Origin of the sequence: Candidatus Pseudoscillospira sp. SGI.172 (assembly GCF_050313575.1) — a bacterium.
Classification (GTDB): domain Bacteria; phylum Bacillota; class Clostridia; order Oscillospirales; family Oscillospiraceae; genus Vermiculatibacterium.
This window is the reverse complement of record NZ_JBNPLQ010000006.1, coordinates 1-56504: the sequence shown is the minus strand read 5'-3', so window position 1 is coordinate 56504 and position 56504 is coordinate 1. Positions and strand designations below refer to the sequence as shown.

Here is a 56504-nt window from a genome sequence, read left to right as displayed (position 1 = left end):
GTGTCCATCCCGGTCTTTCTGCTGCTGTCGGTGCAGAGCTTTTCCAACGCCTGGAGCCTGGCCGCCCGCCCTGCCGGACAGGGGTGCAGAGAGCTGCCCTATCACAGAGAATTCTTTTATCGCTCCGGCCTGTGCGCCGGTGCGCTGTGTGTCTGCGTCCTCATGGAGCGCTATCTGGTCCCCGTTCTGCTGATGGGGGCTGTGTCTGTGTTGTCTTGAAAATTCAGGAAGAAAAGTAGGTGAGAGCGGATGGATCTGATGCTGGAATACCGGGCGTTCCTGTCCGGAGAAAAGCATTCCTCCGACAATACCGTCAGCTCTTACCTGCGGGATCTCCGGCAGTATCTGCGCTGGCTGGAGAGTGAGGAGCTGACGCCCGAGAAGGCCGCCCAGGCGGATGTGGAGCGGTACACCCGGTACCTGCTCAGCCTGGGCAAGTCGGTGGCCACCGCCACCCGGGCGCTGGCGGCTCTCAAGTCTTTTTACACCTACCTCATGTCCGTGGGGGCGGTTTCCCGAAATCCCGCCAGGGGGCTGGCGCTGGAGAAGGTGGAGCGTAAGCTGCCACAGATCCTCACCAGCAAAGAGGTGGAACTTTTCCTGGAGCAGCCTGACGCCCGGGACGCCAAGGGCTGCCGGGACAAGGCCATGCTGGAGCTGCTGTATGCCACGGGTATCCGGGTCAGCGAGCTGATCGGGCTGGACGTGGAACACCTGAACCTCAGTGCCGGCTTCCTCCGCTGTCCGGGGGCCAAAAAGGAGCGGATCATCCCTCTCTACCCCACGGCGGTCCGGGCGCTGGATGACTATCTTCGCCACGTCCGGCCCCAGATGATCGAACAGCCGGAGGAGCCGTCCCTGTTCGTGAATATGAACGGCTCCCGGATGTCCCGGCAGGGCTTTTGGAAGATCATCAAGCACTATCAGGAGCTGGCTGGCATCCAGAAGGACATCACGCCCCACACCCTGCGCCACTCCTTCGCCGCCCATCTGCTGGAAAACGGGGCGGATCTGCACTCCATTCAGGAGATGCTGGGGCATGCCGACATCTCATCCACCCAGGTGTACACCCAGGTGGTCAACCAGAAGCTGAAGGACGTGTACAACAAGGCCCATCCCCGTACATAAAAAAACGCCGGACCGGTTTTTTAAAAAAGCCGGTCCGGCTTTGATTTTCCTGTTGAAAAAAGTCTACAGCCGGGGTATAATATCTTTGTATCACTGATTTTACCGTTTACGGAGGTTATTTATTATGGCTCAGATCACCAAAGATACCATTATCGGCGACATTCTGGACATTGCGCCCCAGACCGCTCCCGTGTTCCTCTCCATCGGCATGCACTGCCTGGGCTGCCCCTCTTCCCGGGGCGAGACCGTGGAGCAGGCCTGCATGGTCCACGGCGTGGACGCCGACGCTCTGCTGGCGGAGATCAACAAACTGGTTCCCGTCGAGCAGTAAGTTCACAGTCCGAAAAAGGAGCGGCAGCGCCGCTCCTTTTTGTCATTCCCATTTTTCATGTCAAGTTTGGAGGTTCCCCATGAAACGACCCTTTTCTCTCTCCCCGCGGCTGGCCGCCGTGGCGGAACTGGTGCCGCAGGGTACCCGTCTGGCCGACGTGGGCACAGATCATGGACGGCTCCCCGTGTGGCTCATCCAGCACGGCGTGGTGGAGCGGGCGGTGGCCTCCGACCTGCGCCCCGGCCCTCTGAGCCGGGCCAGAGCACTGGCCGAGCGCTGGGCGGTGGCCGACCGGATCTCCTTCCGGTTGTGCGACGGGCTGTCCGGCATTGGATCCGAGGAGGCGCGGACGGTCACCGTCGCGGGGATGGGCGGGGAAACCATTGCGGAGATTCTGGCCGCCGCCCCCTGGACCGGGGAGAGCGGTCACCGGTACATCCTCCAGCCCATGAGCGGACTGGACGGTCTGCGGCGCTACCTGTCCGGGCACGGTTTTGCCATCCGGCGGGAAACGCTGGTGGAGGAGGGGGAGACCCTCTATGTGGTACTGCTGGCCGAGCCCGGGGAGATGCCTCCCCTCACCGAGGGGGAGATCTGGGTGGGCCGGCAGAGCAGGGGAGAGGACGGCCCCCTGCGGGAGCGGTACTTGGAGCAGGAGTTGGGCAAGCTCCGGCGGGCGGCCGAGGGCCTCTCCCGGACGGAGCGGGCCGAGGATCAGGCCAAGCGGGCGCGGTATGAGGCCGCGGCGGAGGAAGTGGAGCGGATGAGAGAGGAGTGGCGTCAGTGGCAAGCGTAGCGGAAATTTACCGGTATCTGGATTCCAGAGCACCCTTTTCCATGCAGATGTCCTTTGACAACGCCGGATTCCTGGTGGGCCGGAGGGAGGCGGAGGTTCGGCGGCTGCTGGTGGCGCTGGACATTACCGAGGAGGTGGCGGCCGAGGCCGCTGAGCTGGGGTGCCAGCTCATCGTCTCCCACCACCCCGTGATTTTTCGTCCGGCCCGGAGCGTCACCGACGCCGATCCCACGGGGCGGTGTCTGCTGGCGCTGACCGAGAACCGGATCGCCGCCATTTGCGCTCACACCAACCTGGACGCAGTGGCGGGCGGGGTCAACGACGCTCTCGCCAAGCGGCTGGAGCTCACCGATGTGGAGCAGCTCCACCCTGACGGAGTGGACGCCGCCGGGCGCAACTACGGCATCGGCCGGGTGGGGACGGCCCCGGGGCATTTCTACCTCCCGGAGTTTGCCGCCTTTGTCCGGGAGCGGCTGGACGCGCAGGGCCTGCGCCTGGAGGACGCCGGACGTCCGGTGCGCCGGGTGGCGGTGGGCGGCGGTGCCTGCGGGGACATGCTGGAGGACGTCCTCCGGCTGGGCTGCGACACCTTTGTCACCGCCGATGTGAAGTATAACGTCTTTCTCGACGCCCGGGCCATGGGCATCAACCTCATCGACGCAGGGCACTTCTCCACGGAGAACGTGGTATGCCCGGTGCTGATCGACTGGCTGAGCCGCGCGTTCCGGGAAGTGGAGATTTTCTCCTCCAAACGGCACAAAGAGGTATTTTATTCCCTTTGACCGTTGCAAAATGGGGATTGATATGATAAACTGAATGAGCAACTTTTCAGGAAGGGACAGATCTTATGTCGGGACATTCCAAATGGCATAACATTCAAAAGACCAAGGGGGCCGCGGACGCCAAGCGTTCTCAGGCCTTTACCAAGATCGCCCGTGAGATGATCGTGGCGGTCAAGCAGGGCGGCGGCGGCGACCCCAACAACAACTCCCGCCTGGCCACTGTCATCGCCAAGGCCCGCGCGGTGAACATGCCCAACGACAACATCAAGCGCACCATTGACCGCGCTATGGGCTCCGGCAACAGCGACGACTTTGAGAACGTCACCTACGAGGGCTACGGCCCCTCCGGCGTGGCCATTATCGTCGATGCTCTCACCGACAACCGCAACCGCACCGCCCCAGAGGTCCGGCACCTGCTGGACAAGTACGGCAAAGGCCTGGGCGCGACGGGCTGTGTGTCCTGGTCCTTCGATCAGAAGGGCGTCATCATCATTGAGAAAGAGGACCTGGACGAGGACACCATGATGATGGATGCCCTTGACGCCGGGGCCGATGACATGAACGCCGAGGGCGACTGCTTTGAGATCACCACCGGCCCCGATGCCTTCGGCACCGTGCTGGAGGCTCTGGAGGCCAAGGGCTACTCCTTTGTCAACGCCGCGGTGGAGATGGTGCCCCAGACCTACATCAAGCTGGAATCCGAGGAAGATATCAAGAATATGGAGAAGCTCATCGAACTCCTGGAGGAGAACGACGACGTGCAGAACGTCTGGCACAACTGGGAGCAGGAGTGATTTGGCTGGAAACCAGCGAAAAACGTCTGGATATTCGGCTTTTTGCAACTTTCTAAACGAGCGGCTTTACTTGAGTAAATCGAAAATCCGGCGAGCGATGCTATACATTAGACCTGTTATTGTGCTATACAGTGGAGGCTAATGCTATGCGTCTTTCGGCAGCTATACAGGACTATCTAATAGAGATCGAGGTTAGGAAATACACCCCTAAGACTATCAAGGGGTATCGTACTAACCTTGGTCTCTTTTTGCGTTATTGTGAGGAAAATGCGAGGGTAAACAAGCTGGAGGATTTAACCCCGGCTATCGTGCGGCAATTCGCAAAATACATGGTAGATAGGGGACGCAAGGGTACATATGTCAATGGGTTGCTGAAATCAATCAAGTCTTTCATTCAGTATTGCTATGATGAGGATATGGGCGGATTCAACACAAAGCATAATTTTAAGTGGTGCAAGGAGGAGAGGCCGGTTATTATTGCCTTTAAGCCAGACCATGTGCGGGCTATGTTGAACGATTGTAGCGGTGGCGACTATATGGCGGTGAGGGACAGAGCAGTATTAACAATGCTATTTGAGACTGGTATCAGGTGCTGGGAGCTATGCTGTATGAGGCCAGAGGATATACATGAGGACTTTATTGTTATTGCAAATGGGAAGGGACATAAGCAGAGAGTAGTACCTATTACGGCGATACTTTATAAAGCAATGGTAAAGTATAATCATGTAAGGGATGATTACTTTATATTAAAAGCAACAGATAACAATTACTTTTTATCATTTCATGGGCGGCAGCTGACTAATTCGGCGGTGGAGCATATTGTTAAGCGGCATGGGAGCGGGATAGAGGGCATAAGAGTGAGCCCCCACACGTGCAGACACTTCTTTGCACAGCAGCAAGTAAAAATGGGGACAGACCTATACACCATATCACGGTTATTAGGGCACGAGAATATTCAGATCACGCAAACCTACCTTAATAGCTTGCGAGATGACGAAATTGTAGCCATAGCAAAGCAGAAAAGCGTACTAATGAACTTGTGAGAATAGATAAAATAAACGACTTTTTTCTGCATAAACTGCACAAACAAAATTTACCATGTTAGCAAAAGCGGTTTTCTTTCTGTAAATATAGTAGGCCGCTTTTCAAATAAGAATAAAGGAGCGTTCAAAATGAAACTTCAAGACACCATGCTTCAGACATACGGCGGTTTTTCCCTGGATATGGACAAAATCAACTGCCACCACAGCACCAGTAAAGATAGCATAGAGCTATCCTATCATGGCTCCATGCCGGAACAGTTTGACGGCACCAGTAACGCCCGTATTCGCTTAAATGTGCAGCCCACACAATGCAGCATCATTTTAACGGCGGATAAGAGGAACGGAAAGCAGGCCAAAGCCATGGTAGAAGCTACTGACGCAGAGATCGACGCCATTTTGAACAAATTGTTTTTTGATAAGGGGCAGGCTACCCCCGGCTGTATTGGGCTTGATCCGTATTGGGAGGGGATTTGGACGGCGCACTATATTGATTGGAAGAAAGCTACAAGGCATAAGCGCCATACCAGCTCCAGAGTTGCCACAGCATGACCGGCTACAGCAACGCCCCCGGCACTATGTCCGGGGGTTTTGCTATAGCATTCTATTACCGGGGGGGAGCATTTACATTTTCAGTTATGCCAGATAGCTGGAATATTGTCTTAGTAGGTCTCGTACATCACGTATCCACTCAGAGCCACACAGAAGCCCTTGTAAGCGCTTTTATGGCGGAAGGTGAAAGATATACCGTTATAACGGCTCAGAATGGCTTGTAGAGGGTATATTAGAAGAAAACATCACACGCCACACCGATTCATACAATAACCAGCCCCGAACCCTAAAATTACAACACTTTAGCTTGCTAAAGCAATCGAAATATCCGACTATAAACAGTAATGTCCCGAACGTCAGCCCGAACTAGACGGAAATGCTCTAATGTCGATTACAGACGGGAGTTGTCCGAATCAGCAAACGAACAAAAAATTATTTTTGTGGTTAGCAGATTTGGGTTTCTTTCTGTAAGCATAAAAATAGGGAAAAATTATGCGAAATAGTCAAGAAAACGCTTGAAATTATAACTCAAATGTGCTATTATACAATTATAAATTGAATACTTGATGCGCACCGTGTGCGGAGCGCTTACAGCAAATCGTAACGTAATGGAGACTGGACTATAAGTAGTCTCTATTCGTTGCGACTTTTTTTGTGCCAAAATCAGGGGGTGAGAACAAACAACAACAGAAGCAACATTTAGATGGAAGGAGGCGCGAATATTGGAACGTAGAACCTATGTTTGCAAACGGGCCAGAATGTGCAGCTATCTGGTAGACAAGGGCTTTATGCCGTACAAGATCAAACCGGATTGCGATAACCCAAAATACAATGTGTACCTTTTTACGGCAACACCAGAGTTGTACAGGGCAGTAATAGTGCCTTTTGCAACTATCGTATGGGCATACCGTCACGGCCTTATCCCGGATAACGTAAAAGCAGAAAAAGCTATTTTAGCAGCACACAAATATTTTACCACTATGGAACTGGAAGTTGACCATTTGACCGAGAACAAAAGCAACAACTGCCTTTATGCACTTGCATTGGTACACGGGAATACCAATACATCTCTTGGCGACCGTAGGAACAGCATAAAAGAACCATTTTTCTTTTACACCGCATACCGCCATGATGTAAGTAAATTGTTGGTGAAATGCGGTTTTGATCAGGACAACCAGCACTATGAGCGCCGATTCTTTTTTGATCTTACCCGCAAGGGCGAGGAAGAATATAGAAAGTGCTTTAACGAGTTTAAGAAGAAAGCAGAGGCGGCGGGGTACTTGACGAAAGAGCCGGAAAAAGACAACTTACTCTCCTATTGGGCTGACCCTTGTAGACCAGGGGCGGAAAATAATCCCCTTGCAAAGTTACCTACGGAACCGCTGCCCAGCTTTTACAAGTACAGTAACGGGGCATTCAACGATATGCCGGAAATCTAATCAAAAGGAAGTGATATAACTTGTGTAGCGCAGAATATGAAATCGAGCCGGGGCTTGATTATGAAGCAGTAGCGGCGGCAATGAAAGCGTTGGAAACGCTGAAAGAGGTATAGAGTGAACAAGATCGTTTTTAACCAACTGGCTTTTGAGGTAACAAGGCGCTGCAATATGGAATGTCCCCATTGTTTGCGCGGGGATGCGGAGAATGTCGATTTATGTAATATAGATATTGACGGCGTACTCAATCAGACGGAGGCCATAGGGCGGCTGATAATCACAGGCGGCGAACCGACATTGAACTTACCAGCGATTCGGCACATTGCCAACGGTATAGCGCAGCGCGGTATTCCGCTTATGAGAGTGCAGATCATAACTAACGGGCGGCATTATGAAGAAGAGCTTGTGACCATCATCAAGCGTTTCTCTGAGATAACGCATCTGACGCAGCAATACGGATATGGGCGCATGGAGCGGGAACCGTGGCGCGTGCAGATAGGAGTATCGCTCGACCGTTACCACGAATCCCAAGAAATATGCAAGGCGAACTATATTCGCTATAAGAATGCACTTAGAAGCTATGCAGAGGTGCTGAGAGTGTCGCATGGGAACGCCCCTAAAAATGAAGGCAGGGCTGCAGTGCTGAAAGATACCATTGATTATACCTTGACCGGGGAAACGTACATGATACAGCAGATTGAGGTATTGAGTGCTGACCATAAGCCGATGTGTAAATTTTTCGATAGCTACCACTTGGAGAGACCAGACAAAAAAGTTGTATGCTGCGGCATTTACCTTAACGCCTATGGGGAGGTGCTGCCCGGTTTAGCTTGTGATATGGACTATGAGTGCAGAGGTATAAGAATTTGTGGCTCATGGGAACCCATATGGGAAAGAGTGCTGGAGTATAACCATGCACACGAACGGCAGCACTGTACCTATTGTGATGACCTGAGAACGAAAATCAACCTTCTACACCCCAAAGATGCGTCAGACAGAGAATATACCCTTGCGACAGCGCTAGAAGCCCAGGATGAACCGAGCGCCGAACCTATGTATATTGGCGACATAAAGCGATACCGGGCGAATTTAGGTAAGTGGGTAGAACCTGACAGATACCAAGAACTGGAGCAGAAGGCATGTGCAAAAAACTATTATTCAGTGTAATGCTTGAGGGAGGGGCTATTGTGGCCTCTCCCTCTTTGTGTCTTTTTGGTATTAAAATTGACGTTTTATTAAAAAGTATCAAAACTGCTTGACTTCAGCCGCCGAACGTGATACATTATTAGTATCAAATCTAATGAACGTTAGAATAGACACATTGAGATGGGAGATACACACTTATGAGCGTTTACGGCTATGCCAGAATCAGCACCGTAGCGCAGAGCATTGCGCGGCAGGTCAGGAATATCGAGCGGGAATACCCCAGCGCTATGATTGTGCAGGAAGCCTATACCGGAACAAAGATTGACCGCAAGGAATGGAACAAGCTATTTGCAGCGGTCAAGACCGGGGACACGATTGTTTTTGACAGCGTAAGCCGTATGAGCCGTAACGCAGAAGAAGGATTTACAGTCTATGAGGAGCTTTACAACAGGGGCGTCACCCTTGTCTTTTTGAAAGAGCCGCATATCAATACCGACACCTATCGAAAAGCCCTTGAAAGCAGTATACCCATGACAAACACGGCGGTTGACTTTATCCTGGAAGGTATTAACCGCTATCTGTTGGAACTTGCACGGGAACAAATCAGACTTGCCTTTGACCAGGCCGAAAAGGAAGTCGAGGACTTACACCAGCGCACGCGGGAGGGCATACAGACAGCTCGTTTGAATGGGAAACAGATTGGACAGAAGCCCGGCGCAAAGCTGACCACAAAGAAAAGTATTGCAGCGAAAGAGGTTATTCTGAAACACTCTAAGGATTTTGGAGGGACTTTGACTGATACAGATGTGATGAGACTAACGGGGCTTGCACGAAACACTTTCTACAAATACAAGCGAGAACTGAAAATTGCGAAGGCAATGTAGAAAATTTAAAAGAGGCCGGAGAATATCCAGCCTCTTTTAAGATTGAACGAGCCAACGCAATAAAACACTCTCGCTATATCCGAGATTTATTTTATAACATTTTGTGTACCGCAGTAATCACAAGTATATGTATTCAAATATTCGTGGGAGCAATGAATAGCACGCCCATTGTAGTAAATTACTTTACTGCAATACCAACATCTAATTTCTCCAGATGTGTGACTATCCGAAGAACTGCATGATTTACCCAGTAGGCCAAGCAAAAGGACAATAGCAATAATTACGCAGATAAACCCCAAATTGCTTTTCTTTTTCTGCACTTTAATATCCCCTCACATTCGCTTTTAATATGTAAACATATTATACCCAGTATATCGGGAATATTCAAGGTTAAAATCAGAAAATATAATAGGAACCAAGAAAGAGGTGGTTCTTATTATCATTTTTGATCCGCTTTGGGAAACTATGCGGCAAAAGGGTATTTCAACGTATGCGCTTATTAAAGACTACTCATTTAGTCGCGGGACGCTGGATTCGTTAAAGCATAATCGCAATATTTCTACGGCTACACTGAATGATCTTTGCAACATACTTTCATGTAATGTCGAAGATATATTGCAGCACATCCCAGATGATAACAAATAATAAGATGCTACTATGGGGCGCAATCGCACTGCAGTATGCATCTTTTTATTTTACTCAAAAAGTATGGACTTGACTTTAGCAACGGCTTCAGTTATCATAAATTTAACAAATTGCGTTGTGATATGCGGTTAAATCAGACAATAAAAAACACAATTGAAATTCGAATAAAAAGTTACTAAAATTAAATAAAATAGCGCAATATCAAGCAAAACTCATGGAGAAGCTCATCGAACTCCTGGAGGAGAACGACGACGTGCAGAACGTCTGGCACAACTGGGAGCAGGAGTGAGCTCCCGCTGATCGAAGCCGCGCCTCTGCGTTCCGCCTCACCGGCGGCGCGCGGGGGCGCTTTCCATCCACAGACCGGAAAGGAGGTCCCCTGTGAAGCCCCACCGCAAATTGTCCGTCATCTGGCGCTTTCTGCGCGGGGTGACGCCCCTGTTTCTGGCGTCTTTGCTGTGCTCCATGCTCAATACCCTCTTCACCGCCCTCACCCCCCAGATCATCCGGGCGGCGGTGGATTCGGTCATCGGAACGGAGCCCTTCGGCGGACTGCCCGCGGTCCTGGCCGGAAGGCTGGCCGGCCTGCCCTTTCGGGAGGCACTGCTCTGGTCGGCCGGGGCGGTGCTGACGGTCTCCGCCTTGGCCGCCCTCTGCGGATTTTTGAGCCGCACCGGCACCGCCATGTGTTCGGAGCGGTTTGTCAAGTCCATTCGGGATACCCTCTTCGGCCACATTCAGCGCCTGCCCTTCGCCTGGCACACCGGCCACCAGACGGGAGAGATCATCCAGCGCTGCACCTCCGACGTGGAGGTCATCCGCAATTTCGTCACCACCCAGTGCCTGGAGGCCTTCCGCGTCTTTTTCCTGGTGGCGGTCTCCTTTGCCCTCATGTTTCCCATGAACGCCAAAATCTCTCTGGTGGCCCTGCTGTTTCTGCCGGTGGTGGTGGCCTACTCCCTCTTCTTTTATCGCCGGATGGCCCAGCGCTTTCTGGACGCCGACGAGGCAGAGGGAGAACTGACCACCGGCGTACAGGAGAACCTGACCGGGGTGCGGGTGGTCCGCGCCTTCGGCCGGGAGGCTTTCGAGGTGGAGAAGTTCGACCGCCAGAACGACCGGTTTTCGGAGCTTTGGATCCGCCTGGGCAAGCTGATGAGCATCTACTGGGCCTGCGGCGACCTGCTGTGCGGGTTCCAGATCCTGGCCGTGCTGCTGGTGGGTGTGTCGGAGACTGTCTCAGGGTCCATCACCCCCGGCACCCTCCTGGCCTTCCTCTCCTACAATGCCGCCATGATCTGGCCGGTGCGCTCCCTGGGCCGGGTGCTCTCCGAGATGAGCAAGGCCGGGGTGTCCATCGACCGGGTGGGGGAGATCCTGGACGCGGAGGAGGAGACCGCGCCTGCCTTCCCTCAAACCCCCGACTGGGGCGGAGACATCGCCTTTGAGCACGTCACCTTCGGCTACAGCGGGGAGGAGCCGGTGCTCCGGGACGTGTCCTTTACCATCCCCGCGGGCAGGACTTTTGCCATTCTGGGCGGCACCGGCAGCGGCAAGAGCACCGTGGCCGCCCTCCTCACCCGGCTCTACGACCTCGCCCCCGGGGCGGGGCGCATCACCGTGGGCGGCGTGGATCTGCGGGACATCCCCCGGGAGGAGGTCCGCCGCCATATCGCCCTGGTACTTCAGGAGCCCTTCCTCTATTCCCGGACGGTGGAGGAGAACATCCGGGCCGTCCGCCCCGCCGCCGGGCGGGAGGAGGTCCGCCGGGCCGCCCGGGCGGCCTGCGTGGACGAGGCCCTGGCCGAGATGGCCCTGGGCTACGACACCGTGGTGGGGGAGCGGGGCGTCACCCTCTCCGGCGGGCAGAAGCAGCGGGTGGCCATCGCCCGGACTCTTCTGGCGGGCGCGCCGGTGCTTCTGCTGGATGACTCTCTCTCCGCTGTGGACACGGAAACGGACGCGAACATCCGTTCAGCTCTCCTCCAACAGGCGGCGGGTACCACCCTCGTCCTCATCTCCCACCGGGTCACCACCCTCATGCAGGCCGACCGGATTCTGGTGCTGGAAAACGGCCGGGTGGCCGAGGAGGGGACCCACGCCCAGCTCATCGCCCGGGACGGGCCATACCGCCGGGTGTGCGACATTCAGATGAATCAGGACGACCGGGCCCTGCTGGCCGAAGAAGGGGGGGAGGCGTGATGGCCACCGCGGAAAAAGACTTCGGGACATCCTTTGATCCCGGGATCTGGAAGGGGATCCTGCCCTATTTGAAGCCCTACCGGTGGGAGTTCACCGTCATCCTGCTGGGCAACCTGCTCTGCGCCGTCATCGATGTGCTGTTCCCCCTGTTCCAGCGCTACGCCATCGACCGTTTTGTCGGGGAGGCCACCACCCGGGGTCTGGTCCCCTTCGGGGTGCTCTACGCCCTTTGTACGGTGCTCCAGGCGCTGCTGGTGGTCTGGTGGACCCGGGCCTGCATGCGGGTGGAGATGAATTTCGGCAAGGATCTGCGCCGGGCCCAGTTCGTCCACCTGCAAAAGCTGTCCCTGTCCTACTACAACGTCACCCCGGTGGGCTACCTTCTGGCCAGGACCATGAACGACACGGGCAAGGTTTCTGCCGTTCTTGGCTGGAACGTGGCCAGCATCCTGTGGGGGGTGCTCTACATGGCGGGGTCCTTCCTGGCCATGCTCTGGCTCAACTGGCGGCTGGCCCTGCTGGTGCTGCTGGTGGCGCCGGTGATCGTCCTGCTCTCCGGCCATTTCCAGAAGCGCATTTTGACCTGGAACCGCCGGGTGCGCAAGCTCAACTCCCGGATCACCGGGGCCTTCAACGAGGGGATCACCGGCGCCAAGACCTCCAAGACCCTGGTCATCGAGGATCAGAATCTGGAGGACTTCCAGGGCCTCACCGGGGAGATGGAGCGCTCCGGCGTCCGCGCCGCCCGGGTCTCGGCGCTCTATGTGCCCCTCATCCTCTTCCTCAGCACCACGGCCACCGCGCTGGTGCTGGTCCGGGGCGGCTGGCTGGAGCGGGAGGGCGTGCTGCTGCTGGGCACCCTCTCCGCCTTCTTCTCCTACGCCACCGGGCTGTTTGAGCCCATCCAGCAGACCGCCCGGGATCTGTCCGACATCGTCTCGGTCCAGGCCAGCCTGGAGCGGGTGCTGGACCTTCTGCACGAGGAGCCGGGCGTGACCGATCCCCCCGAGGTGACCAAGCGCTGGGGGGACGCCTTCCATCCGAAAAAGGAGAACTGGGTCCCCATCCGGGGGGACATCACCTTTGAGGATGTGTCCTTCCGCTACCCCGACGGCACAGAGGACGTGCTCTCCCATTTTAACCTTCATGTCCCCGCGGGGACCACGGTGGCCATCGTGGGGGAGACCGGGGCGGGGAAGAGCACCCTGGTCAATTTGGCCTGTCGGTTCTTCGAGCCCACCGGAGGCCGGGTGCTCATCGACGGGATCGACTACCGCCGTCAGAGCCAGCTGTGGCTCCACTCCGCCCTGGGCTATGTCCTTCAGACGCCCCACCTCTTCTCCGGCACCGTGATGGAGAACATCCGCTACGGCCGTCTGGACGCCACCGACGAAGAGGTGTACGCCGCGGCCCGGGCGGTCTCGGCCGACACGGTGGTGGAGAAGCTGGAGCAGGGCTACGACACCCAGGTGGGAGAGGGCGGCGACCGGCTCTCCACCGGGGAAAAGCAGCTCATCTCCTTCGCCCGGGCAGTGCTGGCCGACCCCCGCATCTTCGTGCTGGACGAGGCCACCAGCTCCATCGACACCGAGACCGAGCAGCTCATCCAGCAGGCCACCGCGCGGCTTCTGAAGGGGCGCACCTCCTTCCTCATCGCCCACCGGCTCTCCACCATCCGTCAGGCCGACCTCATCCTGGTGGTCCGGGACGGCAGGATCGTGGAGCAGGGCACCCACCGGGAGCTGCTGGCACGGCGGGGCTACTACCACAACCTCTACGCCCGGCAGTTCGCCCAGGAGGCCGAGGAGCGGTATCACCACCGCTCCGGAGGCGAGGCGTAAAAAAGGCCAAAAAAGGACACGCCCCGTGGCGTGTCCTTTTTTGGCGCAAGTAAGCCTGTAAGCCGGGTTCTGTCATTCAAGACAGCCATCTATCTCGACGTGCCGTTGCCGACACGCTCCAGCCACCTCCCGAGCACAGCCGGGCCGGCCATGCGTGCTCCCACGGTGTTGCTCCGGATAGAGTTTACAGCGATGGACTGTTCCCAGCCATCGGGCGGGCTCTTACCTCCGCCTTTCCATCCTTACCTCTCCCCACGAAAACGCAGTTTTCGCAGTGCCCCCAAAAGGGGGGAGGCGGTATCTCTCTGTTGCACTTTTCCTGGGGTCGCCCCCGGCGGGTGTTACCCGTTATCCTTGCCCTATGGAGCCCGGACTTTCCTCAGAACGGGCCTTTCGGCCTCGCCCCGCGGCTGCCCAGCTTGCTTGCTGTCTCATTTTATCCCATCAGGCCGCCAATGTCAAACCTGTTTTCATTGAAATCTTCTACCAAACGCGATATAATATTTTGGCGACTTTTTTTGAAATGATTTTGGAAGGGAAGGAGGGAGCCCGATATGCACCTCACCATTCGGGAATACTTGGAGGGCCTTAAGGGAAAACGGGTGGCAGTACTGGGCATCGGCGTGTCCAACACCCCGCTCATTCGGATGCTGCTCCGGGCGGGGGCCAGAGTCACCGCCTGCGACAAACGCTCCCGGGAGGAGTTCGACGGCCGCATCGAGGCCCTGGAGAGCCTGGGGGCCTCCGTCCATCTGGGCAAGGACTACCTGGATCATCTGGAGGGCCAGGACGTCATTTTCCGCACCCCCGGCCTGCGCCCCGACGTGCCGCAGCTCATGGCCGCCGTTGAGCGTGGGAGTGAGCTCACCTCGGAGATGGAGGTGTTTTTCCAGGTCTGTCCCTGCCCCATCCTGGGGGTGACCGGCAGCGATGGAAAGACCACCACCACCACCATCATCGCCGGGCTTTTGAAGGCCGAGGGATATAATGTCTACCTGGGAGGCAACATCGGCAAGCCTCTGCTCCCAGACGCGGAAATGATGGAGCCGGGCGATTTCGCCGTGGTGGAGCTGAGCTCCTTCCAGCTGATGACCATGGATCTGAGCCCCCGCGTCGCCGTGGTCACCAATCTGGCCCCCAATCACCTGGACATCCACCGCTCCATGGGGGAGTATATCTCTGCCAAGGAGAACATCTTTACCCACCAAAGCGCCGGAGACCGGGTGATTCTCAACGCCGACAACGACATTACCCGCTCCTTCGCCGCCGGGGCCCCGGGGCAGGTGACCCTGTTCAGCCGCCGGGAGGAGCCGGAGGGCTCCTCCGTGTTCCTGCGGGACGGGGCCATCTGGGTCTCAGACGGGGAGAAGAGCCGGGCGGTGCTTCCCCGGGAGGACATCCTGCTCCCCGGCGACCACAACGTGGAGAACTACATGGCGGCCATCGCCGCCGTAGAGGGCCTTGTGAAGGACGAGACCATCCGTGCTTTCGCCGCCTCCTTCAGCGGGGTGGAGCACCGCATCGAGCTGGTGCGCACCCTGAACGGCGTGCGCTACTACAACGACTCCATCGCCTCCAGCCCCACCCGCACCATGGCCGGGCTCAAGTGCTTTGCGGAAAAGGTCATCCTCATCGCCGGCGGCTACGACAAGCACATCCCATTCGACGACCTGGGACCTTTGGTGACAGAGCATGTAAAGCTCCTTATTTTGACAGGGGACACCTCTCCCAAGATCCGTGCCGCGGTGGAGAGCGCCCCGGACTACGCCGAGGGACAGCTTCCCATTCAGGAGTATCACGACTTCCGGGACGCCGTTCTGGCCGCCCACAAGGCCGCCCGACCCGGGGACGTGGTGATCCTGTCTCCCGCCTGTGCCTCCTTCGATAAGTTCAAAAACTTCATGGAGCGGGGCGACGCCTTCAAGAAAATAGTACGCGAGCTGGAAGCGTAACGAAAGGAACGTGACCTATGGATCTGTATGATACTCTGAGCCGCCTGTGCACCCGGGCCGGACCCTCCGGCTTTGAGGGCCCGGTGGCCCGGACGGCCCGGGAACTGCTCTCCCCGTGGATGGACGAGGTGTCTGTCGACCGGTTGGGCAGCGTGGTGGGCGTGCGCCGGTGCGGAAAGCCGGGGGCCAAGCGGCTGCTGTTGGACGCCCATCTGGACGAGATCGGCCTCATCGTCACCGGCATCGAAGAGGGCTTCCTCCGCTTCGCCCCCATCGGCGGGGTGGATTCCCGGATGCTCCCCGCCCGGGAGCTGACCATCCTCACCCGGCCGGAGCCCCTCTTCGGCGTGGTGGCCTGTCTGCCGCCCCACGTCCAGACCGCCGCCGACCACGACAAGGCGGTGACCATCGAGGATCTGCGGGTGGATGTGGGCCTTGCCCAGGAGGAGGCCGAGCGCCTCATCCCCGTCGGGACCCCCATGGTCTACCGGGAGGGCTGCTTCCGGCTGGAGAACGGCCAAGTGTGCGGCAAGTCCCTGGACGACCGCTCCTGCTTCACCATTCTGCTGCGGACGGCGGAGCTTTTGAAGGACGCCGAGCTGGACGTGGACCTCTATCTTTTGGGCAGCGTCCGGGAGGAGATCTCGGGCGCCGGCGCCATCGTGGGCACCAACGCCGTCAATCCCGACTGGTGCGTGGCGGTGGATGTGACCTTCGGCCGTACCCCCGGTCTCTCGGAGGACGACGCCCCCTGCAAGGTGTTCGGCGGCCCCGCCATCGGCGCGGGCCCCAACATGGCCTGGTGGATGACCCACCGGATGGAGGAGAAGGCGAAAGCCCTTGACATCCCCTATCAGATCGAGGTGATGGAGGGGCATTCCGGCACCAACGGTTGGCATATGCAGACCTGCCTGGAGGGCATCCCTACCTCGGTGGTCTCTCTGCCGCTGAAGTATATGCACAGTCCCATTGAGGTGGTGGCGCTGGAGGACATGGAGCGCACCGCCCAACTCCTGGCCGCTTTTGCCCGGGGACTTGGAAAGGAGGGGGCGTAAATGCTGCTGGATACGGTCAAGACCCTCTGCGCCCTCAGCGGGCCATCCAGCTTTGAAGGGCCGGTCCGGGACTACCTCCGCTCCCGGGCGGAGGCCGCCGGCGCGGAGGTCCGCACCGACGGGATGGGAAACCTCATCTGTGTCAAGAAGGGGGCAAAGTCCGCCCCCGGGAAGCTGATGCTCTGCGCCCACATGGACGAGGTGGGGCTCATCGTCAAACGCATCACTGACGACGGCTATCTGAAATTTGGCTGCCTGGGCGGCGTCGACCGCCGGGTGCTCATCGGCAAGCCGGTCTTTGTGGGGGAGAAGCGCATCCCCGGCGTCATCGGGCTGAAGGCGATTCACCTGACCTCTCCCGAGGAGCGGAAAAAAGTGCCCAAGCTGGAGGAGCTCTATATCGACATCGGCGCGAAGGACGGCGAGGTCGCCCGGCGGCTTACCCATCCGGGGGATTTCGCCGTTTTTTCCGACACCATGGCGGAGTTCGGGCAGGGAATGCTCAAGGCCAAAGCCATTGACGACCGCATCGGCTGCGCGGTGATGATCGAGCTGCTGGAGGAGGAGCTGCCCATGGACGTGACCTTCGCCTTCACCGTTCAGGAGGAGGTGGGCACCCGCGGGGCCTTCGGCGCGGCTTTCTCCGTGACGCCGGAGCTGGCTCTGATCCTGGAGGGCACCACCGCCGCCGACAGCCCCACCACCGACGCCCACCGCCGGGTGTGCCGCCCGGGCATGGGTCCGGTGATCCCCTATATGGACGGTGGCACCATCTACGACCGTGGAGTGTTCGAGCTGCTACGGGACCTGGCCGGGGAGAACCGTATTCCCTGGCAGACCAAGGAGTACGTCTCCGGCGGCACCGACGCCAAGGCCGTTCAGCGGACCAAGGACGGCGTCCGGGTGGGGGCCGTGTCCGCCGCCGTGCGCTATCTCCACTCGCCGTCCAGCGTGGCGGCCGTTCGGGACTTTGACCACATCAAGGCGCTGGCCCGGCTCTTCATCCGGTCTGCCGCCGAGGGGAGGATTTAATATGGAAACATTCGATCTCATTGCCCGGCTCACCGCTATCCACGGCCCCTCCGGCCGGGAGGGCGCAGTGGCTGCGGCCATTGCCGGGCTGGCCCGACCCTTTGCCGACGACATCACCACCGACACCCTGGGCAATCTCATCGTCCACCGGAAGGGCAGCGGGCCCAAGGTGATGTTCGCCGCCCACATGGACTCCATCGGGCTGGTGGCCACCTACCTGGAGGAAAACGGCGCGGTCCGCTTCGGCAAACTGGGCGGCGTGCAGCCACAGAACATCCGCAACGTCCCCGTCCGCTTTGAAAACGGGGTCCTGGGCGCGGTGAAGGTGAACGGCAAGGCCGACGAGGACAAGCTCACGATGGACGATCTCTATCTGGATATCGGCGCGGCCAGCCGGGAGGAGGCCGCCGCCCTGGTGAAGCTGGGAGATACCGCCGTCTACGCCACCGCCGCCGGGCGGACGGGGAATCGGGTCATCTCCCCCTACCTGGACAACCGGGTCTCCTGCGCCGTGCTGCTGATGGCGCTGGAGCGGTTGGAGAGCCGGGAGAACGATCTCTATTTTGTCTTTACCGTCCAGGAGGAGGTTGGCCTCCGGGGCGCCAAGACCGCCGCCTACGGCGTGGATCCGGAGTTTGCCGTGGCCGTGGACGTCACGGGCGCCTACGACTACCCCGGCGCGTCCAGGGCGGGCAGCGCGGCCCTGGGCAAGGGTGCGGCCGTCAAAGTGATGGACACCTCCGTCATCTGCCATCCGCAAATGGTGGAAAAGCTCTCCGCTCTGGCAGTAGAAAGTGAAATTCCTTACCAGATCGACGTGCTCACCCGAGGCGGCACCGACGCAGGAGCCATCCATCAAAGCCGCCTGGGGGTGATCACCGGAGGAATCTCCATTCCCTGCCGCTACACCCACACCCCCACCGAGACGGTGGATCTGTCCGATGTGGAGGCCTGCGCCCGGCTGGCTGCGGCCTTTGCTCAGTGTAAACTATAACAGGAGTTGTCAGTTAAAATGCCTTTACAGATCAGCAAGGAGACCCGGGCGCTGGCCCGACAGGCCGAGGACGACCTGCGGGAGCAGTTCGACCGGGTGGATCAGGTGGCCCAGGCCAACGCGGAGAAGGTGCTGGACGCCTTTCAGACCCACCGGGTCTCCGAGAGCTACTTTGCCGGAACCACCGGCTACGGATATGATGACCTGGGCCGGGACAAACTGGAAGAGATCTACGCTCAGATCTTCCACACCGAGGATGCTCTGGTGCGCATCCAGTTCATCAACGGCACCCACGCCATCACCTGCGCCCTCTTCGGGGCGCTGAAGCCCGGAGAGACCCTTCTCTACGCCGTAGGCGCGCCCTACGACACCATTCAGAGCGCCATCGGCATCGTGGGCAATGCCCCCGGTTCCCTCAAGTCCTACGGGATCGGCTACCGTCAGGTGGAGCTCACCGCCGACGAAAAGCCCGACTTGGCGGCCATCGCCCGGACGGTGGGGGAGGACCCCACCATCAAGGCGGTGATGATCCAGCGCTCCCGGGGCTACGCCACCCGGGCGTCCCTGTCCGTGGCGGAGATCGGGGCCATCTGTGACGCCGTCCACGGCGTCCGGCGGGATCTGGCCATTCTGGTGGACAACTGCTACGGCGAGTTCGTGGAGACCCTGGAGCCCACGCAGGTGGGGGCCGACCTGGTGGTGGGCTCCCTCATCAAGAATCCGGGCGGCGGTCTGGCCCCCACCGGCGGCTATCTCGCCGGACGGCACGACCTGGTGGAGGCGGCCTCCATGCGGCTCTCCGTCCCCGGCATCGGCAAAGAGGGCGGCTGCTCTCTGGGCAACAACCGCAGCCTCTATCAAGGGCTTTTCCTTGCCCCTCATACCGCGGCTCAGGCGGTCAAGACCGCCCTCTTCGCGGCGCGGATGATGGAGCTGCTGGGCTACCGCACCGACCCCGCCTCCACCCAGACCCGCCACGACATCATCCAGATGATCCACTTCGGGGCGCCGGAGGCGCTCAAGAAGTTCTGCAAGGGCATCCAGATGGGGGCGCCCGTGGACTCCTATGTGACCCCGGAGCCCTGGGACATGCCGGGCTACGACACCCCCGTCATCATGGCGGCGGGCTCCTTTATCCAGGGAGCCTCCATCGAGCTGTCCGCCGACGGGCCCATGCGGGAGCCTTACACCGCCTACCTCCAGGGCGGCCTCACTTACGAGTCGGGCAAGCTGGGAATTTTGCTGGCCGTGGAGGCCCTGCGGTCCTAAGACAAGCCGGTTTTCGCATACGCTGTCCAGAGGGGGTGGGCGCATGCGCAGACCGTTGGGACGGGGCCTTTGGCTCCGCAGGCCGGGGCGGGTCGGCCGGAGACAGACCCGCCGGGAAGAGGGGGGTGGACAGCTCTTCCTCGCCGCCGTTCTGGGCGTGGGGCTGGCGCTGCTGCTCATCCACCGGCTCAATCTCGCCCTGCGGCCTCAGCTGGAGAATCTGGCCGAGGCCAAGGTGCGCAACCAGATCACCCGGATGGCCGACCAGACCGTCTCCGACGTTCTGGCCGATGCCACCGTCTCCTCCGGCGATCTCATCTCTGTTCGGACCGGGGAAAACGGGGAAATCTCCATGCTCACCACCGATACCGCCAGGCTCAACCGTCTACGGACCGAGGTGATGGAGGAGATGGTGGCGCAGGTGGAAACACTTAACAGCCATGATCTGGGCGTTCCCATCGGTTCGGTGACCGGGATCGACCTGCTCTCCGCCCTGGGACCGAAGCTGCCGGTGCGGGTGCTGACGGTGGCCTCCACCGACGCGGCCTTCCGCAATGAATTCACCAGCGCGGGCATTAACCAGACCCACTATCGGGTGATGCTGGACGTGACGGTCAGCGCCCGGCTGCTGCTGCCCGGCGGCGTGGTGGAGACCGAAGTCACCGCCCCCGTCTGCGTGGCAGAGACTGTGGTGGTGGGGCAGGTGCCCGACGCCTATCTGAATTTAAATTCCTGAAAGGAGGGAGGGGCCTTTGGTGACCGTCCTGTCCTACCTCATCCAAATGCTCCTCCCGGCGCTTCTGGGCGCCCTCCTCTGGCTGGTCCTGAGACCACTGCGGCGCAGGCGCCGGGCGGCCGCGGGCCGGCTGGCCGGCCCATGGCGGGAGGGGGCGCTGATGCTGCTTTTCATGTTTCTGGCGGGGCTTCTGGCCCTGACCCTCACCCCCGCAGGGTTTTGGCCCGCCGTCCTCCGGGGTCAGCGGCCCCATCTGCCCCCCGCTTTTCAGGGCGGGCTCAACCTCACCCCCATCCGGCGGAGCTGGGCGCTTCTGCGCTATTACGTCCGCCATGGGCTGTGGGATGCGTTCTGGGTCAATTTCCCTGGAAATATTTTGATATTTATGCCCATTGGGCTCTTCGCGGGACTGCTGGCGGACAAGCCCCGGTGGTGGAAGGGGACCCTCTGGGCCTTTGGACTGTCGCTTTTCATTGAGTTTTTTCAGCTCTTCGTCTCCCGCGGCACCGACGTGGACGACCTGATCCTCAACACTCTGGGGGGCCTTCTGGGTCACGGAGCCTTTCTGCTCCTCCGCAGAGTCTCGCCCGCCCTGGTGCGGCGGTGCGCCAAGCTGTAAAAGGGAAGTGCTTGACATGAATGAACAACAGGAGATCGCGCAGCTCCGGGAGGAGCTGGAGCGGGCCAATTACGAATATTACGTGCTGGACCAGCCGACCATGAGCGACTTTGCATTTGACCGGAAGCTCCGCCGCTTGGAGGAGCTGGAGACCGCCCATCCGGAGCTGGCCACGCCGGATTCCCCCACCCGGCGGGTGGGGGGAAAGGCTGCGGAGGGCTTTGAGGAGGTGGTTCACCGCATGCCGCTGGAGAGCCTTCAGGACGTGTTTTCCCTGGAGGAGCTGGAGGAGTTCGACCAGCGGGTCCGGGAGAGCGTGGAGGGCGCGGTCTACGACGTGGAGCCCAAGGTGGACGGGCTGTCGGTGGCGCTGGAGTATGAAAACGGCGTGTTTGTCCGGGGGGCCACCCGGGGCGACGGCCGGGTGGGGGAGGACGTCACCGAGAACCTGCGGACCATCCGCTCCATCCCCATGCGCCTGCCCGAGGCCCTGCCGCGGCTCATCGTCCGGGGCGAGGTCTTTATGCCCCGGTCGGTCTTTGCCCGGCTCAACGAGGAGCGGGAGCTCCGGGGCCAGCCCCTCTTTGCCAACCCCCGGAACGCCGCCGCCGGATCGCTCCGTCAGCTCGATCCCAAAATCGCCGCACAGAGGCGGCTGGATATTCTGGTGTTCAACATTCAATATGTAGAGGGAAAGACCTTTACGGAGCATGTGGAGACGCTGGACTACCTGAAAAGCCAGCGGTTCCGGGTCATTCCACACACCATCTGCGGGAGTATCGCCCAGTGCGGCGGGTGCATCCGGGCGATCGGGGACGGCCGGGAGGAATTCGACTTCGACATTGACGGAGCTGTTATAAAGGTAAATTCCTTGTCAGACAGGGAGACCCTGGGCAGCACGGCCAAGTTCCCACGGTGGGCCGCCGCCTATAAGTATCCTCCGGAGCAGAAGCCCTCCAGGGTGCTGGACATCGTGGTCCAGGTGGGCCGCACCGGGGTGCTCACTCCCAAGGCGGTGGTGGAGCCGGTGCGGCTGGCGGGGACCACGGTCACCAACGCCACGCTGCACAATCAGGACTTCATCACCGAAAAGGACGTGCGCGTCGGGGACACGGTGCTGGTGCAGAAGGCGGGGGAGATCATCCCCGAGATCGTATCTGTTTTGAAGGAGCGCCGCCCCGAGGGGACAACGCCCTACTTTCTGCCCGGGCGCTGTCCGGTGTGCGGTTCCCCGGTGGTCCGGGACGAGGACGGCGCGGCCCTGCGCTGCACCGGCGCGGAGTGCCCCGCCCAGCTCCTCCGGCACCTGGTCCACTTCGCCTCCCGGGACGCCATGGACATCGAGGGTCTGGGTCCGGCCGCCGTGGAGAATCTGGTGAGCGCCGGGCTTCTCAAGGCACCGGGCGATCTGTACCACCTGCGCGCCGAGGATGTGGAGCCGCTGGACCGGATGGGAAAGAAATCGGCGGAGAATTTGATCGCCGCCATCGACAAATCCCGCCAAAACGACCTCTCCCGGCTTCTCTTTGCCTTCGGCATCCGCCAGGTGGGGCAGAAGGCGGCCCAGGTGCTGGCCCGGCAGTTCGGTTCGCTGGACGCCTTGGCGGAAGCCGGGGCCGAGGCGCTGACGGCGGTGCCCGACATCGGGGCCATCACCGCCGAGAGCCTGACGGCCTGGTTCCGCGATCCCCAGTCCCGGCACCTCATCGAGACGCTGAAGGAAGCTGGGGTCAACATGGAAAGCCGTGCCCAGCCGGTGGGCGATCAGCTGGCCGGCCTCACCTTCGTCCTCACCGGGGAGCTCACCGCCTTCACCCGCAAGGAGGCGGGGGAGCGCATCCAGGCTCTCGGGGGCAAGGTGTCCGGCTCCGTATCCAAAAAGACTTCCTATGTGGTGGCGGGGGAGTCCGCCGGCTCCAAGCTCCGCAAGGCCCAGGAGCTGGGCGTGCCCGTGCTGGACGAGACGGCCTTTCAGGCGCTGCTGGAGGGGAAACGCCAGGGGTGAAAAAGTACAGTCCCCACAGGGCCGGAAGGCTCTGTGGGGACTGTAGCTGCCTGTGAAGTTTTCAGCTCTTCCACCAGACGACCTTTTCCGGGTCGTACTGGTCTTTCCGATCTCTGGATTGCTGGGCATGTCCCACGGCGACAATACCCATGGGGACGAGATTTCCGGGAAGCTCAAATTCCATTCGAAAATTGGAAATTCGATCCACCATAGGTGCGATGCCGCACCAGCAGGTGGACAGGCCCTGATGCACCGCCTCCAAAAGCAGGTTCTCGATCGCGGCTCCGCAGTCCAGATAGCCGTGTCCGTCTGTAAAAGCCAGATCCATGTCGCAGGATACCAGGATGGCCGCCTGGGCCTGGAGCATCATTTTGGCGAAGGGGTGGATCTCGCTGATGCGGTCCAGGGTGGCTCGATCGGTAATGACCACGAAACGCCACTCCTGACAGTTTTTGGCGCTTGGGGCATTCATGGCGGCGCGGAGCATTTCGGTGAGCTGATCCCGGGTGACGGGCTCTTCCGTATAGTGCCGGACGCTCCGTCGGTCGAAAATTTCCTGAAGCATGCGGAATTCCTCCTTTTTTCTTCTGGCTTTGGTTATATCACAACGCCCCATTCCATGCAAGCCTCGGGGAAAAAGTTGACAAGAGGGCCGGAATCGATTAGACTAAATTTGCTATGGCAGAAAGGTAAGGTGAGACGAATGAAACGGGAAAAGGTTTCCAGTGCAGTCATTCGCCGTCTGCCGCGCTACTACCGGCACCTGACCGACCTCACCCTGGCCGGTGTGGTTCGGATCTCCTCCAATACCCTGGGCAAGGCCATGAATCTGACCGCCTCCCAGATCCGGCAGGACCTGTCCTGTTTCGGGGAGTTTGGACAGCAGGGCTACGGCTACAACGTGGAGTCGCTTCGGAACGCGGTGTCTGAGATTTTGGGCATGGATCAAAAACATACCGCCATTATTTTGGGGGTGGGCAACCTGGGCCGGGCGTTGATGGAGAATTTTCATTTCAGCCGCAGCGGCTTTGTACTCACCGCGGCATTCGACGTCAATCCCTCCCTGGTGGGTAAATCCCTGGCAGGGGTTCCGGTCTACTCGGTGGAACATCTGAATTCCTACCTCCAGAGCACGCCCACCAGCGTCGGGGTGCTTACGGTGCCACGCACCGCCGCGGCCCCCATGGCCGACCGGTTGGTGGCGGGCGGCGTCCGGGGCATTTGGAACTTTACCAACGCCGAGCTCAACGTGCACAAGTCCGGCGTGGTGGTGGAGAATGTACATTTTGCAGACAGCTTGCTGGCACTGAGCTATATGATTTCGGAGGCACCATGAAACGAAAACAAGCCGTTGCCCTGCTTCTGGCAGGGACCCTGCTGACCAGTGGGGCCGCTCTGGCCTCGGAAGCCGGCTCGGCCGGCGATCCTCTTATCTCTTTGAACCGGATCAAAAACGCCTTCCTCCCCTCGGCGCTGGAACAGGCATCGCAGCGCGTCGACAGTGCCACCGAGGAGACCTACCGGCAGGTGCTCTCGGCCCAGGCGGGTGGGACGGAACTGCGCCTTAAGCGGGGCGATGTGCTGCGTCTGGAGACGGGGAGCGGCGTGCTCTCTCTGGCCGGAGGTCTCTCCGGCTCCGCGTCCGGAACGGTGGTGGACGTCACTGACGGCACGGAGCTGACCCCGGGCGGCCCTTTGACTCCCCGGCACCGGTATCTGGCGGCGGAGAACACCACAGCGGCCTTCTCAGTTTCCACGGACACCGCCGTGGTGCGGCTTACCGGACGATATACCCTCAGCCTCAGCGGGGAGACCGACTATAACGCACTGGCCGACGCCCTCAAGATCATGGGGCTTTTCCGGGGAAGCGATACCCCTTACGGCTCGGGCTATGAGCTGGAAAACGCACCCACCCGCATCCAGGGGCTCATCCTCTTCCTCCGGCTTTTGGGGGAAGAGCAGGCCGCTTTGTCCTATCCCGGCAGCGGTGTCACCTTTGCCGACGTGCCGACGTGGGCAAAGCCCTATGTGGCCTATGCTTACGACAAGGGATATACCAAGGGCATGGCGGTGGACAGCCAGTGGCGGGTCTGGTTCGGTACGGAAAACGCTCTGGCCCCCAACGACTATGTGACCTTCCTGCTCCGGGCCCTGGGCTATTCTGAGGCAGGAGGCGACTTTTCCTGGCTCACCGCCGCCCGGGATGCCCGGGCGCTGGGTGTGCTGACAGCGGGGGAGGAGACGCTGCTCACCGGCGGCAGGCCTTTCCTGCGGGCCCAGGTGGCCTATCTGTCCTACTACGCCCTGGGGGCTTCGGTTCGGGGAGGGGAGACCACCCTGCTCGACCGCCTCACCGCCTCCGGCGCCGTGAATGCCGCGGTGGCACAGACTGCGATAAAAGCCGTTGCGGTTCAAAGACTGTAAAGGAATATCGAATGGCAAAACCGCCGACGTCTCTTCGACGTCGGCGGTTTCCTTTTTTTGGGGGCGGCATAGCATGGAGGGATGGAAAGGAGGGGAGAGGCTTGAAATCTCCCGTGATCCCCTATGACCGGGCCGCCGCCGTGGCCTACGCCCACCGCTGGGCCTTCGGCCGGAACCCCCAGTTTTACGATTATGAGGAGCTGGGGGGCGACTGTACCAACTTTGCCTCCCAGTGTCTCTACGCCGGGACGGGCGTGATGAATTACACCCCGGTCTACGGCTGGTACTATATCAACGCCAACGAAAAGGCTCCCGCCTGGACGGGTGTGGAGTATTTCCGAAATTTCCTCGTCCGCTGCCAGCCTTCGCCCGGCCCCTTTGCCGCCGAGGTCCCGATTCAGGAACTCGAGCCCGGCGACTTTCTCCAGTTCAACTTCAAGGGGGAGATCTTCTCGCACACCCCGGTGGTAGTGGCGGTGGGAAACCCGCCCGCGCCGGAGAATATCCTGTTGGCCGCACACTCCTATGACGCCGACAACCGGCCGCTGAGCACTTATTTCTACCAGCAGATCCGATACCTCCATGTGCTGGGGGCCTATCCGCTGGAAAAAGTCACGCCTCCGGCTCCTCCGGCGGCACCGCCTTTTTCCGCCCCTTGACCCGGCCCAGGGGATTGGCCTTGGCCGCCAGACGGAGGTTGTCGCTGTCCACGTGGGTATAGATCTGGGTGGTGTTCAGATTTTCGTGGCCCAGCACCTCCTGGAGCGTGCGCACATCCACGCCGTTTTGCAGCATCAGCGTGGCCGCGGTGTGGCGGAGCTTGTGGGGAGAGTACTGGGCCGCGTCCAACCCTGCCTGCGTCAGATATTTTTTCACCATCTTCTCCACGGCGGCCTTGGAGATGCGGGTGCGCCGGCGGCTGAGAAACAGGGCGTTTTTGTCGATGGCCAGCTGGTCGCCCCGCACCGCCCGGTAATCCTGCAGGGCCTCCAGACAGGCGTCGTTCAGGTAGAGCATCCGCTCCTTGTTGCCCTTGCCCAGGACCCGGAGCTGGTCGCCACGGATGTCGTTGAGATTCAGGCCAATGAGCTCGGAGATCCGAAGGCCGCAGTTGAGAAACAGCGTCAGGATGCATCGGTCCCGCTCCTCAAAAGGCCCGTCCACACTTTCCAGTAACTGGATGCTGCCTTCCAGATCCAGGTACCGGGGGAGGGATTTTTTCATCCGGGGCGAATCCAGGTCCTGCATGGGGTTTTCGCTCAGCAGCTTGGCCTTGCTGGTGAGGTATTTGTAAAAGGAACGGATGGCGGCGACCTTGCGGGCCCGGGAGGAGGCTTTGAGGCCGTGGCCGCTGTGGTCGCTGTTGGGGTGCTGGGCGCGGTCGCGGCTGAGGTAGTTCATGTAGTTGTAGACATCGGAGAGCGTGACGGAGCGCACCAGATCCAGATCCACGTCGCTGATGTCGATGTCGTCAAATTCGGTGTCCCGGGGCACTTTGTTTTTTTCCACCTTGAGATAGCGGAAGAAATTCCGCAGGTCGAGAAAGTATTCGTCCACGGTTTTCCGGGAGTGTCCCTGGATGGTGTCGTGATAAGAAAGAAAATCCCGCAGAATGGGCGGGGCCTCGGTACGGTAGTCCATATCAGCGGCGGAGCGGGTCAAACGGGGCCAACCCCCGGGGAAGGGGCTTTTTCCCTCCCTCGAAGTAAACAAAATTTTTATTTTGTTTACTTCACAATCCCTCTCCGAACCTCCTCTCTCTGGGTTCGGGAGCCTGCCGCGGGGTCAGAGCACCGCGGCCAGCGCCTCCCGGATGTTACGCACTTTGATGAGCTGCAGTCCCTCCGGCGCGGTGAGCTTGGCGCACCGGGACGGCACCAGGCATTTGGTGAAGCCCAACCGCCGGACCTCGGCCAAGCGCTGGTTGAGCGCGCTCACGGCCCGCAGCTCACCGGTCAGGCCTACTTCGCCCACGGCGGCCAGATCCCCCGGCACCGGCTTGTCCCGAAAACTGGACGCCAGCGCGATCACCGTGGCCAGATCGGACGCCGGCTCCTCCAGCTCCAGGCCGCCCACCACGTTGACGTAGGCGTCGCAGGCGTTCACCATCAGCCCGCCCCGCTTCTCCAGCACGGCCAGCAGCAGCATGGTGCGGTTGAAATCCACACCCGAAACCATCCGCCGGGGCATGTTGAAGCTGGTGGGCGTCAACAGGGCCTGGATCTCGGCCAGCACCGGCCGGACCCCCTCCATGGCACAGGTGACACAGGTGCCCGGCGTATCTGTGGGACGGCCCTCCAGGAGCATTTCCGATGGGTTTGGGACCTCGGCCAGGCCGCTGTCCGCCATCTCAAAGACGCCGATCTCATTGGTGGCCCCGAAACGGTTCTTGGCCGCCCGGAGGATGCGGTAGGTGGTCTGCTGTTCCCCTTCAAAGTAGAGTACGCAGTCCACCATGTGCTCCAGCACCTTGGGCCCCGCGATAGAGCCCTCCTTGTTCACATGGCCGATGACAAAGACGGTGACCCCCACCCCCTTGGCCACGTTCATCAGGGCCAGGGTGCAGTCCTTCACCTGGCCCACGCTTCCCGGCGAGGCGGTGAGATCGCCGTTGTAGAGGGTCTGGATGGAGTCCACGATAAGCACATCGGGCTTGAGCTCGCTCACCGCCTCCAAAATGTTTTCCAGGTTGGTCTCCGCCATCAGGTAGAGCCCCTCTCCCCGGACGTGGAGCCGCTCTGCCCGGAGCTTGATCTGGCGCTCCGACTCCTCGCCGGAGACGTAGAGCACGTCCGCAAACCGGCAAAGGCTGTCGCAGATCTGGAGCATCAAAGTGGACTTTCCGATGCCCGGCGCACCCCCTACCAGCACCAGAGAACCCTTCACCGCTCCCCCGCCCAGCACCCGGTCCAGCTCGTTCATGCCGGTGTCGAAGCGCAACTCGTCAGTGGTCTCCACCTCCGTGATGCGCCGGGGGCGGGCAAAGCCCATCCCTCCTATCTCCCGGCGGCCGCTGCTGGACCTGGGGGTCTTGCTTTTGGGGGCGGAGGGGCGCTCTGCGATGGTGTTCCAGGCCCCGCAGGCCGGACACTGCCCCTGCCAGCGCAGGACCTCGTTGCCGCAGTCCGTACAGTAAAAAACACTCTTTTCCTTGGCCATGCTCTCTCTCCTCAGCCCTGGAGCCCCTGCTCCTGCCGTTCCATGTTCTCTACGACGATGTCGTGGATATCCCCCAGGGAGGCACAGTATTCCAGCAGTTTCCAGGGTTCATTGGTATGGAAGTGGATCTTGATGAGGTCCTCGTCCCCGATGGCCAGCAGGCAGTCCCCGGGGATGTGAGCCATGATGTGGTCGTGGATGTCGTCCTCGTCCAGCCCCTGACCCGCGATGAGCAACTGTGTGTCAAAACGGTATTCCAGCATATCGTTTTCTCCTTTGTGGGATTAACTGGGCCTATTATAGCACAGGTGTTCCAACAATGCCACCCCATCTTTTTCTTTATCCGGCGGCAGGCGGAATTTCCCCGCTCCGGAGCCACGCTCCCGCAACACACAGCGCCAGCTTGGTCTGATAGCCCCCGCTGCGCAGGCGCTCCTCCTCCCCGGCGTTGGAGAGAAAGCCGCACTCCACCAGCACGGCGGGGCAGGTGATGTGCTTCATGAGATACACGGTGTCCGGGATTTTGGCCGGGATCCTCTTGTTGGCCGGATCCAGCGCGCGCAGGCTGTCCTGGACCAGCAGGGCCAGGGCGCGGCTGTCCTCCCCGGGCCGGAAAAAGACCTGGGCACCGTGGTAAGCAGGGTCCGGGAATGTGTTTTGATGGATGCTGATCAGGGTGGCGTTCTCCGTGGCCTCAATGGCCGCTACCCGGTTGTGAAGGTCAGAAACCTTCTTTTCCCGCAGTGTGGACGCCGAGGGGTCGTGCAGAGAGACATCGCTGTCCCGCAGGAGCACCGGGACCACGCCGTAAAAGCCCAGAAGCTGATCCAGCTTTTGGACCACGGCCAGATTGATGACGCTCTCGGGCACGCCCGTCCGGGACACTGCGCCGCCGTCTTCCCCGCCGTGTCCGGCGTCCAGAACCAGCCGCCGTTCCGGCAGGCGCACCGGGGCCAGGATCTCTTCCGCCCTCCGGGACAGCAGGAACAGGCTTCCCGCCGTACTGCAGAGTACAAAGGCCAAGGCGCAGATAAAAATTTTTTTCCAGCTCCAATTTTTCACAGGGCATCCCCTCCCCTGCCAATTTATGAGCCTTACCCGCCAATATGCCCGCCGGCGCGGAAAGGGCCGGGACGCTCCGGTTCCCCCGGCGGCATAGGATAGCTCGGGGGAACATCCTTCCCTCTTGAGCAAATGCAAAGGAGGAGTCCTATCTTGTATCCCGATCAACCGACGGCTCCCGCCTGTCCCGACGGCTCCGGCACCCTGCCGGAGTGCGCTCCGCTGGCGGTCCCCTATGTCCCATTTCAGCAGACGGGCGCGCAGAAGTACAGCCAGAACGACGCCCTCAGCAACGGAACGCTCTTCCCAGGGCTCAACCTCCCCTTCCATATGAAGGCGGACGCGCCCAACGCGGTCTCCGGTCCTCTGGGCGAGCTCCAGGCACTGGAGTTCGTGCTGCTGGAGCTGGGCCTCTATCTGGACACTCACCAGGGGGACGGCGAGGCCTTTTCCCTCTTTCAGCAGTATGCCGCGCTGGAAAAAGAGGGCCGGGAGAAGTATGAATCCATGTACGGCCCGCTGTTCCAGCACGCCGCGGCCGGGCAGAAGAATTTTTCCAGCTGGATCAAGGATCCCTGGCCCTGGGCCTTCCCGGAAGGAGGCAAAGCGTAAACTATGTTTGTCTATGAGAAAAAACTCCAGTATCCGGTGAAGATCAAAAACACCAACCCCAAACTGGCGGCTTTGATCATCAGTCAATATGGCGGACCGGACGGCGAACTGGGCGCGTCCCTGCGGTATCTGTCCCAGCGGTACGCCATGCCCTACCCTGAGCTGAAGGCTCTGCTGACCGATATCGGCACGGAAGAATACAGACCATTTAAATATCAATAAAATGGACGTATGGAAAACAGCAACTGACTTCAATATACCTCATCCTGAGTCTGCATATTGTATTGCCAAGGCGTACTCTGTCATCTGGTACAGGTTATCCAAGGCATGAAAACACGCCGCCACCACCCTTTTGCAGGTGATGGCGGCGTGTTCTAATTATCGTCAAAATTTCTCCATTTCATTCTGAAAACAAAGAAATCAACAGATTTTTCGCAAAGAGCAAGCAGACGCAAGGCAAAGAACGCAGGAATCCTTTGTGGATTCCGAGGCTTTTTAACGAAGCAAATGCTGCTCTTTGCAGAAAAAGACAAGCATTTCCACTTTTCAGATACGCCCTAGAGAGTTTGGCAGGGCAGGGTATTGTTTCTGTTATTATGCTAGTTTGCTAATCGCTACAAAAATATTTGATATGCTATACCATGTTGGGAAATTTACTTCTCCTGTCTCTGGAAGATTAAATATTTGTTGGAATGTACGGACCGCCTCGGCGGTACGGGCTCCGTAAACCCCATCAACTACTACCTTTTTGATCAAAGGATAATTGTTGGAAATGGCATTTAATTGCTGTTGTATTGTCTTTACAGCACCGCCTGTTGAACCTATTTTAAGAACATTTGTAAAGGATAATGGGATTCCTTCCACCTTTTTAGCCTGTTTCAGGACAATATCGGAGCCGTAATAGGTCTTCAGTATTTGTAAAGCATTCAACCCCTGATCTGCCAGATCTTTAGAGCCCCACTGGCTGAGCCAACCTGCCCGTTTTACGCGTTTGCCGTCACAGTATTGCGTGAACAGCGGCTGGACCAAGTCGGGCCTTGAAATATAGGTTGTAAATATTTCATCAACAACCTCGGAAATTTCGTCAAAAATGTTTCTGCCGAAGGAAAAAGACTGATCAAACGCCGTTGAGTTTGTTATGGTAAATCCGTATCCCTTCCCCCGATACCATTCTGTGTAAACACGATTCAGGGTAAACGACAGAATCGCAAACACATTCGCTTTGATTGCTTCACGCGGCCAGGTGGAATAAATTTCACTGCTGGCCACGTTTTTTATATAATCCTTAAACCCAACCGTATAGTTACTTGCCGATGAATCCTCTGGTCGCCCTTCATGTACTGTTATCAAACTCGGCACAACCGGCTCCGGCAGGACAATCTGCCCGGTCGGTAACGGCAATTTTTTTACCTCCGATTCAGGAATTTTAGGCGGATATATCCCCCATAAAGTGGGATATGGAATGTCGATGGCGTTGTAGCTTGGCAGCAGAAAAACATTCTGGATTGCAGTTTGTCCCGGGAAAAGCTGAACATTGCTGATATATGCTGACTGATAGTCCTGGTAAATTACCTGTACATCATATTGATTAAAGGGCCTGGGTGAACCGTATTGCAGGGAGTACTCAATCGGAGGAGTGATCAGTGCAATATTTTTTACCTGCCCCTGCGCATCAGTTTGAGATTCGCTCACGATCGATTTGGTATCCGAATTTAAAACACGAACAGTCACCCCTTGCGTTGGACTTCCAACACCCTGCAAAAAAGTATTCACTTGCAGATAGCCAAGGCCTCCACTTGTATTGAAATCCTTAGGCGTATTACCATTACTCATTGTAAAAAATCACCTTCTTCAATTATTGTATTAAAGTCCAGTGCAGACTCTTTGATCACCTCGAAGGTACCATATAGATTGACCTTTCCGAAGCCCCATTGTACATTTGGATATGTTAAGTTGCTTTCTCGCTGACACCCACTAATCAAATAACTTCTGATAAGATCTGAATCCATCGCAGTTTTATTTCCGTTGACAATCCCCCACTCGAACAGCAATGCGGTAAGGCCTGTCGTTATGGCAGCTGCTACACTGGTCCCTGTCATTGTTCCATAACCTGTAGGATAAATCCCTTTTACATCTACTCCGGGAGCAACAAAATCCGGTGCAAACCGGAATAACCTGGTCGGCCCCCACGATGAGGATACAAGCAGGCTCTGATCCTTGCTGTTGTATGCACCACATTTAATGGCGTGTAGGGCCGTAGAAGGAATTACAGTCGTATACTCAGGTGTCGGTCTCAAAAATTCAACGGTAGGACTGATCTGCCCGGTGATCGGAAGCCATGCCCAATATTCGCCGTTAATAATCAGATCCCCATATAGAATAATGTTCCAGATTCCCTGAGTGGCGTTCTTGAACGAAACAATTACATTATTGTTGTTATCTCGAAAGTATCGAAGAGTGATATTGGTATTTTCCAAAATAAGCTGATTACTGTATTCGAGTCCCGATTGAAACGACACTCTGGATACTGCTTCGCCAGTGGGGGATGTGACTCCTGCCGATATTTTATCATATCCTGGGCTGTGAATAATGACTGTAAACGATGCCCCTTGCTCTCCCACCTTGATGCTGATTCGGTCCGAGGCTCTTGTTGCAGGTATTCTCCCTTGGGTATGGTGTTTCGCATTGGCTTCGTTCCCGACAGCTGTAATAAAGGCATACCCCACTCGCTGGGATACGAAGCTGATATACTCCTCTATCAACGTGCTGCCGTCATGTGCGCCCCCGTTTGTTCCCATTCCGATACACATGGCAATCGGCATATTGAATTTTTCCGACGCATCAAGAATATATTTCATTCCAAGCATATAATCGGTAGATTCGTACAGATTGGGGTTGTCATTTGTAACCAGATAACGGTCTATCAAATACTGACTGGCTTTTTTCAGTTTGACAATTAGTAAATATGCTTTGGGTGCCGCACCAATATATTCGCCTGTTTCATTGCTTGCCGCCACAGAGGCCAAAAACGTTCCATGACCATCTTCATCAACCGACGGCACAATGCTGTAGGGATCTGAAGCGCGATTGGCTCGATTAATATCGTCACTTGTATATGTGGAGCCAAAGTATAAATCATCCTGTCTGTTTCCATCAACGGTTTGATCCCAGATTCCCAAGATTTTTGTAGAGCCGTCCTCAAACTTAAAGGCATCTTTTCGATAATCAATTCCTGTATCCACAATGCCAATGATAACGCCCCGACCAGACAAATTTAAAAATGGCTGGTTAAGAACCTGCGTAATTCCGGATGCATCATTACTCTGACTATCTGTAGGTGACATGATCCGAGGCAAAAAATATAAAAAGTCACCACCCAGGTCGTTCAACAGCTGTGTTACATAAGCGTAATTGATATAGCCTACAATATAGCCGTTTTCAAATTCAGTTCCAAGACGTATGTAGGGACGACTTTTGGCAAATATTTTGAATCTTTCCGTATTGAGAGCCTGAAAATCTACTGTAGTAGGCAATTTGACAAACTCTGAAAGCGGAAGATTCTGTTCGTCATCTATATTGAAAGCCATTGATTATCCCCTCCCCATTTGTATCGTTCCAAATAACTCATTGTATTGCTCAAACATAATGTGCCGTAGCCAAATGAGGCGTTTGGATAATCCTGATTCTGTCTGCGGGCAGCACCCAGACGTAAAAAGGCTTTCAGCCGTTCACCGTATAGGAAAGGATCATTTTTCAAAACAATTCCCCACTGCATCATTAACGCTGCCGAACCGGTAACAAACGGCGCCGCCATGCTAGTGCCTGTATAGGCATCATAGCCGCCGCCGTTTTTGGGTGCCAAAATAGAAACAGCCGGGGCTGCCACATCCGGTCTGGGTTCTGCCTCCTCTGCGCTCCCAATTCCAGAGAATTCAGCAATATTTCCAACCCGATCGTTGTAACCCGCGACTTTGATCACCTTCCTGGCTGTAGACGGTATCGTCATGGTCATTGTTTCAATCGGTTTAGAAAAACGAGTACTGGAAGTAACCTCTTCAACCGTCGGCAGCCAAATTTCAATTTTTCCGTTTACAATCGAAGACGTAACAAAACGCAATTTCCAAAGCCCGGAGGGAATCATTCCGTTGGCAGATTGAATGTTAAAACTGATTTCCTGTCTAACAGAATAATGACTGGGCTGTCTATAAATAACGGTCATGACAGAATTACCAACACTAATGTTCCGAATTTGGTTTTCCAAACTGATGATTCCCGAGGAGAAGCCGTCGGGATAAACCATCTCCACTGAGAATATGTCGGCAAAATCTTTCCAAACGGAAAGGAAACATTTACTGATTCCGTTTGCAACAAAAAATTCAACAACCTTTACGCTGTCAGAGCGCAATTTTGTCGAATAATGGTGCCCGGCTGCAGCCTCATTGCCTGTTGGAACAACAATGGATGTTTTCCATTCGCTGCTGATATCTGAAACATAGGTTTCAAATAAGGAATCCCCACGGTGGGAACCTTCGTTCATCCCGAAGCTCATATTAATCACAACTGGCTGATTTAATTGACGGGATTTTTCAATGACATATTTTATCGCGCGCATTAATTCTGTTGTACGGGCAAAAGAACGAAACCCTCTTTGACCAATTTTAACAACTATCAGATCTGACTCAGGAGCAACTCCAATGTTATCAGGATTCTCGCTTCCATTTCCTGCCGCGATCCCGGCAACTGCTGTACCGTGGCCTCCGGCATCTATGCTTGGAACCACGGAATATGGATCCGATGATTGTATTGCCTGATCGATCTGTTCATTCGAATATTCAGAACCGCCCGAAAATCCATCAGGCGGTGTTCCCGCAACTGTCTGATCCCATAAGTATAATATCCGGCTTTTTCCATCTGCTTTTCGGAAGTCGGGGTGCATATAGTCAATCCCATAGTCAATAACCGATACAATGACTCCTTTCCCTGTTAAGCCATAACTGTTTGTACTTTGAACGGCGCGGATACAGGAGGAGGTAAGGTTGTATAAACCTCCAATGTATAGATTTTTGGGGATTTCAACGCTTTCAATTTGCGGATAGGAGTATAACCGTCCGATCTTATTCGGACTTAATGTAATAATGGCATATCCTTTCAGCAAAATTTCAACTTGGGCATCCAAATCCTGTCTGATGGATTGAATATCGCCGCTGAATTTTACAATTACCTCTGTTAAATCGCTCTGCATAAAATCATGATTGGCACCTTCGACAAATGCAGGCATAAATTGTGTGTGCATCAAATGTCCCGGGTTCCTTTGAAAATCGGTCACGTTGATTCCTCCGAACACTAATCATATTTAAAACCAGGAATTAGTAATATGCATAGATCCGGGATATTGGAATACGTTGATATATCCATTGACTTTGGATTAAAGCATATCCATCCACGAAACCGTCACGAACCGAGTTAATATGAAACCAAAGCCCAGTTTTGTTTCTCAGCCATATAAATACGATTGTTTTTGAAAGATTTTTCAGATCGTTTAACGCAATTCCAGATAAACAACAATCCGGACTGGGTTTAAAATTTAATAATAGTTTATGTGTGCGCGATGCAGCGTATGACTTAATCATGTTGGTCTCCTTCAGTTCTGCCTATGAAAAACTCAATGATAAGGGTTTGGATATACTCTCTCCTTAATTATTGGTATGCCGTTCTATGGCAAGCTGTTACTTCTATCAAACTCCGCCTTGCATCGTTGCCAATAACATGGCAAACTATTTGAGTTGCACATTATATGTTTATACAATTCAACATATCCCGCAGGAATGAAAAGCAACGGCTACTCCGCCCTTTTACAGGTGACGATCTCCGTTCTACCTTGGCAGATGGTTTTAGATTCGGCAAGCGGCCCAAAGAATCAGGGCCGCCGCCGATATCCAGAACTTGTCGTCCACGGACAGACCCACAGCTCGTCCCCCTCTCTTTCGTGAGCCTGCCCTTCCGGGCAGGTTTTTTTACACCTTGATCCCTCTGGCCGCCGCCCGGTCTACAATGTCACAGGCCACCCGGCGGGCCTCCAGCCGGATCTGATCTAGCTCCGCCTCCGTTTTTCCGGCGTAGGCAGCGTCATAGACCTCTACTGTGCAATCTTTAAAATGATAGGTCTTGACCAAATTTCCCTGGGGCTCAATCATCACTGCCACCTCCTCAGAAAATCCTATTCAAAATGCGGTTTGTCCCATGCCGCGCTCGCGCGCTGTCCTTCTTGCTAAACTCGTTGGCCATTCCAGCCTCAATGAGTTAAGGATTCTTTTGTCAACGCTTTCTGGAACCGATACTGTTACCCGTCGCATCTCAGTTATTGTGTTTCTTCCTTAAGATAATTTCCCTCGTGAGTTCCTTTACCTTCTCCTGCTCTGCAGACAAAAGCTGATTTCTGCTGCAGGCGGCTTGCTGTCCAAAGGTATTTCTGATGATACTGATTACCTTGTCTACGGTTTCCGCGATCCGATTCAGACGATTCCACTTATTATCGTGATCTGCTGGCTCAGACATCCGCTATACAGGATCAAGGCGGAAAGTTCAGACCATCGATGAGATCCGCGCCCGCTGAAGATATGCGGCGCCACATTTTATTAGTGATTTTACGCACAGCTTTTCATGCATAATTATCAACCAGAATTTATATGAGACGACGTACATCCCGCCCCTCGCCGCGGTCGCAGCGCTTGTTGTGCTCAACGCCAAGGCCGATTGGATCCCCGAGACCCAGATGTCCAGTATTTCCACAGCGGTACTACTACGATCCCAACCGCAACGGCGGCACTTATTACGAGTCCACGCTCTCCAAAGCGCCGGCGAGAGGGCTTACCCCGTGCTCCAAATGTGTACATGACTGATCACAAAGATTAAGAGGTGACCCCTATGCCCTTTAGCACAAACAGTTCCAACGAATACTGCATGTACCTCCGAAAATCCAGAAAGGATATGGAGATGGAGGCCCAGGGATCCGGGGACACACTGAAGCGCCACCGGGAAACGCTGCTGTCTTTGGCAGCGAAGATGCAGATCAATGTGACCTACATCTACGAAGAGGGCGTCATGTCCGGAGACACCATTGCGGAACGTCCACAGATGCAAAAACTTCTGGACGCGGTGGAGCAGGGAGCCTGGAAAGGCGTCCTGGTGATGGAGATCCCACGTCTGGCCCGCGGAGATACCATTGATCAGGGCGTGGTCGCCCAGGCATTTCGATACAGCGGCACGCTGATTGTCACACCGGAAAAGACTTACCGACCGGACGACGAGTACGACGAGGAATACATGGAGTTCGGCCTGTTCATGTCCCGCCGGGAATACAAGGCTATTAATCGCCGGATCCAGCGCGGCCGCCTGTTCAGCGTCCAAGAGGGAAAATGGATTGCCAACAAGGCCCCCTACGGCTGGCGAAGAGTCAAGCTGGAGCACGAAAAGGGCTATACGCTGGAGCCGGATGACACCGGGGCTTCCGAGGTCCTTCAGCTCATGTATTACTGGGCCAGCCATCCGCAGCCCATGCCTGACGGCACCACCCGCCGGATGGGTTCCGCCGCCATCACCACCAAGTTGAACGAGATGTCCATCCCTTCCCCGTCCGGAAAAAAATGGACGGCGGCCGTGGTGCGGGAGATTTTGATCAACCCTGTCAATGCCGGCTGGGTCCGGCACAATTACCGTCCGGCTAAAAAATCCGTTGTGGATGGAGAGGTGCGCGTCTCCCGTCCACGCAGTTCCCAGGAGGATGTCTCGCTCTATCCGGGACGCCACCGGGGGCAGATCTCCCAAGAGGTCTTTGATGATGTGAAAAAATTTCTGCTGGACAATCCAAGCCGACCCGGACCTAAGCAGGTTGCCATGAAGAATCCTCTCTCCGGCCTGGTAATTTGCGGAAGCTGTGGCCACGCCATGGTACGGCGGCCCTATCAAAACGGCCGGCAGGAGACGCTGCTCTGTCCGCATACATACTGTCCCACCGTTGCCTCCAACCTGGTGGTGGTCGAGCAGGGCGTCCTTCAGGCCATGAGGGAATGGCTGGAGAACTTTGATCTGGAATATCAGTCCACAAAGTCAGATCCGGCCCAGGGTGACTCTTCCGGCGCGCTCCGCGCAGCCCTCTCCGCGCTGCAAAAGGAGCACGATCAGCTTGCCGCGCAGGAGGCGCGCGCTTATGAGCTGGTGGAGCAGGGAATCTATTCGACGGAGATTTTCTTGCAGCGCAGTCGTGCTATTTCGGAGCGGCAGAAGGAAAACCAAACGCAGCTTGAGCAGATCTCGATAGAGCTTCAGCATATGGAGCATCAGGAAAAGGCCCGGGCGGCGATCTCCCCTATGATCCGCACTGTTTTGGCCTCTTACCCTCTGGCACAGAGCCCAAAAGAAAAAAATGACCTTCTGAAACGTGTCCTTCAGAAAGTGGAATACACAAAAACAAACCGGAATCGTCGGAGCGGCGGCGGGGATATGAATATCCGCATATATCCCAAACTGCCATATTAAAATATACTCATATATATTCTCATGGTACGCACGAACTGGGCCACCTGGAGATGATCGGAACCATCGTCCACCAGCTCACCCGGAGCCTCTCCGAAGAGCAGATCAAGACCGGCGGTTTCGATGCCTATTTTGTGGACCATACTGCCGGCATCTATCCCACCGCCGCCTCCGGCTTCCCCTGGACAGCCGCTTCCATGGCAGTTAAGGGCGACCCCATCTGCGATCTGAGCGAGGACATGGCCGCTGAGCAGAAGGCCCGGGTCACCTACGACAACATCCTCCGCCTGTCCGACGATCCCGACGTCAGCGACGTCATTCGCTTCCTTCGGGAGCGGGAGATCGTCCACTTCCAGCGCTTCGGCGAGGCCGTCCGGCTGGCCAAAGAGCGCATGGACCAGAAAAACGTCTATTTCGTCAACCCGGCGTTCGACAAGTAATTTTCATTCTCCCCGGTTGCCCCGTCTGGGTCTTTGCCCCGGCGGGGCTCTTTTTGCGCCAGCGCCCGGAAGGAGCGGAGCTTCTCCGCCCCCAGGACCTGCCGCTGGCTCTCCCCCCGAAAGCACACCGGGACGCACAGCTCCAGCAGGCGGTCGTACACCCGCCCGCGGCCGGGTCGCCGCCTCCTTCCAATCCCTGCGGGAAATATGGGAAAAGGTGCACCCTTTCGTACAATAAATGAAAAATTTTCTCCGTAGATAGGGGCTGGTCAATATTTTTCACCCCTCAGCATAGGTATAAAAAAAGGAGGAATGAAGCTTGTACCAGAATGGAACGATTTCCGCCCGGGTTTATACCTCCGTGGCGCAGATCCCTGTGGCTGGGGCCACTGTGGCCATCAGCCAGCGCCAGACCGGCAAAAAACACACCCTGCTGGCGGTCCGTATCACCGATGAAAACGGGGAGATCCCCCCTGTCGTAGTTCCGGCGCCCCCTGCCCAGGAGAGCAAAACGCCGGGAACGGTCAATCCCTTCACCGCCGTGGACCTGCGGGTGGAGCATCCCGGGTACCAGCAGGAGGTCGTGGAGGATGCCCAGGTGTTCCCCGGGGTCAACTCCCTTCAGGAGGTGGAGCTCATCCCCATGGCCGAACACGAGATCCCCCGAAACTCCTACAACATCGTCCAGATCACGCCCCAGCCGCTCACATAAGGAGGCTATGCCATGGCACTGACCACCACCCCCTACGTCCCGGAGTACATCACCGTCCATATCGGCACAGCGGGCTCCGGCGGGCAGAACGTCACCGTCTCCTTCCCTGACTACATCAAGAACGTGGCCTCCAGCGAGATCTACCCCACCTGGGAGCCCTCCGCCCTTCGGGCCAACATCCTGGCACAGATCTCCTTTGCCCTCAACCGGGTGTACACCGAGTTTTACCGCAGCCGGGGCTACCCCTTCCAGATCACCTCCACCACCGCTCAGGATCAGAAGTTCATCCCCGGGCGGAACATCTTCGAGAACATCTCTCAGCTGGTGGATGAGATCTTCACCGACTACATCCGCCGCCAGGGCAACGTGGAGCCCCTCTCCGCCAAGTTCTGCAACGGCACCACCACCACATGCGACGGACTGTCCCAGTGGGGCAGCCAGGACCTGGCTTTGGAGGGATATGATTCCATGGAGATCCTGCGAAACTACTACGGAAACAACATCGAGCTGGTCACAGACGCCCCCATCCGGGGGATCCAGCAGTCCTACCCGGGCTCGCCGCTGCGCAAGGGCAGCAGCGGATCCAACGTCACCTTTCTTCAGACCGCCATGAACCGCATTTCCCAGGACTACCCCGCCATCCCCAAGATCTGGCCGGTGGACGGGGTGTTCGGCGATCAGACCGAGGCCGCCGTGCGGAAGTTCCAGTCCATCTTCAACCTCACCTCTGACGGCATCGTGGGCGAGGCCACCTGGTACAAGATGATCTATCTCTACGTGGGCATCAAAAAGCTCTCCGAGCTGGTGAGCGAGGGGCAGGACTATTTCGGCATCTCCTTCCAGTACCCCGATGCCCTGAAGCGGGGAGACACCGGGGAGAAGGTGCGCATTCTCCAGTACATGCTCTCGATGCTGGCCCAGTTTAACGACACCATACCCCCAGTGACGGTGGACGGGGTGTTCGGTGCGGAGACGGAGGAGGCCGTGCGGGCTTTCCAGCATAAAAAACACCTGCCGGAGACCGGCGTGGTGGACGCAGAGACCTGGGATTACCTTTACCGGGAGTTCCAGGGGGTGTCGGAGACCGTGCTGGATAATCCGGTCCTCTTCCCCCAGGAGAAGGCGGCCGGGGCTGACGCCAGCAGCGCCTACGGCACCACCACCCGGCTGACCCAATACCCCGGCTATTCCCTGACCCTGGGCAGCCGGGATACGGAAGGAGGGTTTTAAACAATGGCGCTCGACGAAAGCAAGTACCTGGGCCGGCCGGTAAAGAGCCTCCAGGCCATGCTCCGGCAGATCTCCTATGTCTACCCCGTCATCCCCCGGCTGGTCCCCGACGGGCTGTTTGGAGAGGAGACGCTGGAGGCGGTGATGATCTTCCAGCGGGAGTTCCGTCTCCCCGTTACCGGCACCGTGGACAACGCCACCTGGGATGCGGTGGTGCTGACCTATGCCAGGACCACCCAGAACCTGGAGAACCCCCTGCTCACCAACGGGTTCCCCGACCGGCTCTCCACCTTCTCCCCCGGAGACCGCTGTGTCTACCTGCTGATGATCCAGGCCATGTTCAACGCTCTGAGCCACACGCTGGAGGAGGTGGAGAATGTCCCCGTGGACGGACTCCACGCAGGCGGCTCGGTCCGCAACACCAAGTGGCTCCAGCGCAAGGGAAATCTGAAGGAGACCGGCGTCATGGGCAAGGATGAGTGGAATCTGCTGGTCCGGATCTACGAGGTCTTTCTCATCCGCTTTGTTGAACCCAACCCGTGCCAGCTTCTGGATCGCCCCCCCGCTTCCGCCCGCAAGTCCCGGGCCTCCCGGTGACCGGAACAGAAAAAAGACCTCCCGCCGCGGCGTATGCCGCGGCGGGAGGTCTTTCCGCACCCTTTACAGGGCGCTTTGGAGCTCCACTTCGCCGAAGAACTTGTTGTGCACCACCTGGACCGCCCGATCGGCGTCGTCCAGGTCCACCAGGACGGAGACCTTGATCTCACTGGTGGAGATCATATGGATGTTGATGCCCGCATTGAAGAGGGCCTCAAACATGGAGGATGCCACGCCGGGGTTGTTGATCATGCCCGCCCCCACGATGGAGACCTTGGCGATCTTGTCGTTGACGTCGATGTGGTCGAAGCCGATGTATTCCCGGTTTTCCTCCAAAATACGGGTGGCTTCCCCGGCGTCGCTCTTGGCCACTGTGAAGCTGATGTCCTTCTTGTCCCCCCGGCCGATGGACTGGAGGATGATGTCCACGTTGATCTTCTCCCGGGCCAGCAGGGAGAAGATCCGGAAGGCGATGCCAGGCTCGTCGGCCAGGCCCACCAGAGCCAGACGGGCTACATTTTTATCCTTTGCGATTCCGCTGACATGGGATTTTTCCATGATTTTCACGACCTCCTTGACTCTTGTCCCCGGCTTTCCGGAGAAACTGGAGAGGACCTCCAGATTGACATTGTAGCGTTTTGCCATCTCGACGGAGCGGTTGTGGAGCACCTGGGCCCCCAGAGTGGCCAGCTCCAGCATCTCATCGAAGGTGATCTCATCCAGCTTGTGGGCGCCGGGGACCAGCCGGGGATCGGCGGTATACACGCCGTCCACGTCGGTGTAGATCTGGCAGAGATCAGCGTGGAGGCTGGCGGCCAGCGCCACCGCCGAGGTGTCCGAACCGCCGCGGCCCAGGGTGGTGATGTCGCCGTATTTGTTGATCCCCTGGAAGCCGGTGACGATGACGATGCATCGCCTGTCCAGCTCGGTGAGGATGCGTTCTGTGACGATGCGGTTGATGCGGGCATTTCCGTAGCTGGAGTTGGACTGCACCCCCGCCTGCCAGCCGGTGAGGGAGACCACCGGGAGACCCATGGCCTCGACGGCCATGGCACAGAGGGAACAGGAGATCTGCTCTCCCGTGGACAGCAGCATATCCATCTCCCGCTTGGAGGCGTGAGGGTTGATCTCTGCGGCCTTGGCGATCAGGTCGTCGGTGGTGTCACCCTGGGCCGAGAGGACGGCCACCACGTTGTGGCCGCGCTTATAAGTCTCCGTGATGATACGGGCCACGTTGCGGATGCGGTCTGCGTCCGCGACAGAGCTCCCGCCGAATTTTTGCACAATGAGTCCCATGTGAAAGTACCCCCTTGTAGGCTTACGGTCTAGTTTATGCCGGGAGGCGGCCCGCCGTCAGTCGGTCAGGATCCGGAACACGGAGCGGGGCGTCAGCGCGGTCAATTTCCCATCCAGGGCCGGCCGGGTCAGGGTTCCCGCGGTGAGAAATACGGTCTCCCCGGCCGGAGCGCCGGCCCGGGCCAGGAAGGACGCATCGGGGAAGGCGGCGCGGACCTGCTCGGCAGAGGCCTCCGCCCGGACGTACCAGGCGCTGGCTACATCGTCGGGCGGCACCGCCACATCCTCCCCGCCGGGGCCCCAGTCCAGATACTTGGGCCGGTCCATGCTGCGGGCGGCCTCCATCACGTCGGCCACCACCGCCGAGGCGGTGGGCAGCTTGCCCGCGCCCCTGCCGTAGAACATCACGTCGCCGATGGCGTTGCCCTTGACCGTAATGGCGTTGAACACATCCTCCACCCCGGCCAGGGGATTCTCCCCGTCCACCAGGTGAGGGGCCACAAAGGCCCGGACTTTTCCGTCCGTCCCCCGGATGGCCCGGCCCAGCAGCTTGATCTTCCGGCCGCAGGACTCGGCGTAGGCCACATCGGCCAGGGCCACCCCGGAGATCCCCTCGGTGGGGGCCTGAGCCGGGTACACGTGGCGGCCGAAGGCAAGAGAGGCCAGGATGCAGATCTTCCGGCAGGCGTCGTGGCCCTCGATGTCGGCGGTGGGGTCCTGCTCGGCATAGCCGTTAGCCTGGGCCTCCTTCAGTGCCTCCCCGAAGGGCAGCCCCGCCCGGATCATCCGGGTGAGGATGTAGTTGGTGGTGCCGTTTAAGATGCCGCAGATCTCGGTGATCTCGTTGGCGGCCAGGCACTGCTTCAGCGGCCGGATGATGGGGATGCCGCCCCCCACACTGGCCTCATAGAGATAGCTGGCCCCGTGCTCCTGGGCTAGGCGCATCAACTCGTAGCCGTGCTCGGCCACCAGTTCCTTGTTGGAGGTGACCACGCTCTTGCCCGCACGGAGCGCGCGCTCGGTGAATTCCCGGGCGATCGTGGCTCCGCCGATGGTCTCCACCACGATATCCACCTCGGGATCGCCCTCGATTTGGGCAAAATCGTGGACGACGTACGGCGCGAAGGGACTGTTCGGAAAGTCCCGGACGTCCAGAATGTATTTCAGCTCCACCGCGGAATGTATTTTTTCATCAATGTGTGGGCCGTTGCGTCGCAGGACCTCCGCCACGCCAGACCCCACCACGCCGAACCCCAGGATCGCTACCTTTGCCATCGAATTCTCTCCTTTCGGGCTGTCTGACCACGGCTGCGCTCAGCCAGCCAGAATTTCACACCGGACGACCCCGGTCTCCTGTCCCAGCTGGCCCAGCAGTTCCTCCACCGTCATGGTGAGACCGGAGGTCTCCGTGCCCACGCTGACCACCGCGCTGCCCCCGGCGGGGATGCTCTGGTTGATGGTCAGGATGTTCGCCCCGCTGCGGGCAAATATGTTCAGTACCGCAGAGAGAACGCCGGGCTCATTTTTCAGCAGGATCTGAAAGGTGATGATGCGCCCGTTGAGCATGTCGTTGAAGGGCCGCAGGGAGTCCTTGTACTTGTAAAAGGCGCTGCGGCTGATCCCAACCCGCCGGGCCGCCTGGTTGACCGTCCCGGACTCGCCGGTCTCCAGTAGCCGTTTGGCCTCAGCCACCTTGAGAAAAATCTCGGGCAGCGCGTCCGCGTCCACGATAAAATATTGCGGCAGTTTTCCCATCTTATGCAAGCCCTCCCCGAATGTGTCCGTATATGAAAGTCATTTGTTTGTACGATGTGATATATTTTAGCACAGTACATTACGAAACGCAATGACGAGTTTTCAAAATACCCGCTAATTTCTCGGGGACGCAGATGGGGGAGAATTGACAAAAATCACGAAGGGACACGCAAAAGCGTGTCCCTTCGTGAGAAATTTTGAATCAGGCCCCGGGAGGAAGAAGCGGATCCTCCCCTCCCCCGCCCGCCGACTGCGAGGGCTCCGGCGTGTGTGCGGCGGGGGGCTGAGTGGTGTTCGGCGTATGGGTGGGTTCCTGAGTGTGGGACCCGCTCTCCCCCGGCTCGGGAGACGAGGGATGTCCCCCCGCTGTGGGCCAGGTGGAGGGGTCTCCGGGGTCAAACTCCGGATCATGCTCCTCGGAGGGCCAGGTGGAGGGATCGGTGATGTCGAATTGGGAAGGATCATAGGGCTCCGGCTCTTCGGAGATCTCACTGGTGTGGACCGTGCAGGTCCCAGCCGCCTCCACAGAACGGAGGAGATAGGCGTCGTCTTCGGGGATCACACCGCCCAGGTACTCCCGGGTCAGATTCAGCACGGCCACACTGGTGCGGCCCTTGACGGGTTCGCCGTCATCCCCCGTGGAGGTCTCCGGACAGAACTCCCCCGCCAGGTGGTAGCGGCCTGTGGGCTCACCCGAGTCGTTGAGGATGGGAGAGCCGGTGCACACCTCCACCATGGTATGGAGATCACAGGATTGCGTGGGCACATCCTCCGGGAAGAGGTAACCCACCGCCACCCGGCTGCCCCGCATGTCGCTTCTGCATTTGTCGGTGGCCTTCAGGCCGCTGTCCAGGCAGTAGGATACGGACACCAGTCCTTCCGGCTTTGTGAAGTCCTTGTTCTCCAGCCCCTCGTGGACCTGGCTCATGACCTTCTTCCACAGGGAGGCCGCCGGGTTTCCGGAGGCCTTGACCCGCTCCGGGTTGTCGTAGCCCACCCAGACTGCCGCCGTGTAGTAGGGCGTGTAGCCCACGAACCACCGGTCGTTGTTGGAGTTGGTGGAGCCGGTCTTGCCGGCGATGGTCATGCCCGGGAAGCTGGCGTAGGTGCCCGAGCCGTCGTTCACCACGTCTTTGAGCATCTGATTGACATAATAAGTGGTCTTTTCCTTGAGCACAGCCTTGCCCTCGGTCTCCTGGGTGAGCAGCTCCTTGCCGTTGGAGTCCACCACCTTGGAGTAGGTGCGGGGCTTGATATACACCCCGTCCCGGGGGAACACGGAGTAGGCCCCCGCCATGTCCAGGGTGGACACGCCGTCGGTGAGGCCGCCCAAAGCCATCTGGGAGTAGCCGATATCGGAGTACTCCTTGCCGTTGATCATCCGGCTGACCACCAGGTGGTTGGGGTCCACGCCGAACTTGTCCTCCAGGTATTCGAAGGCGACCTGAGGGGTGACCTTCTGGAGCACCCGCACCGCCACGGTGTTGGTGGAGTTGGTGACCGCGTTGGACACCGTCATGAGCCCGGTGTAGCGGTGGTTGACGTTGGAGGGCCAGGGGCTGTTCTCCAGCAGCATGGGGGGGCTGTCCTCAAAGACGGAATAGGGGGTAATGAGCCCCATCTCCAAAGCGGGGGCATAGACAGCCAGCGGCTTGATGGAAGAGCCGGGCTGCCGGATGGTCCGGGTGGCCCGGTTCCAGCCACGGGTGTCCTTGGCCGTCTTTTCTCCGATCTTGCCCGACAGGCCCACCACGTTGCCCCGGGGGTCCACGATGACGATGGCGGACTGGAGCTGCTGGCCGGAGGCCGAGGTGTAGGGCAGGTTCTCCACGTTGGAGTAGATCTCGTTCACTGCGGACTGGATCTTGGGATCCACGCAGGCGTAGATCTCCAGGCCGCCGGAGTAGACCAGATCCCGGGCCACCGTCTCGGAGTAGTCATAGGTTTTGATGAGGTCGTTGGTCACGTCGGTGATGACCTGCTCGGTGTACCAGCTGTAGACCGTGCTGTTCTGGTCCCCGGCGCTGGCACTCTGGAAGGTCAGGACCTCGGACTTGGCGGCGTCCCGCTCCGCCTCGGAGATATAGCCCTCCTTGCACATGGCGTCCAGCACCAGTCCCCGGCGGTAGTTGTTCTGGTCGGGGTGGGTGTAGGGGTCGTAGAGAGAGGGGTTGTTGGTGATGCTGATGAGGCTGGCGCACTCGGCCAGACTCAGCTGATCGACACTCTTGCCGAAGTAGGCGTAGGAGGCGGTGTATACCCCGTAACTCCGGCGGCCAAAGTAGATATAGTTGAGGTACCACTCCAGCGTCTGCTCCTTGGAGTACTTCTTGTCAAACTCCAGGGCGCGGAAGATCTCCAGCACCTTGCGCTTGACGGTGACGTCGTCGTAGGTGGTCAGGTTTTTGATGAGCTGCTGGGTGATGGTGGAGCCGCCCTGGATGCTCCCGCCGGTGAACATGGTGAGGATGCTCTTGGCCGTGCGGATCCAGTCCACGCCGTGGTGGTCGTAGAAGCGCCGGTCCTCGATGGCCACGGCGGCGTGGATCAGATTCTGCGGGATCTCGGAATAGGCCACCCAGACGCGGTTCTGATCCCCGTGCAGGGTCTCGTATTCCGACACCGCCCCCGTTTCTGGATCGGTATAATAGATGGTGCTGGAGAGATTCATGGGATAGTCCGCCACGTCCAGCTCGGTCTGGGGCAGAATGACGGTCTTGATGTAGACCGCGGCAAAGCACGCCAGAAAGGAACATGTGATGGCAAAGACCAGCAAAAGCGTGCCGATCACCGTCAGGGCGCGATGGGCGCCCCCGCGTTTGTGCCTGCGGGCAGTCCCCTCGGCGGGACGTTTCTGCGGATGGTTCGAATGTTGTTCAGCCACTTTGACACCTCCGGAAATGGTGGTCTGATGTGATTCCTTGTCACGACAGAAGAAACCGATTTTTACATTATATCACGAGTTGACCGTTTGTCCACCCTAATTATTTACATTTCAGGGATAATGACCCATATTTTAAAAAGCGCGGTAAAAATTTCAAAAGACCCGACTTGCATTTTTCCGCACAGCGGGGTACAATAAAAACACCCAAGACAATGAGAAAGCGAGGCGTCCTGCATGAGCGAGGAATACGGTCCCGATTTTGTCTCTATCACCGATGAGGACGGAAATGAATTCGAGCTGGAGCACGTAGACACCATTGAGTACAAGGGACAGGTCTACATGGCCTTCTTCCCTGCGGACACCGGCGCGGAGGGCGAGGAGAAGGGCGACGACGAAGAGGAAAACGGGCTTATCATCCTGAAGGTCGTTGCGGAAAACGGTGAGGAGCAGCTGTCCACCCTGGACAGTGAAGAGGAGCTCCAGGAGGTCTATGACCAGTTCATGGAGGACCTGTTCCAGGACGAAGACGGCGACGAGGAGTAACTGAAAAAGGCTTGTTCCCCTGCCTGGTGCGTGATGGGTCTTATTTAAACCCACATTTATGAAACGGGACGCTCACTCGCGCCGCGGATCGCAGGCCTCCCGGCATCTGCCGGAAGTTGGAAGCGGTGAATCGGTGCGGAGGCAACCCACCTGCCGGAGACGTGCAGGTTTTAAATGGGTCCACACGGCTAAGGCGGGGGATCTTTATTTTTTCCTCCAAATACGGCTTAAAACCGCTGTTTACAGCGGTTTTTCTTTTTCCCATTTCGTTTGGGGCTTGCAAGAAAGAGCGTTTTCCTGTATAATAACAACTTGCGTAAAACGCTTCCCGCAAAGGAAGCGCCGCTTTCAGGAAACCCCTTCCTGACAGGTAAAAATGAGAGGACTGAACTGCATGAGCGCATCCGATAAAAAACAGCAGCGCAAGAGCGATTCGACTGCGGGTCTCACCCAGCGGGAGCTCAAAGAACGCGCCGAGGCCCAGGCTGCCAAGCAGAAGAAAACCGCCTACACAGTGGTCGGCGTGGTCTGCGCGGTGGCTGCCGCCGCCCTTCTTGTGTGGAACTCCAATTTCTGGGTCAAGACCGCCACGGCGGCCACGGTGGACGGAACCGATTATAAGGTGCCCGATCTCCAGTACTACTATGTGCAGGCCCGCAACAACCAGTATTCCATGTATCAGATGTATTCCGCCTATGGGATCTCCACCGGCTACGACCCCTCCAAGGGAGACGGCGAGCAGTGGTACAGTGAGGCCGATGGAAAGACCTACGCCGATTACTTCCGGGAGACCGGACTGGACAGCCTCAAGCAGGTGGCCGCGCTGTGTAAGGCTGCCGCAGCCGAAGGATACACCCTCTCTGAGGATGGACAGTCCCAGATCGACGACACCTTTGCCCAGATCGACAAGGTCTGTGCCCAGAACGGCCTGACCCGCAGTTCCTATTTTGCTCAGGTCTATGGGAACGGAGTCACTGAGAAGGTCTTTGCCCGCAACCTGGAAAAGGCCGTACTGGCCTCTGAGTACGAGCAGTATCACCAGAACAGCCTCTCCTACCCCGACGAGGAGCTCCAGGCTTACTACAACGAAAACCCCAACGATCTGGACAGCTACACCTATCGTTCCTTTCAGATCGACGGTACCGCAGCTGATCCCACCGACGCCAACGGAGATCCTGTGAAGGACGCCGATGGCAACACCGTCACGGCCACCGACGAGGAGAAACAGGCCGCCATGGACGCCGCCAAGGCCAGCGCCGACGCCGCCGTGGCCGAGATCCGGGCCGCTTCCGACCGGGAGGCCGCCTTCATCGCCGCCGCCCCCAACTACGTGGCCGAGAGCGCCAAGGAGAACTACGCCGACGCCGGCTACTCCCTCAATGAGAAGGTCCAGGGCAGTGTGCTCACCCAGAACGCCTCCGCCATCGCCGGCTGGCTGATGGATCCCGCCCGCAAGTCCGGAGACGTCACAGCCTTGGAGACCTCCAACGGCTATACCGTGGTTCTCTTCCTGGACCGCACTCTGGTACAGGACCCCACCGTGGATATCCGCCACATCCTCATCAAGGCGGAGACCAGCGACGCCGACACCACCGACGACAAAGGCAGCAAGGTACCCTCTCAGGAGGAGATGGACGCCGCCAAGGCCAAGGCCCAGTCCCTCCTGGACGAGTGGAAGGCCGGCGAGGCCACCGAGGAGAGCTTCGGCAAGCTGGCCAGAGAGAACTCCGAGGATCCCGGCTCCGTCTCCAAGGGCGGCGAGTACACCTTTGTCCGTCAGGGCCAGATGTTCGACGCCTTTGACCAGTGGATCTTCGACCCCGCCCGCAAGAGCGGCGATGTGGAGCTCATTGAGAACACCCAGTCCGGACAGCAGGGCTGGCACATCGTCTATTTTGAAAAGACGGAGGAGCCCTACTGGAAGAGCCTGGCCATCTCGGCCAAGCAGTCTGCCGACCAGGCCGAATGGCTGACCGGCATCACCGACGACGTGGAGGCCGCTGCCGCCGACGGCATGAAGTATGTCGGTCAGGCCAACACCATCTCCGACGCCGGTGAGGCTCCCGCGGAGAGCGGTGCAGCCGAGTCCGAGGCCCCCGCCGAGAGCGGCGCGGCTGAGTCCGCTGCCCCCGAGGTTTCCAAGAGCCCGGCGGCGTAACATTGAACCCAGACCGCCCCGCGGGAGAGCTTCCGCGGGGCGGTTTTTATCAGGAGGTATGTGAATGATGGGAGACGAAGCTTTTCTCCGCACCGAGATGCTGCTGGGTGCAGAGGCGATGGAGAAGCTGGCCCGCAGCCATGTGGCGGTGCTGGGCCTGGGAGGTGTGGGCAGCTGGTGCGTGGAGGCGCTGGCCCGCTCCGGTGTGGGAGAGCTGACCCTGGCCGATTGCGACGAAGTGGGGCTTTCCAACCTCAACCGCCAGCTGGAAGCCACCCGGGAGACTGTGGGGCAGCCCAAGGCCGAGGCCATGGCCCGCCGGGTGGCGCTCCTGGCCCCGGACTGCAAGGTTCATCCCCTTCTCTACCGCTACACTCCGGAGGACCGGGAGACCTTTTTCGCTGTGGAATACGACTATATCGTGGACGCCATCGACCTGGTCTCCTGCAAGCTGGATCTGATCCAGACCGCCCTGAGCCGGTCGGTGCCCATCGTCTCCGCCCTGGGCACCGGCAACAAGCTGGACCCTACCCAGTTCCGCATCACCGACCTCTCCAAGACAGAGGGCTGTCCCCTGGCACGGGTGATCCGCAAAGAGCTGCGGAACCGGGGCATTCTCCACCACCGGGTTCTCTGGTCCCCGGAGGCCCCCCGCCGTCCCGAGGATCGGGAGGCGCCCCCGCCCGGCCGCCGGAGTGTGCCCGGCAGCGTGGCCTGGGTTCCCTCCTGCGCCGGACTCATGCTGGCGGGAGACACCATTCTCCGCCTGACTGGGATCGAACACGGATAAAAAGACCCCCTCCCGCCCAAACTACGGCGGGAGGGGGTCTCTGCGTGTCAATGGAAAAAAACAAGCTGCGCTCTGCTGTAGCGGGCGGCGCCGCCGGGCTCATCAACGGGTTCTTCGGCGGGGGCGGCGGGATGCTTCTGGTGCCTCTCCTGGCCCGTTGGAGGGGCCTTGGGGACCGGCGGGCCTTCGCCACCTCGGTGGCGGTCATCCTGCCCCTGTGCGCCCTGTCCGCCGGGATCTACTTCCTCCGGGGCGGGCTGGCCCTCTCCGCCGCCCTTCCCTACCTGTTGGGCGGTCTGGCGGGAGGAACGCTGGGGGGCGTGCTCTTCAAGCGGCTGAACATGACCTGGCTGCGCCGGGGTTTTGCCCTGCTCATTCTCTACGCGGGCGTCCGGGCCGCGTTTTTCTCCTGATGGCGGCCTTTCTGGCCGGTCTGGCGGCGGGGGTGCTCTCCGGCTTCGGCGTGGGGGGCGGAACCCTTCTGCTCATCTACATGACTGTCTTTGCGGGGATGCCCCAGACGCTGGCCCAGGGGATCAACCTGCTCTACTTCCTTCCCACCGCCGCCATGGCCCTCCCAGCCCACGTGAAAAACGGGTTCGTGGAGCGAAGCGTCCTCCTCCCCGCCGTCCTCTCCGGGCTGGTGGGAACCGCTCTGGCTGCCTGGGCAGCCACCGCGCTGGACACGGCGCTCCTCCACCGGCTCTTCGGCGGGTTTCTCATCTGTGTGGGCCTGTCCGAGCTGTTCCGCAGGCCCGTCGGGAAAGGCGTCAGTCCGGATGGGTGCGGCGATAGGTCAGATAGCCCTCCAAAATGAGCGTGGCCGCCACCGCGTCCACGTTCTTTTTGTGCTGTTTGGTCTTTTTTCCCGCGGCGGAGAGGATGGCGTGGGCCTCCACGGTGGTGCGCCGCTCGTCCCAGAGGCGCACCGGCATCCCGGCGGCCTCCTCCACCTGACGGGCAAAGGCGCGGCAGAGCTCCGCCCGGGGGCCCTCGGTGCCGTCCATGTTCCGGGGGAAGCCCATCACCAGCTCTTCCGCCCTCTGCTCCCGGGCCAGACGGGCCAACTCCGCGGCCACGAATTCCGGCTTGCGGCTCTGGATGACCGTGGTGAAGCCCGCCAACAGGCCGGTGGGGTCGGAGACGGCGACGCCCGTGCGGGCGTCGCCGTAGTCGATTGCCATGATCCGCATCTTACAGATTGGCGTCCAGGACGGTAGAGTAGGCGGCGGGGGGCATGGCGCCCACCTTGCGCTCGATCTCCTTGCCGTCGCGGAAGAAGATGACGGTGGGGACGCTCATGACGCCGTAGCGCTGGGCCAGCGGGGTCTCCTCATCCACGTCCACCTTGCCGATGATGACGTCCTTGCCCTCATACTCCCGGGCCAGCTGCTCCATGACGGGGGTGAGCATCTTGCAGGGGCCGCACCAGGTGGCCCAGAAGTCCACCATCATCAGCTTGTCGGACTGGAGCGCCTTGTCGAAACCGGCCTCGTTAAAATGAATCAGTGCCATACTCAAATCTTCCTTTCTTTGTGTCGCAGTTATTTTTGTCTGGTTTGGTCCAAATATTCGGCGGCCCGGAGTCCGGCCACCAGCCCCTCCCCCACGGCCTTGGAAACCTGAAGGGGAAGGCCGGTACAGTCTCCGGCGGCGAACACACCGGGAATGTTGGTCCGTCCGTCCCGGTCCGCAGTGATGTAGCCCCCGTCTGTTTCCAGTCCGGGCAGCAGGTCTGCCGGAGCCAAGGAGGGCCGCAGGAGGAACACGCCGTCGCAGGGGATCTCCTCCCCGTCGGCCTCCAGGACCGTCACGGCCTTCTCCCCTCGGATCTCCAGCTTTACGCCCTTGACGAAGGGAATGTCGTTCTCCAGGTGCTCCGGGCGTTTGGCGGCCACATAGGTGACCTGGCAGCCCAGCTGTTTGAGGAAGGCGGCCTCCTCGGGGGCGTCGGCGCTCAGCCCCACCACCGCCACCCGCTTCTCCCGGTAGAGCGCGCCATCGCAGGTGGCGCAGTAGCTCACACCCCGGCCCAGGAACTCGGCCTCGCCGGGGTACTTCTTCCCCCGGCTGACCCCCAGGGCCAGGATCACCGCCCCGGCCTCCTCCATGTCGGAGTCGATGCTGACATAGAAGCGGTCCCCCACAGGCATGACGCCCAGCACCCGGCCGGTCCGCCGCTCCACGCCGGTCTCTCTGGCGTGGGCGGCAAAGCGGTCCAGCAGCTCCGCGCCGGTGAGGCCGGGCAGGCCCAGGTAGTTGTCGACCTGATGGGCCTTGTAAAGAGCGTTGTCCCGGTCGTCTCCGGCCACCACCAGCACCGATTTGCCCCTGACCCGGGCCTGAAGCGCGGCGGACAGCCCGGCGGGCCCGGCACCGATGACCAGAATGTCGTAACTCATTTTTCTCCCTCCTTCGGGAACAGGGCGCAGAGCAGCTTCGGCACTCTGGCGTCGTCGATTTCGTAGTAGACCTCGTTGCCGGCCCGCTCCGCCTTCACCACCCCGGCCGCCTTGAGCCGGGCCAGGTGCTGGGAGACGCAGGACTGGGACTGTCCCGTGTGGGACACCATGCACCCCACGTTGCGGCAGCCGCAGCACAACAGGCCGTGGACGATCTCCAGCCGCACGGGGTGGGCCAGAGCCTTCAGAAGCTCCGCTTCCGCCCGGTATTCCTCCTCCACAGGATCACCTCCAATTTCTAATTTTATTATATTCAAATATTCTAATCTTGTCAAGAGAAATTTTCCTCCTCACAAACTTTTGGCTGGGGGCTTGCGGCGGGGGCCGGAACATACTACAATAGCAGAAATGACTTTTTGAAATGCGAGGTGCCCTTATGGGAGAACCGCTGGTATCCATTCTTGTCCCAGTTTACAACGTAGCCCCCTACCTGGAGCAGTGTCTGGACTCCATCCGGGCCCAGAGCTACCGGGAGTTTGAAGCGCTGCTGGTCAACGACGGCAGTGACGACGCCTCCCCCTACATCTGCCGCTCCTACGAGCGGGCCGACAGCCGTTTCCGGCTCATCGACAAGCCAAACACCGGCGTCTCGGACAGCCGGAACCGGGCCATGGATCAGGCCCGGGGGAAATACTTACAGTTTTTGGACGGGGACGACTGGCTCACTCCCGACGCCACAGACACCTTTGTCCACGCTGCGGAGAGCACCGGGGGAGATTTGGTCATCAGCCACTTTTACCGGGTGGCGGGAGACCGGGTGGCCCAGCGGGGGCATATCAAGACGGAGCGGGTCCTCACCCGCCGGGACTTTGCCGAGCAGATGATGAAGGCCCCCGCCAACTACTACTACGGCGTGCTCTGGAACAAGTTCTACCGCCGCTCCATCGTGGAGGCCCACCGGCTGCGCTGCCCGGCGGGCGTGAACTGGTGTGAGGACTTTCTCTTCAATCTTGACTACATCGAGTACGCCCGCCTCATCACAGCGGTGCCCCGCCCTCTCTACTACTACCGCAAGCGGGGGGACAGCCTGGTGAACACTCAGTCCACCCTGCGCAGGACCATCGCCACCAAGCGCATGACCTTTGACTACTACAAGGAGCTCTATCAGAAACTGGATCTGTACGAGGAGCAAAAGGCCGGAGTCTACCGCTACCTCCTCTCGGCGGCCACCGACGGCTCGGTGGGGCTTTTGGCCTCCCGCCTGGGCGCGGAAGAACAGCCCATTCTGTGACGAAATTTGTCAAAATAGAATTGCCAGAGACGCCATCCTTTGATATAATAAATCGTTACCGGTCTTTCGGCCGATGAAAGGAGGCGCCTGCCTTGTGATAGTAAGACCTGCCAAACGTGTTCAATGCTGGCACAACACCCGGTTCCCCCGCAGGCCGCCTCCGGCCCCGTCCTTTTTGAACCAATAAATAAAGTTGATTTGAAAGGACGTTTTCCCTGTGAACTGGTTTCTTCTCTCGCTCATTGCCATCCTCTTCTGGAGCGGCTCCGATCTCTTCTCCAAGATGGGCTCCAGGCCCGACGACAAATACAGCCATTGGAAGATGGTCATGGCGGTGGGCACGGTCATGGGCATCCATGCCCTTTTCCTCATCGCCACCGGCACCCCCTTCTCCCCCGCCGACATCATCACCTACCTCCCCGCCTCAGCCCTTTACATTCTGTCCATGATCCTGGGCTATGTGGGCCTGCGCTACATTGAGCTGTCGGTGTCCTCCCCGGTGTGCAACTCCTCCGGCGCGGTGGCCGCCCTGCTGTGCTTCTTCTTCCTGGGCGAGACCATGTCCGGACTACAGCTGTTCGGCGTGGTGCTGGTCTGCGCCGGCGTGTTCGCCCTGTCGGTCATCGAAAAACGGAAGGACGATGCCCTCCGCGCCTCCGAGGGCCTGACCCCAGACGTCAAGCACAGCCGGAGCATCATCGCCATCGCCTTCCCGCTGCTCTACTGCCTCATCGACGGCCTGGGCACCTTTGCCGACGCCCTGCTGCTGGACACCGTCATTGCCGAGGAGCAGGCCAACATCGCCTACGAGCTGACCTTCCTGCTGATGGCCGTGTTTGCCTTTATCTACGTGGTCCTTGTCAAGAAGCAGCCCCTCAAGATCTCCCGGGAGAAGCCCAAGGTCGTGGCGGCTCTGTGCGAGACGGCAGGCCAGTTCGCCTACGTCTTTGCCATCGGGGCCAACCCCATCGTGGCCGCCCCCATGATCTCCTCCTACTGCGTGGCCTCCCTGCTGTGGAGCCGCCTCATTCTCAAAGAAAAGCTGACCAAATCCCAGTACCTGGTCATCGCCGTGGCGGCGGTGGGCATCGTCATTCTGGGACAGGAATGACAAAATGCGGGTCCGGAGACGAAAACCGTCTCCGGGCCCGTTTTTTTGATTCAGATACCGCCGCAGAAAATGCCCAGAAGGATGACTGCCGCCGTGATGAGGCAGAACACATATTTTCCCATGGGCTCCAGCCACTTGCCCAGGGGTCTCTGACGGCCCAGCTGGACCTGGGAGCGGGCAAAGCCGTCCCCCATGATCCAGAAGAAGATGACCGCCGAAATGAGCGCGCCCACCGGGATGATGTAGATGGACACCGCATCCATCCAC

The 56504-nt window shown here is 58.7% G+C and carries 57 protein-coding genes, 2 other RNA genes and 2 pseudogenes (1 of these 61 running past the window's edge); 41 read left to right on the top strand and 20 right to left on the bottom strand.

The annotated features are described in order from the left end of the window. From ACQRD3_RS04100 to ACQRD3_RS04030, 15 genes are all read left to right on the top strand, one after another. Positions 1 to 219 carry the end of a hypothetical protein gene (locus tag ACQRD3_RS04100; RefSeq protein WP_080908385.1) on the top strand. It extends 408 nt beyond the left edge of the window, so the window shows 219 of its 627 coding nt (coding positions 409-627); the start codon falls outside the window, past its left edge; its stop codon occupies positions 217 to 219. Positions 220 to 249: 30 nt separating this feature from the next. Further along, positions 250 to 1128 carry a site-specific tyrosine recombinase XerD gene (gene xerD / locus ACQRD3_RS04095; protein WP_080908384.1) on the top strand — a complete coding sequence of 293 codons (879 nt, stop codon included), beginning with the start codon at positions 250 to 252 and terminating at the stop codon, positions 1126 to 1128. A 124-nt stretch (positions 1129 to 1252) separates the two neighbouring features. Beyond that, positions 1253 to 1459 (top strand): DUF1858 domain-containing protein, encoded by a 207-nt coding sequence (locus tag ACQRD3_RS04090; RefSeq protein WP_080908383.1) that lies wholly within the window; start codon positions 1253 to 1255, stop codon positions 1457 to 1459. Positions 1460 to 1538: 79 nt separating this feature from the next. Beyond that, the gene (locus ACQRD3_RS04085; protein WP_427780024.1) at positions 1539 to 2255 is read left to right on the top strand and encodes a tRNA (adenine(22)-N(1))-methyltransferase; all 717 of its coding nucleotides are present in this window, start codon (positions 1539 to 1541) and stop codon (positions 2253 to 2255) included. Then, positions 2243 to 3037: a Nif3-like dinuclear metal center hexameric protein gene (locus ACQRD3_RS04080; protein WP_427780022.1), complete on the top strand. Its 795-nt coding sequence runs from the start codon at positions 2243 to 2245 to the stop codon at positions 3035 to 3037. Before ACQRD3_RS04085 ends, ACQRD3_RS04080 begins: the two co-directional genes overlap by 13 nt. Positions 3038 to 3102: 65 nt before the next feature. After that, positions 3103 to 3831, top strand: coding sequence for a YebC/PmpR family DNA-binding transcriptional regulator (locus tag ACQRD3_RS04075; RefSeq protein WP_080908380.1), 729 nt, complete (start codon positions 3103 to 3105; stop codon positions 3829 to 3831). A gap of 146 nt (positions 3832 to 3977) precedes the next feature. Beyond that, positions 3978 to 4874, top strand: a complete 897-nt coding sequence (locus ACQRD3_RS04070) for a tyrosine-type recombinase/integrase (RefSeq protein ID WP_427780019.1) — start codon at positions 3978 to 3980, stop codon at positions 4872 to 4874. Between the two features lie 129 nt (positions 4875 to 5003). Further along, positions 5004 to 5423 (top strand): hypothetical protein, encoded by a 420-nt coding sequence (locus tag ACQRD3_RS04065; protein WP_427780017.1) that lies wholly within the window; start codon positions 5004 to 5006, stop codon positions 5421 to 5423. A 722-nt stretch (positions 5424 to 6145) separates the two neighbouring features. Continuing rightward, entirely contained in the window at positions 6146 to 6862 is a 717-nt protein-coding gene (locus ACQRD3_RS04060) for a hypothetical protein (RefSeq protein WP_427780016.1), read from the top strand. A gap of 114 nt (positions 6863 to 6976) precedes the next feature. After that, positions 6977 to 8026: a radical SAM protein gene (locus ACQRD3_RS04055; RefSeq protein ID WP_427780014.1), complete on the top strand. Its 1050-nt coding sequence runs from the start codon at positions 6977 to 6979 to the stop codon at positions 8024 to 8026. Positions 8027 to 8202: 176 nt separating this feature from the next. Then, a complete protein-coding gene (locus tag ACQRD3_RS04050) occupies positions 8203 to 8889 on the top strand; it encodes a recombinase family protein (protein ID WP_427780012.1) in 687 nt (228 codons plus the stop codon). Positions 8890 to 9354: 465 nt separating this feature from the next. Then, entirely contained in the window at positions 9355 to 9534 is a 180-nt protein-coding gene (locus ACQRD3_RS04045; protein WP_427780070.1) for a helix-turn-helix domain-containing protein, read from the top strand. Positions 9535 to 9724: 190 nt separating this feature from the next. Further along, positions 9725 to 9823, top strand: coding sequence for a YebC/PmpR family DNA-binding transcriptional regulator (locus ACQRD3_RS04040; RefSeq protein WP_427780068.1), 99 nt, complete (start codon positions 9725 to 9727; stop codon positions 9821 to 9823). A gap of 92 nt (positions 9824 to 9915) precedes the next feature. Then, a complete protein-coding gene (locus ACQRD3_RS04035; RefSeq protein WP_427780010.1) occupies positions 9916 to 11736 on the top strand; it encodes an ABC transporter ATP-binding protein in 1821 nt (606 codons plus the stop codon). Beyond that, positions 11736 to 13577 (top strand): ABC transporter ATP-binding protein, encoded by a 1842-nt coding sequence (locus ACQRD3_RS04030; protein WP_427780008.1) that lies wholly within the window; start codon positions 11736 to 11738, stop codon positions 13575 to 13577. Before ACQRD3_RS04035 ends, ACQRD3_RS04030 begins: the two co-directional genes overlap by 1 nt. Before the next feature lie 42 nt (positions 13578 to 13619). Here ACQRD3_RS04030 and rnpB read toward each other — a convergent pair. After that, an RNA gene (rnpB, locus tag ACQRD3_RS04025) (RNase P RNA component class A) lies at positions 13620 to 14003 on the bottom strand. Positions 14004 to 14131: 128 nt separating this feature from the next. Between rnpB and murD the strand changes: the two genes are divergently transcribed. The 8 genes from murD to ligA are packed head-to-tail and all read left to right on the top strand — an operon-like array spanning position 14132 to position 23239. Further along, positions 14132 to 15529, top strand: coding sequence for a UDP-N-acetylmuramoyl-L-alanine--D-glutamate ligase (gene murD, locus ACQRD3_RS04020; protein WP_080908377.1), 1398 nt, complete (start codon positions 14132 to 14134; stop codon positions 15527 to 15529). Between the two features lie 17 nt (positions 15530 to 15546). Further along, on the top strand, positions 15547 to 16584 hold the full coding sequence (locus tag ACQRD3_RS04015; RefSeq protein ID WP_427780006.1) for a M42 family metallopeptidase: 1038 nt from the start codon (positions 15547 to 15549) through the stop codon (positions 16582 to 16584). Continuing rightward, positions 16585 to 17616 (top strand): M42 family metallopeptidase, encoded by a 1032-nt coding sequence (locus ACQRD3_RS04010; protein ID WP_427780004.1) that lies wholly within the window; start codon positions 16585 to 16587, stop codon positions 17614 to 17616. It begins immediately after the preceding gene. Position 17617: 1 nt separating this feature from the next. After that, positions 17618 to 18610 (top strand): M42 family metallopeptidase, encoded by a 993-nt coding sequence (locus ACQRD3_RS04005; RefSeq protein ID WP_427780002.1) that lies wholly within the window; start codon positions 17618 to 17620, stop codon positions 18608 to 18610. 18 nt (positions 18611 to 18628) lie between these two features. Next, positions 18629 to 19879, top strand: a complete 1251-nt coding sequence (locus ACQRD3_RS04000; protein ID WP_427780000.1) for an aminotransferase class I/II-fold pyridoxal phosphate-dependent enzyme — start codon at positions 18629 to 18631, stop codon at positions 19877 to 19879. A gap of 43 nt (positions 19880 to 19922) precedes the next feature. Then, positions 19923 to 20615: a sporulation protein YunB gene (gene yunB / locus ACQRD3_RS03995; protein WP_080908373.1), complete on the top strand. Its 693-nt coding sequence runs from the start codon at positions 19923 to 19925 to the stop codon at positions 20613 to 20615. A gap of 19 nt (positions 20616 to 20634) precedes the next feature. After that, on the top strand, positions 20635 to 21234 hold the full coding sequence (locus ACQRD3_RS03990; RefSeq protein ID WP_427780066.1) for a VanZ family protein: 600 nt from the start codon (positions 20635 to 20637) through the stop codon (positions 21232 to 21234). Between the two features lie 16 nt (positions 21235 to 21250). Further along, complete coding sequence (gene ligA / locus ACQRD3_RS03985) at positions 21251 to 23239, top strand: NAD-dependent DNA ligase LigA (protein ID WP_427779998.1); 1989 nt, start codon at positions 21251 to 21253, stop codon at positions 23237 to 23239. 61 nt (positions 23240 to 23300) lie between these two features. On the opposite strand, the gene ACQRD3_RS03980 is transcribed toward ligA, so the two are convergent. After that, entirely contained in the window at positions 23301 to 23804 is a 504-nt protein-coding gene (locus ACQRD3_RS03980) for a nitroreductase family protein (protein ID WP_427779996.1), read from the bottom strand. 138 nt (positions 23805 to 23942) lie between these two features. Between ACQRD3_RS03980 and ACQRD3_RS03975 the strand changes: the two genes are divergently transcribed. The 3 genes from ACQRD3_RS03975 to ACQRD3_RS03965 all read left to right on the top strand — a co-directional run bounded on the left by ACQRD3_RS03975 (position 23943) and on the right by ACQRD3_RS03965 (position 26322). Continuing rightward, positions 23943 to 24575 (top strand): redox-sensing transcriptional repressor Rex, encoded by a 633-nt coding sequence (locus ACQRD3_RS03975; RefSeq protein WP_427779994.1) that lies wholly within the window; start codon positions 23943 to 23945, stop codon positions 24573 to 24575. After that, entirely contained in the window at positions 24572 to 25663 is a 1092-nt protein-coding gene (locus ACQRD3_RS03970; protein WP_427779993.1) for a hypothetical protein, read from the top strand. Before ACQRD3_RS03975 ends, ACQRD3_RS03970 begins: the two co-directional genes overlap by 4 nt. Positions 25664 to 25764: 101 nt before the next feature. Further along, complete coding sequence (locus tag ACQRD3_RS03965) at positions 25765 to 26322, top strand: amidase domain-containing protein (RefSeq protein WP_427779991.1); 558 nt, start codon at positions 25765 to 25767, stop codon at positions 26320 to 26322. Here the strand turns inward: ACQRD3_RS03965 and ACQRD3_RS03960 are convergent. From ACQRD3_RS03960 to ACQRD3_RS03945, 4 genes are all read right to left on the bottom strand, one after another. Next, the gene (locus ACQRD3_RS03960) at positions 26276 to 27304 is read right to left on the bottom strand and encodes a tyrosine recombinase XerC (RefSeq protein WP_080908796.1); all 1029 of its coding nucleotides are present in this window, start codon (positions 27302 to 27304) and stop codon (positions 26276 to 26278) included. The genes ACQRD3_RS03965 and ACQRD3_RS03960 overlap by 47 nt on opposite strands. A gap of 144 nt (positions 27305 to 27448) precedes the next feature. Then, positions 27449 to 28822 carry a DNA repair protein RadA gene (gene radA / locus ACQRD3_RS03955; RefSeq protein WP_427779990.1) on the bottom strand — a complete coding sequence of 458 codons (1374 nt, stop codon included), beginning with the start codon at positions 28820 to 28822 and terminating at the stop codon, positions 27449 to 27451. Between the two features lie 11 nt (positions 28823 to 28833). Continuing rightward, positions 28834 to 29085, bottom strand: a complete 252-nt coding sequence (locus ACQRD3_RS03950) for a kinase to dihydroxyacetone kinase (RefSeq protein WP_427779988.1) — start codon at positions 29083 to 29085, stop codon at positions 28834 to 28836. A 76-nt stretch (positions 29086 to 29161) separates the two neighbouring features. After that, a complete protein-coding gene (locus tag ACQRD3_RS03945) occupies positions 29162 to 29845 on the bottom strand; it encodes an N-acetylmuramoyl-L-alanine amidase (protein ID WP_427779987.1) in 684 nt (227 codons plus the stop codon). Between the two features lie 192 nt (positions 29846 to 30037). Here ACQRD3_RS03945 and ACQRD3_RS03940 point away from each other — a divergent pair, with 192 nt between their 5' ends. Next, entirely contained in the window at positions 30038 to 30496 is a 459-nt protein-coding gene (locus ACQRD3_RS03940; protein WP_427779986.1) for a spore coat protein CotJB, read from the top strand. A 3-nt stretch (positions 30497 to 30499) separates the two neighbouring features. Next, positions 30500 to 30694 (top strand): annotated as a pseudogene (locus ACQRD3_RS03935) (manganese catalase family protein); the annotation flags it as partial. Positions 30695 to 31090: 396 nt separating this feature from the next. On the opposite strand, the gene ACQRD3_RS03930 reads toward ACQRD3_RS03935, so the two are convergent. The 4 genes from ACQRD3_RS03930 to ACQRD3_RS03915 all read right to left on the bottom strand — a co-directional run bounded on the left by ACQRD3_RS03930 (position 31091) and on the right by ACQRD3_RS03915 (position 36690). Next, complete coding sequence (locus ACQRD3_RS03930) at positions 31091 to 32329, bottom strand: peptidoglycan-binding protein (protein ID WP_080908362.1); 1239 nt, start codon at positions 32327 to 32329, stop codon at positions 31091 to 31093. Next, entirely contained in the window at positions 32326 to 34083 is a 1758-nt protein-coding gene (locus ACQRD3_RS03925; protein WP_427779983.1) for a S8 family peptidase, read from the bottom strand. Before ACQRD3_RS03925 ends, ACQRD3_RS03930 begins: the two co-directional genes overlap by 4 nt. Further along, entirely contained in the window at positions 34068 to 35822 is a 1755-nt protein-coding gene (locus tag ACQRD3_RS03920; protein ID WP_080908360.1) for a S8 family peptidase, read from the bottom strand. The genes ACQRD3_RS03925 and ACQRD3_RS03920 overlap by 16 nt, the downstream gene beginning before the upstream one ends. 688 nt (positions 35823 to 36510) lie before the next feature. Continuing rightward, on the bottom strand, positions 36511 to 36690 hold the full coding sequence (locus ACQRD3_RS03915; RefSeq protein WP_080908359.1) for a hypothetical protein: 180 nt from the start codon (positions 36688 to 36690) through the stop codon (positions 36511 to 36513). A 730-nt stretch (positions 36691 to 37420) separates the two neighbouring features. Between ACQRD3_RS03915 and ACQRD3_RS03910 the strand changes: the two genes are divergently transcribed. Both ACQRD3_RS03910 and ACQRD3_RS03905 read left to right on the top strand, forming a co-directional pair. Further along, positions 37421 to 39031: a recombinase family protein gene (locus tag ACQRD3_RS03910; RefSeq protein ID WP_427779981.1), complete on the top strand. Its 1611-nt coding sequence runs from the start codon at positions 37421 to 37423 to the stop codon at positions 39029 to 39031. Further along, on the top strand, positions 39010 to 39468 hold the full coding sequence (locus tag ACQRD3_RS03905) for a manganese catalase family protein (RefSeq protein ID WP_427780064.1): 459 nt from the start codon (positions 39010 to 39012) through the stop codon (positions 39466 to 39468). Before ACQRD3_RS03910 ends, ACQRD3_RS03905 begins: the two co-directional genes overlap by 22 nt. Here ACQRD3_RS03905 and ACQRD3_RS03900 read toward each other — a convergent pair. Then, the gene (locus tag ACQRD3_RS03900) at positions 39438 to 39629 is read right to left on the bottom strand and encodes a hypothetical protein (RefSeq protein ID WP_427779979.1); all 192 of its coding nucleotides are present in this window, start codon (positions 39627 to 39629) and stop codon (positions 39438 to 39440) included. The two genes, ACQRD3_RS03905 and ACQRD3_RS03900, sit on opposite strands and share 31 nt — an antisense overlap. Positions 39630 to 39787: 158 nt before the next feature. On the opposite strand from ACQRD3_RS03900, the gene ACQRD3_RS03895 reads away from it, so the two are divergent. Genes ACQRD3_RS03895 through ACQRD3_RS03885 form a run of 3 tightly spaced genes read left to right on the top strand, consistent with a single transcriptional unit; the run spans position 39788 to position 42007 of the window. Beyond that, a complete protein-coding gene (locus tag ACQRD3_RS03895; protein WP_427779977.1) occupies positions 39788 to 40180 on the top strand; it encodes a spore cortex-lytic protein in 393 nt (130 codons plus the stop codon). Between the two features lie 12 nt (positions 40181 to 40192). Continuing rightward, a complete protein-coding gene (locus ACQRD3_RS03890; protein WP_427779975.1) occupies positions 40193 to 41410 on the top strand; it encodes a peptidoglycan-binding protein in 1218 nt (405 codons plus the stop codon). 3 nt (positions 41411 to 41413) lie between these two features. After that, a complete protein-coding gene (locus tag ACQRD3_RS03885) occupies positions 41414 to 42007 on the top strand; it encodes a peptidoglycan-binding domain-containing protein (protein WP_080908353.1) in 594 nt (197 codons plus the stop codon). 63 nt (positions 42008 to 42070) lie between these two features. Here the strand turns inward: ACQRD3_RS03885 and ACQRD3_RS03880 are convergent, their stop codons facing one another. The 4 genes from ACQRD3_RS03880 to ACQRD3_RS03865 all read right to left on the bottom strand — a co-directional run bounded on the left by ACQRD3_RS03880 (position 42071) and on the right by ACQRD3_RS03865 (position 47942). Next, positions 42071 to 43303 (bottom strand): aspartate kinase, encoded by a 1233-nt coding sequence (locus ACQRD3_RS03880; protein WP_080908352.1) that lies wholly within the window; start codon positions 43301 to 43303, stop codon positions 42071 to 42073. A gap of 57 nt (positions 43304 to 43360) precedes the next feature. Continuing rightward, on the bottom strand, positions 43361 to 44578 hold the full coding sequence (locus ACQRD3_RS03875; protein WP_427779972.1) for a homoserine dehydrogenase: 1218 nt from the start codon (positions 44576 to 44578) through the stop codon (positions 43361 to 43363). 39 nt (positions 44579 to 44617) lie between these two features. Then, positions 44618 to 45058 (bottom strand): ACT domain-containing protein, encoded by a 441-nt coding sequence (locus ACQRD3_RS03870; RefSeq protein WP_080908350.1) that lies wholly within the window; start codon positions 45056 to 45058, stop codon positions 44618 to 44620. A 202-nt stretch (positions 45059 to 45260) separates the two neighbouring features. Further along, positions 45261 to 47942, bottom strand: a complete 2682-nt coding sequence (locus tag ACQRD3_RS03865) for a PBP1A family penicillin-binding protein (protein WP_427779970.1) — start codon at positions 47940 to 47942, stop codon at positions 45261 to 45263. A 234-nt stretch (positions 47943 to 48176) separates the two neighbouring features. On the opposite strand from ACQRD3_RS03865, the gene ACQRD3_RS03860 reads away from it, so the two are divergent. From ACQRD3_RS03860 to ACQRD3_RS03835, 6 genes are all read left to right on the top strand, one after another. After that, positions 48177 to 48485: a DUF1292 domain-containing protein gene (locus tag ACQRD3_RS03860; protein ID WP_080908349.1), complete on the top strand. Its 309-nt coding sequence runs from the start codon at positions 48177 to 48179 to the stop codon at positions 48483 to 48485. Between the two features lie 13 nt (positions 48486 to 48498). Then, positions 48499 to 48689: non-coding RNA, 6S RNA (gene ssrS, locus ACQRD3_RS03855), on the top strand. 190 nt (positions 48690 to 48879) lie between these two features. Further along, positions 48880 to 50643 (top strand): peptidylprolyl isomerase, encoded by a 1764-nt coding sequence (locus ACQRD3_RS03850; protein WP_427779968.1) that lies wholly within the window; start codon positions 48880 to 48882, stop codon positions 50641 to 50643. A gap of 64 nt (positions 50644 to 50707) precedes the next feature. After that, the gene (locus ACQRD3_RS03845; protein WP_198933315.1) at positions 50708 to 51433 is read left to right on the top strand and encodes a tRNA threonylcarbamoyladenosine dehydratase; all 726 of its coding nucleotides are present in this window, start codon (positions 50708 to 50710) and stop codon (positions 51431 to 51433) included. Positions 51434 to 51483: 50 nt separating this feature from the next. Next, positions 51484 to 51846 carry a TSUP family transporter gene (locus ACQRD3_RS03840; RefSeq protein ID WP_080908347.1) on the top strand — a complete coding sequence of 121 codons (363 nt, stop codon included), beginning with the start codon at positions 51484 to 51486 and terminating at the stop codon, positions 51844 to 51846. Next, complete coding sequence (locus ACQRD3_RS03835) at positions 51846 to 52250, top strand: sulfite exporter TauE/SafE family protein (RefSeq protein WP_080908346.1); 405 nt, start codon at positions 51846 to 51848, stop codon at positions 52248 to 52250. Before ACQRD3_RS03840 ends, ACQRD3_RS03835 begins: the two co-directional genes overlap by 1 nt. Here the strand turns inward: ACQRD3_RS03835 and ruvX are convergent. The 4 genes from ruvX to ACQRD3_RS03815 are packed head-to-tail and all read right to left on the bottom strand — an operon-like array spanning position 52204 to position 54116. After that, positions 52204 to 52626 (bottom strand): Holliday junction resolvase RuvX, encoded by a 423-nt coding sequence (gene ruvX, locus ACQRD3_RS03830; protein ID WP_080908345.1) that lies wholly within the window; start codon positions 52624 to 52626, stop codon positions 52204 to 52206. The two genes, ACQRD3_RS03835 and ruvX, sit on opposite strands and share 47 nt — an antisense overlap. A gap of 1 nt (position 52627) precedes the next feature. Beyond that, entirely contained in the window at positions 52628 to 52948 is a 321-nt protein-coding gene (gene trxA / locus ACQRD3_RS03825; RefSeq protein WP_080908344.1) for a thioredoxin, read from the bottom strand. A gap of 29 nt (positions 52949 to 52977) precedes the next feature. After that, entirely contained in the window at positions 52978 to 53835 is an 858-nt protein-coding gene (locus ACQRD3_RS03820) for an NAD(P)/FAD-dependent oxidoreductase (protein WP_427779965.1), read from the bottom strand. Beyond that, the gene (locus ACQRD3_RS03815; RefSeq protein ID WP_080908342.1) at positions 53832 to 54116 is read right to left on the bottom strand and encodes an ArsR/SmtB family transcription factor; all 285 of its coding nucleotides are present in this window, start codon (positions 54114 to 54116) and stop codon (positions 53832 to 53834) included. The genes ACQRD3_RS03820 and ACQRD3_RS03815 overlap by 4 nt, the downstream gene beginning before the upstream one ends. 155 nt (positions 54117 to 54271) lie before the next feature. Here ACQRD3_RS03815 and ACQRD3_RS03810 point away from each other — a divergent pair, with 155 nt between their 5' ends. Both ACQRD3_RS03810 and ACQRD3_RS03805 read left to right on the top strand, forming a co-directional pair. Continuing rightward, complete coding sequence (locus ACQRD3_RS03810; RefSeq protein WP_427779963.1) at positions 54272 to 55126, top strand: glycosyltransferase family 2 protein; 855 nt, start codon at positions 54272 to 54274, stop codon at positions 55124 to 55126. Between the two features lie 217 nt (positions 55127 to 55343). Next, positions 55344 to 56237 (top strand): EamA family transporter, encoded by an 894-nt coding sequence (locus ACQRD3_RS03805; protein WP_080908340.1) that lies wholly within the window; start codon positions 55344 to 55346, stop codon positions 56235 to 56237. 50 nt (positions 56238 to 56287) lie between these two features. Here ACQRD3_RS03805 and ACQRD3_RS03800 read toward each other — a convergent pair. Beyond that, a pseudogene (locus tag ACQRD3_RS03800) lies at positions 56288 to 56504 on the bottom strand (sodium-dependent transporter); the annotation flags it as partial.

Coding starts and splice junctions, on each gene's coding strand:
- xerD (WP_080908384.1), top strand. CDS start 250: ATGGATCTGATGCTGGAATACCGGGCGTTCCTGTCCGGAGAAAAGCAT.
- ACQRD3_RS04090 (WP_080908383.1), top strand. CDS start 1,253: ATGGCTCAGATCACCAAAGATACCATTATCGGCGACATTCTGGACATT.
- ACQRD3_RS04085 (WP_427780024.1), top strand. CDS start 1,539: ATGAAACGACCCTTTTCTCTCTCCCCGCGGCTGGCCGCCGTGGCGGAA.
- ACQRD3_RS04075 (WP_080908380.1), top strand. CDS start 3,103: ATGTCGGGACATTCCAAATGGCATAACATTCAAAAGACCAAGGGGGCC.
- ACQRD3_RS04070 (WP_427780019.1), top strand. CDS start 3,978: ATGCGTCTTTCGGCAGCTATACAGGACTATCTAATAGAGATCGAGGTT.
- ACQRD3_RS04065 (WP_427780017.1), top strand. CDS start 5,004: ATGAAACTTCAAGACACCATGCTTCAGACATACGGCGGTTTTTCCCTG.
- ACQRD3_RS04050 (WP_427780012.1), top strand. CDS start 8,203: ATGAGCGTTTACGGCTATGCCAGAATCAGCACCGTAGCGCAGAGCATT.
- ACQRD3_RS04045 (WP_427780070.1), top strand. CDS start 9,355: ATGCGGCAAAAGGGTATTTCAACGTATGCGCTTATTAAAGACTACTCA.
- ACQRD3_RS04030 (WP_427780008.1), top strand. CDS start 11,736: ATGGCCACCGCGGAAAAAGACTTCGGGACATCCTTTGATCCCGGGATC.
- murD (WP_080908377.1), top strand. CDS start 14,132: ATGCACCTCACCATTCGGGAATACTTGGAGGGCCTTAAGGGAAAACGG.
- ACQRD3_RS04015 (WP_427780006.1), top strand. CDS start 15,547: ATGGATCTGTATGATACTCTGAGCCGCCTGTGCACCCGGGCCGGACCC.
- ACQRD3_RS04010 (WP_427780004.1), top strand. CDS start 16,585: ATGCTGCTGGATACGGTCAAGACCCTCTGCGCCCTCAGCGGGCCATCC.
- ACQRD3_RS04005 (WP_427780002.1), top strand. CDS start 17,618: ATGGAAACATTCGATCTCATTGCCCGGCTCACCGCTATCCACGGCCCC.
- ACQRD3_RS04000 (WP_427780000.1), top strand. CDS start 18,629: ATGCCTTTACAGATCAGCAAGGAGACCCGGGCGCTGGCCCGACAGGCC.
- yunB (WP_080908373.1), top strand. CDS start 19,923: ATGCGCAGACCGTTGGGACGGGGCCTTTGGCTCCGCAGGCCGGGGCGG.
- ligA (WP_427779998.1), top strand. CDS start 21,251: ATGAATGAACAACAGGAGATCGCGCAGCTCCGGGAGGAGCTGGAGCGG.
- ACQRD3_RS03980 (WP_427779996.1), bottom strand. CDS start 23,804: ATGCTTCAGGAAATTTTCGACCGACGGAGCGTCCGGCACTATACGGAA.
- ACQRD3_RS03975 (WP_427779994.1), top strand. CDS start 23,943: ATGAAACGGGAAAAGGTTTCCAGTGCAGTCATTCGCCGTCTGCCGCGC.
- ACQRD3_RS03970 (WP_427779993.1), top strand. CDS start 24,572: ATGAAACGAAAACAAGCCGTTGCCCTGCTTCTGGCAGGGACCCTGCTG.
- ACQRD3_RS03960 (WP_080908796.1), bottom strand. CDS start 27,304: ATGGACTACCGTACCGAGGCCCCGCCCATTCTGCGGGATTTTCTTTCT.
- radA (WP_427779990.1), bottom strand. CDS start 28,822: ATGGCCAAGGAAAAGAGTGTTTTTTACTGTACGGACTGCGGCAACGAG.
- ACQRD3_RS03950 (WP_427779988.1), bottom strand. CDS start 29,085: ATGCTGGAATACCGTTTTGACACACAGTTGCTCATCGCGGGTCAGGGG.
- ACQRD3_RS03930 (WP_080908362.1), bottom strand. CDS start 32,329: ATGAGTAATGGTAATACGCCTAAGGATTTCAATACAAGTGGAGGCCTT.
- ACQRD3_RS03925 (WP_427779983.1), bottom strand. CDS start 34,083: ATGGCTTTCAATATAGATGACGAACAGAATCTTCCGCTTTCAGAGTTT.
- ACQRD3_RS03915 (WP_080908359.1), bottom strand. CDS start 36,690: ATGATTGAGCCCCAGGGAAATTTGGTCAAGACCTATCATTTTAAAGAT.
- ACQRD3_RS03910 (WP_427779981.1), top strand. CDS start 37,421: ATGCCCTTTAGCACAAACAGTTCCAACGAATACTGCATGTACCTCCGA.
- ACQRD3_RS03890 (WP_427779975.1), top strand. CDS start 40,193: ATGGCACTGACCACCACCCCCTACGTCCCGGAGTACATCACCGTCCAT.
- ACQRD3_RS03885 (WP_080908353.1), top strand. CDS start 41,414: ATGGCGCTCGACGAAAGCAAGTACCTGGGCCGGCCGGTAAAGAGCCTC.
- ACQRD3_RS03880 (WP_080908352.1), bottom strand. CDS start 43,303: ATGGGACTCATTGTGCAAAAATTCGGCGGGAGCTCTGTCGCGGACGCA.
- ACQRD3_RS03875 (WP_427779972.1), bottom strand. CDS start 44,578: ATGGCAAAGGTAGCGATCCTGGGGTTCGGCGTGGTGGGGTCTGGCGTG.
- ACQRD3_RS03870 (WP_080908350.1), bottom strand. CDS start 45,058: ATGGGAAAACTGCCGCAATATTTTATCGTGGACGCGGACGCGCTGCCC.
- ACQRD3_RS03860 (WP_080908349.1), top strand. CDS start 48,177: ATGAGCGAGGAATACGGTCCCGATTTTGTCTCTATCACCGATGAGGAC.
- ACQRD3_RS03850 (WP_427779968.1), top strand. CDS start 48,880: ATGAGCGCATCCGATAAAAAACAGCAGCGCAAGAGCGATTCGACTGCG.
- ACQRD3_RS03845 (WP_198933315.1), top strand. CDS start 50,708: ATGATGGGAGACGAAGCTTTTCTCCGCACCGAGATGCTGCTGGGTGCA.
- ACQRD3_RS03840 (WP_080908347.1), top strand. CDS start 51,484: ATGGAAAAAAACAAGCTGCGCTCTGCTGTAGCGGGCGGCGCCGCCGGG.
- ACQRD3_RS03835 (WP_080908346.1), top strand. CDS start 51,846: ATGGCGGCCTTTCTGGCCGGTCTGGCGGCGGGGGTGCTCTCCGGCTTC.
- ruvX (WP_080908345.1), bottom strand. CDS start 52,626: ATGCGGATCATGGCAATCGACTACGGCGACGCCCGCACGGGCGTCGCC.
- trxA (WP_080908344.1), bottom strand. CDS start 52,948: ATGGCACTGATTCATTTTAACGAGGCCGGTTTCGACAAGGCGCTCCAG.
- ACQRD3_RS03820 (WP_427779965.1), bottom strand. CDS start 53,835: ATGAGTTACGACATTCTGGTCATCGGTGCCGGGCCCGCCGGGCTGTCC.
- ACQRD3_RS03810 (WP_427779963.1), top strand. CDS start 54,272: ATGGGAGAACCGCTGGTATCCATTCTTGTCCCAGTTTACAACGTAGCC.